Origin of the sequence: Parapedobacter sp. GCM10030251 (genome assembly GCF_042666505.1) — a bacterium.
Lineage (GTDB): Bacteria > Bacteroidota > Bacteroidia > Sphingobacteriales > Sphingobacteriaceae > Parapedobacter.
Genome location: NZ_JBHTDN010000005.1, coordinates 150,414 through 208,084, shown reverse-complemented (window position 1 = coordinate 208,084; position 57,671 = coordinate 150,414). Strand labels below are relative to the sequence as shown.

The following is a 57,671-nucleotide window of genomic DNA, read 5'->3' as shown; positions in this document are numbered from 1 at the left end:
GCGATCACCGATGAGCATTTGGATACGTTGATAAATTGGAATCCTTCAGGGACCGATAAAGAAATACCGTTTAAACCCGCCCGTGTACTGATGCAGGACTTCACGGGTGTCCCGGCTGTTGTGGACATGGCCTCCATCCGGGCAGAAGTCATCCGAAAAGGTGGAGATGGAAGTAAGATCAATCCCGCCGTGCCCGTTGATTTGGTCATCGACCACTCCGTACAGGTTGATTACTTCGGTACGAACTATGCGTATCTGAATAACGTTGGATTGGAGTACGAGCGCAATGCCGAACGCTATGAGTTACTCAAATGGGGCCAGCAAGCGCTGGATAATTTCACCGTCGTACCGCCGGGTATGGGCATCTGCCATCAGGTCAACCTGGAATACCTGGCAAAAGGCGTCATTGCCCGCGATGGCTGGGCCTTTCCCGACACATTGGTCGGAACCGACTCGCATACCCCCATGGTAAACGGAATTGGAGTTATCGCCTGGGGAGTAGGTGGGATAGAGGCGGAAGCAGCAATGCTTGGACAACCTATCTACTTCACGTGCCCACAGGTCATCGGACTAAAATTGACCGGCAAAATTCCCCCGGGTTGTACGGCAACGGATATGGTGCTTACCATTACCAAACTCCTGCGCGACTACGGTGTAGTCGGAAAATTTGTGGAGGTATTCGGCGATGCATTGGATTTTCTCAGTGTCACAGACCGGGCTACGATTTCCAACATGTCACCTGAGTTCGGTTGTACGGTTACGTATTTTCCCATAGACAATCAAACGCTTGAATACATGCGACGCACCAATCGTTCAGAAGAACAGATCGAATTGGTGGAAACCTATTGCAAGGACAATTTGCTGTGGCGCACCGGCCACGAGCAAATCGTATATTCTGATGTGCTCGAATTAAACCTGGATACCCTGGAACCCACGGTGTCCGGTCCGAAAAGACCCCAAGACAAGATATTGGTAAAGGATTTCGCTTCGCAATTTTCAAGTCTTCTTGAGAAAGAATACCGCCGCAACTATATCCCTGTTAAACAACGGCAGGAACAGGCGTGGCTATACGAAGGTGGGTCAGGCAGCGAATTTACCTACGAAAATCGCTCGACAGCTGATACGATACAGGTTGAAAATGAAAATATTCGCTCCGTACGGATCAAGATCAAAAACCAGGAATATGTGCTGAGTGATGGCAGTATTGTCATCGCGGCCATTACGAGCTGTACGAATACGTCCAATCCAGCCGTTATGGTGGGCGCCGGCCTCGTAGCAAGAAAAGCCGTAGCACGTGGCATACGTACCAAATCCTGGGTCAAAACGAGCCTCGCCCCTGGATCGAAAGTGGTAACCGAATACTTGCAACGGGCCAATCTTCTGGAGGATCTGGAAGCCTTGCGTTTCCATACCGTCGGTTACGGGTGTACTTCCTGTATCGGAAACAGCGGTCCGCTGCCGCCACACATTGCCGAGGCCGTCGATAAAGGGGATCTCGTTGTGGCATCTGTACTCTCCGGCAACCGAAATTTTGAAGCACGCGTACATCCGCAGGTGAAGATGAATTTCCTGATGTCGCCTATGTTGGTCGTTGCCTATGCCCTGGTAGGACGGGTAGACGTCGATCTGCTCAACGAGCCGCTAAGTTATGATCCCAATGGCAATCCGGTATATTTACGTGATATCTGGCCCACGCAGGAAGAAATAGCCGATACCATCAACCAATGCATGCGTACATCCGACTTCAAAGATGTGTACGACGTTATTTTTGATGGCGGCGACGACTGGAAAAAACTGACAGCCCCGCAGGGTAAAAATTTCGAGTGGAACGAACAATCCACCTACGTACAGGAAGCACCGTTCTTCAAAAATATCAGCAGCGAACCAGTTCCCGCCCAGGATATCACCCATGCCAACGTGCTTCTGTATCTGGGAGATTCGGTCACGACCGATCATATTTCGCCGGCTGGGTCGTTTAAGTCCGATTCCGCCGCAGGCAGCTACCTGATTTCAAAAGGGGTAGACCCCAGAGACTTCAATTCCTATGGTTCACGCCGTGGAAATCACGAGGTGATGATGCGCGGTACGTTCGCTAATGTACGTATCCGGAATCGGATAACCGAAAAAGAAGGCGGGTATACCACCTATTTTCCCTCGGGCGAAACGCTTTCGGTATATGACGCAGCCATGAAATATGCCGAAAGCCAGACTCCGTTGATCGTGTTGGCCGGCAAGGAATATGGAAGCGGATCCTCGCGCGACTGGGCAGCCAAAGGCGCAAATTTATTGGGAATAAAGGCGGTTATTGCCGAAAGTTTCGAACGGATCCACCGTAGCAACCTCGTCGGGATGGGCGTGGTACCCATGGAATTCCCCACCGGAGAAAATGCGGAATCCCTCGGATTGGACGGAACGGAAACCTTCGATATATCGGGTATATCGGGCGATCTTTATCCACATAAATTGTTAAACGTAAAAGCAACCAAAAAAAACGGAGAAATCATCGAATTTCAATCCAAAGCGCGGTTTGATTCGGCCATTGAAATTGAATACTACCGCCACGGCGGTATACTGCATTACGTGTTGCGGGGATTCCTGAAGAAATAGGCAAATCGGCGGGCTGATTAAATCCAAGCTATCCAAACGCGTTCCAACCCTGTGCTTTGATGGGATGCGAATGGCCCGATTTGGAAATTAACTCGCTGCCTGCAGACGCTTCGGTGATATGCCCGATTACGCTGATGTCCGGTTGGTTTTTTAGTTTCTCATAATCCGCTTGCCGGATTGTAAAAAGCAATTCATAATCTTCGCCGCCGCTCAGGGCACAAACCGTCGGATCCAAGCCGAAGTCCCTGGCCGTATCATACGTCATTGGATCAATCGGGATTTTCTCTTCGTACAATCTGCATCCTTTTTCCGACGCTTTGCAGATATGCAGGATCTCGGAAGCCAGTCCATCCGATACGTCAATCATGGCGGTTGGCCTAATTCCCAACGAAGCCAATAGTTGTACAATATCTTTCCGCGCTTCTGGCTTCAGCTGCCGTTCAACGATGTAATCCTTTCCTTCCAGATCCGGTTGTATATTCGGATTCTCCAAAAAGATCCGCTTTTCGCGCTCCAGCAACTGAAGTCCCACGTAAGCTCCACCCAAATCGCCGGATACGCAAATCAGATCCCCTTCCTGAGCGCCGCTGCGATAGGCGATCACTTCCTCACTAGCATAACCGACACTGGTTACGCTGATAACCAGTCCCTGCGCCGAAGCGGACGTGTCGCCTCCCACCAGATCCACGCCGTATTTTTTACATGCCAGCAATGCACCTGCATACAGCTCCTCTACCGCGTCCAATGGAAATTTGCTCGACAAACCGATGGAAAAGGTAATCTGGGAAGCCATTCCATTCATAGCATAGATATCACTCAGGTTTACCTGGACCGCTTTATACCCCAGATGCTTGAGCGGTACATACCGTAAATCAAAATGGATGCCCTCCAGAAGCAAATCTGTGGAGAGTAACGTCTTCTTCCCCGAAAAATCCAACACAGCGGCGTCGTCACCAATACCTTTATCGGTAGTTTCCTGGGTTAATTCAACCGATTTAGTGATGTGATCGATTAATCCAAATTCACCTAAACGCGTTAAATTCGTCTTCTCTTCGTTATCAAACATGTTGCTATGATTCAAGAATAGAGATGAAAGATTACCTAAAGCCCCAATCGTTCGGAAATCTCCAGCATCCGTTCGATGGGGCGCCTGGCCCGCTCAATCACATCAGCTGGTAAATTTACTTCAGGAAGTTCAAATCTCATGCAATTATACAACTTCTCCAAGGTGTTAAGTTTCATATAGGGGCAGTCGTTGCAAGCACAGGCATTATTGGGTGGTGCAGGAATAAAAACCTTTTGGGGATTCGCTTTCTGCATCTGATGGATAATGCCGCTCTCCGTTGCTACGATAAAAACTTCAGCAGCGCTTTCTTTGGTATATTTCAATAGACCCGAGGTAGAGCCGATGTAGTCCGCAACGTCCAATATTTCCTTTTCACATTCGGGATGAGCGATAAATTTAGCTTCCGGATAGGTCTTCCTGAGCTGCGAAATGCGTTCCTGGGAAAAAATTTCATGCACCATACATGCTCCGTTCCATAGAACCAGGTCACGACCGGTTTTCCGTCTAACATAATCACCGAGGTTCTTATCCGGTCCGAAGATGATTTTTTGCTCCTTTGGCAAGCTATCCACAATCTGTACGGCGTTGCTCGAGGTGCATACGATATCGCTGAGAGCCTTCAGTTCTGCGGTACAGTTTACATACGTGATGGCAATGTGATCCGGGTATTGCTCTTTAAATTTTGCAAACAGATGTGGCGGACAACTGTCGGATAATGAACACCCCGCTTTCAAATCAGGCAGAAGCACTTTTTTCTCCGGCGACAGAATCTTGGCTGTTTCCGCCATGAAATGTACACCTGCGAATACGATGACATCTGCTTCTGTTTTGGCTGCCTGTTGCGAAAGTCCGAGGCTATCACCGATGTAATCAGCTATATCCTGTATTTCCGGCTCCTGGTAGTAATGCGCTAACAGTACCGCATTTTTTTCTTTTTTAAGTTTGTTTATCTCGTCGACCAGATCCAGCGTCGGATCAATCGGTTTATCGATGTAACCCTTTGTGTTTAGTTCAGTCAGTAGTGCTTCCATGATTATACAAAGGTACTAAACAATTTGATTCCGTTTTTACGTTCCCCACACGCTCAATTAATAATAAATGGTTTTATATATAAATGATTTTATTGTTTGTTAGGGTGTTGGTTTTGTGAAAAATATCCGACCATTTTATTTTGATTTGTCGGTTTTCGTTTTCTTTTAACATATTATTAACATTAATTTAATCGGTATATATTGATTTACAGCGGATTTTATTTTCGCTAATTTGTTTTTCCATATTTCTTTGTATACGGTTTATTGGGTGTTATTTGTTAATATTGTGCAGTATATCTGGGGATTTTTTCCTGGTGACTGTGAAGAAATGGTAAGAATTATAGGTAATCGGCGACTTTTCATTTTTATTCAACGGTTACTCTACAGATTATCCACAGGTTTTCGGTCTGTTTGGATTTTATTGATTAATTCGGTTTATGCACGAAATAGATTTTTTGGTTATTGGGTCCGGCATCGCCGGATTGAGCTTTGCGTTAAAGGCAGCTAATCATGGAAAGGTGATGATTATTACCAAAGCTAACGAGGATGAGTCGAATACGAAGTATGCACAAGGCGGAGTGGCGGTAGTTGTGGATAAATCCGATTCGTTCGAGAAGCATATCGCTGATACACTGGTTGCTGGCGACGGGTTATGCGATGTTAACGTTGTGGAAAACGTTGTGAAAGAAGGCCCGCAGCGCATCCAGGAAATCATCGATTACGGAACCCACTTTGATAAGAGGAAGGATGGGGTGTATGATCTGGCACGGGAGGGTGGGCATTCAGAACACCGTGTATTGCATCACAAGGATGTAACCGGTTTCGAGATAGAGCGGGCGTTGCTCGAGAAGGTTCATGAGAATCCGAATATACAAGTGTTAACGCATTACTTTGCGATTGACCTGATCACGCAGCACCATTTGGGGGAGTTTGTGGATAAAAGTACGAAGGATATCACCTGTTATGGCGTGTATGTGCTGAATACCGTGGATAACCGCGTGGAGAAAGTGCTGAGTAAGGTTACCGTAATGGCTTCGGGCGGTGCGGGGCATGTATATTCAAGTACAACGAATCCGGTGATTGCTACCGGTGATGGGATTGCGATGGTATATCGGGCGAAAGGAAAGGTGCGCAATATGGAGTTTATCCAGTTTCACCCAACGGCGTTGTACAATCCCGGTGAGTATCCGTCATTTCTGGTATCGGAGGCGGTGAGGGGGTTCGGAGGCGTGTTGCGAAGGAAGAACGGCGACCCGTTCATGGAAGAATACGACAGTCGCGGATCGTTGGCGCCGAGAGACATTGTGGCGCGGGCGATTGACTCGGAGATGAAGAAGTCGGGAGATGATTTTGTCTTTCTCGATATTACCCACCGGAATAAGGAGGATATTTTAAAGCATTTTCCGAATATTTATGCGAAGTGTCTTTCCATTGGTATTGATATGTCGCGCGACTACATACCGGTAACGCCGGCGGCGCATTACCTTTGTGGCGGCATTATGGTGGATGAATACGGAAAGTCGTCTATCCGAAATTTATACGCGTGTGGCGAATGCTCATCGACGGGATTGCACGGTGCTAATCGGTTGGCTTCCAACTCATTATTGGAGGCTACAGTATTTGCACATCGGATATACGAGGATTCGATAGCCCAGGTAAAGTCTATTGTCATCCCAGGAGGTATTCCCGATTGGGACGATTCAGATACCGCCCTTTCCAATGAAGATATTTTGGTGACGCATAATTTGCGGGAGACCCAGAAGGTGATGAGCGATTATGTGGGCATCGTACGTTCGGATTTCCGCTTGGAGCGGGCAATGCGTCGTCTAGGGTTACTTTATGATGAAACCGAGAGTTTTTATAAGAATACCAAACTTTCGGTCAAATTGTGCGAGCTGAGGAATGTGATCCAGGTAGCTTATTTGGTAATAAAATCGGCGATGGCGCGGAAGGAGAGCCGTGGTTTGCATTATACAACTGATTATCCTGAGCGTTCAGAGGAACTGGTGAATACGGTCTTTTGAAAGGCGTTTGGCATTGAAAGTTAGGAGTTAAAAGTAAGGGTTGTAGTTAACATTAAAAAAGTGGCACTGATTCTTCCTGTAAATGATGTTTCTCCGATGATCGCTGAGAAATGTTTCGTGGCAGATAATGCTACCATTGTAGGCGACGTAAAAATAGGTGAACACTGTTCGGTGTGGTTCAATGCCGTGATCCGCGGTGATGTGAATGCGATTACGGTAGGTAAATATACCAATATCCAAGACGGAGCCATTGTCCATTGTACGTATCAAACGGCATCAACGGAGATAGGAAGTTTCGTTAACATCGGGCATCGTGCGATAGTTCATGGCTGCACGCTGCATGATCGCGTACTGGTCGGAATGGGGGCAATCGTTATGGATCATGCGGTAGTTGAGGAATACGTAATCATCGCTGCGGGGGCCGTAGTGCTCGAACATACCCGGTGTGAAAGTGGATATCTATACGCTGGAGTCCCGGCGCGGAAGGTTAAGCCGCTGACTCTTGAGCAATACAAACTATTGGATGGGTTGCCCGATCGATATGTGATGTATGCGAGTTGGTTTCCGCGAGAGGACACTTGATATTATTCAGGTACCGTAATCGGTTCTTCCTGTTCCCAGTTTGCCCGGATGATAAACGTTTTGCCCAGATACCAAACCCGTTCGGGTTGTCTTTTCAAATATACGTCACCTGGATCCCATTCGTCATTATTATTCTCATCGTATATGATGCGTATCGTATATTTTCCACCCGGAAATTGCCTGAACGGTATTTTTCCGGATTTCCGTATGGGTACGCTGCGGTAAATAAAGTCCATTTTTTCATTGATAAGCTGTACAAGGTACTGATGACTGGTATCGGGAAGAGTGATGTTGAGAACGATATCGCCGAAATTTTCTGTCTCGTTCATGGTAAATGATTTCGACACCGATTTATTCTTGTCGCCAAAGAAACCCAGAAATGCCCCTTCTTCGAGGCTGAGTTGGTAATTTCGTTTCGGTCGCCAGTTATAGCGCAGGACATATCGCGAAGGAGCGGTTGTATCTTTGGCTAATTGAAAGTTGGTTCGCGGTATCGAGTCTTCGGTGAGAATTATTTTATTGCGATCGATGGATTGGACGGGAGAAGCGGCTGTCAATTGGACGTGTTTCACCCGGGTAACTTTATTGCCCGACAGGTTATCCAGTATAAGGAAATCCCGGTCATATTTCTCGTTGCGCCCGCGTCTTAGGGTAACCGAATCGAGGACGGCTCCCTGATCGGAGATTTGGACTTTTAAGGAGTCGAATGTCAATTCAGCAAGCCACATGGATGCAGTATCTCTCGTAGTATTGTACGTGATTTGTTTGGTTTCATCCAACTGTGGGGGATGCAGGACAACGATATCCGGACGCTTCAATGGTTTATTGAATACAAATGAAATTTTTCCTGTTGGCTCAATTTTCCGATCAAGTAATCGAAAATCCGTAGGTATTCCTTTGGAAATCTCCAGATGTATTCCCGAAGTGTCTTTGTTCAGTACAATCGAATCCGTTAAAAAGCCGATGTATTCACCGGGTGCGTTATATACACGGTCATTGTTTTCCTCTTTGAGTGCATAGATTCGATACGTGTCTTCCCGGAGGTTTTTTAGCTGGAAGTTACCCGAGGTATCGGTAATGGTGAAGATGTTCGCCTTCCTTTTTCCGAAGATAGAATCTTGCCGGGTTGGAATAAGGATAACCGCTATTTCCTTTTCTGGCTTTTTGGTAAGCGCATCGATCACGTTACCTGAAATGGAAAGGGAGTCTATAACGTTTCCCGTTGAGAAGACATAGCTATAGTTAAGCAGCGGATTTCCTTCATTGAAGTCGCCGATGGCTTTACCGAAATTGATGGTATAGGTTGTATTGGCTTCGAGGGAATCAGGTAGGGCGACCTCTATGGTTTTCCGCTTAACACGTGGGTTAATCGGTTGTTCAACGTCAGGCGATACGCTGATTTCTTTCTGCGTGTTGCTGAGTTTTACATATTCGTCGAATTCGATGACTATTTTTTCGGCATTGAAATTCCGTGTGAGATTCGGTGGCGTCTCGCTTAGTATCTTGGGTGGAATAGAGTCTTTAGGCCCGCCCATGGGTTGCTGGATGCTGGCGCAACGCCATGTTAGGGAAAAGAGCATAAAAAAAAGTGCCAAAATCACCCATTTTGGATTTGAGGTTATTTTTAAGCGATTTAAGCGATTTTTTTTATTGAATGAGTCTTGCATCGGAGAATCTGAAATAATGTCTTATATCGAATCTATTAACGCTGGATATTTTTTAATATAAGTGATTAATTTTCAATAATTTAACTCATATGTATCATTAAAACCGAAATATCGGAAGGCGAAACGCCAGAAATACGAGAGGCTTGGCCTAATGTTCGGGGTTTTACTTTAATTAATTTTTCCCGGGCTTCTTTTGAAAGGGAAACGAGGTTAGTATAGTCAAAATTGGGATTAATTTCCTGATCTTCCATACGGCGCATTTTGTTTACGATCTCAATTTCCTTTTCGAAGTAACTGTCATACTTGACCTTGATTTCCGCTTGTTCGATGATTTCCTTATCGTATTTTGAGAGCAGGTTAGCGAATGCCTGATCTGCGGCGGCAAGGTCATGTATATTGATCTGCGGCCTCGAGAGAATATGAAACAGTCGGGTTTTTTGTGACACCGGGCTAGAGTTTAAGCGGGTCAAAATAGGATTAATGGCGTCTATACCGATCGATTGATTACGCATATAATCCACCAAGACATCTGCCGCATCTACTTTTTGTTTTACTTTGGCAAGTCGTTCGTCCGATACCAATCCTAGGGTATGCGCGATGGGCGTTAATCGGGCGTCGGCGTTATCCTGGCGAAGAAGGAGCCGATGTTCTGCCCTGGAAGTAAACATGCGATAGGGCTCTTCGGTACCTTTGGTTACCAGGTCATCGATTAATACCCCAATGTATGATTCCGACCTTTTTAAGATGAGTTCATGCTGATCGAAAATTCGCTGGTGCGCGTTGACACCGGCGACGAAACCTTGGCTGGCAGCCTCTTCGTAGCCCGTGGTCCCATTGATTTGGCCGGCAAAAAAGAGGTGTTTAATGCGGAACGTTTCTAACGTCAGGTCCAATTGCATGGGTGGGAAGTAATCGTACTCAATGGCATATCCTGGACGGAACATACGGGCTTTTTCGAACCCCGGGATTAACCTTAGGGCTTTTAATTGTACATCTTCCGGAAGCGAGGTAGAAAAGCCGTTTACGTAGATTTCAATGGTCTTCCATCCCTCTGGTTCTACAAATATCTGATGACGATCGCGCTCTGCAAACCGATTAATTTTATCCTCAATAGACGGGCAATAGCGTGGTCCGAGGCCTTTGATCCGTCCGGTGAACATGGGTGATTTTTCAAAACCTTCTTTTAGCGCATCGTGTACAGCCTCATTGGTATAGGTAATCCAGCAGCACCGTTGTTCAGTAGGAAGTTCTACGTCTGTAAATGAAAATTTTCCGCGTTCTTCATCGCCCCACTGCTCTTCCATTTTCGAGTAGTCCAGACTTCTGCCATCTACTCTTGGAGGTGTTCCCGTTTTCATCCGGCCCGATTCAAAGCCAAGACTAACCAATTGTTCGGTCAGACCGGTTGCAGCCTTCTCCCCCGTGCGACCACCGCCAAATCTTTTTTCCCCGATGTGAATAGTACCATTAAGGAAGGTACCATTAGTGAGAACGACGGCGTCGCAATCGATGGTGATGCCCAACGAGGTAACCACGCCGCATGCTTTACCATTTTTAACGACGATCTCTTTTACCGTGTCCTGCCAAATATCCAAATTGGGCATGGATTCCAATTGGAGTCGCCATTCCTCCGCAAACCGCATGCGGTCGTTCTGCGTACGCGGGCTCCACATAGCGGGACCCTTCGATTGATTCAGCATTCGGAATTGGATGGTGGTTTTATCGGCTATTATCCCGGAATATCCTCCCATAGCGTCGATCTCGCGAACGATTTGACCTTTAGCGACCCCTCCCATAGCAGGGTTGCAGCTCATTTGGGCAATTGTCGCCATATTCATGGTAATCAAAAGGACGGATGAACCTAAATTGGCTGCCGCTGCCGCTGCTTCGCATCCCGCATGCCCCCCTCCTACTACAATAATATTATACTTATCAAACATATTTGTTTTCTATTGTTCCACGTGGAACAAACTATTTCTCGTGTTTAAATACATTCATTGTTCCACGTGGAACATTACATGTACTCTCCTAATTCTATCCAACGTTCTATTTTCGCGTCAAGTTCTTCGTTTAATTGTCTGATGCTCTCAGCGATGGTTGCAAGTTGTCCATGATCGATGGTATTACCCAACGCCTGTGTTTGCTCTGAAATTTGTCCTTCTAATAGCGGTATTTCTTTGTCGAGTGCTTCGTATTCCAATCGCTCGCGATAACTAAGTTTCTTTTTGATTTCTTCCTGAATCGGTATACTCACCGAAGTCTTTTGCATCGCCTGTTGTTTGGTTTGTTCAGCGACCGCAGATTGCTCGTTGCGATAATCTGCATAATTTCCATTATAAATGGTGATTTTCCCGTTTCCGTTGAAAATGAATAATTGATCCGTCAAGCGGTCCAATAGGTATCGGTCGTGGGAAACCAGAAGCAGAACTCCGGGATAGTTTACTAAAAAAGATTCCAGAACATTCAGGGTATCGATATCCAGGTCATTCGCCGGTTCGTCTAAGATTAAGAAATTTGGGTTTTGCATAAGTACCCGCATTAACTGCAAACGCTTACGCTCTCCGCCACTTAATTTACTGACCAGGCCGAATTGCTTTTCAGGTGGAAAGAGAAACAACGTAAGCAACTGGGAAGCACTCAGCATATCTCCATTCGCCATGCGTATATGCTCGGCGACCGATTTTACCACGTCAATAACCCGTTCATTTCCTTCAAGCGTTAGACCTCCCTGTTTGTAGTATCCGAATACGGTAGTTTCTCCGACATCAATCCGCCCTGTGTCGGGCTGCTCCTGCGCCGTGATCAAATTAAGGAAAGTCGACTTCCCTGTGCCATTCCGGCCTGCTAGACCGATTCGGTCTCCTTTTTTGAAAACATAGGAAAAGCCGTCGATAAGCATTCGTGAATCATATCGCTTGGAAATGCTTTCAAGCTCCAGAATTTTATTTCCTTGCCGGCTTACATTGACACGTAATTGGAGTTCGTCCTGTTGTCGTTGGCCAGCGGTCTTCTTTTCCAGTTCGTAGAATGCATCGATTCGCGCTTTCGATTTGGTACCCCGCGCCTGAGGTTGCCGTCGCATCCACTCCAACTCTCTACGCAGCAGATTCCGGTTGCGTTCGAGAAGGGCTTCTTCCGCTTCTTCCCGTTCGGCTTTCTTTTCGAGATAATACGCGTAGTTTCCCGTGTATGCCGTTAGTTTTCCCTTATCCAGTTCCCGTATTTCCGAACACACGACATCGAGGAAGTAGCGGTCATGCGTAACCAGCAAAACGGTCTTCTGTCCGGTTGTCAGCAGCTTTTCCAACCACTCGATGGTTTCGATATCCAAGTGATTGGTCGGCTCGTCGAGGATATAAATATCCGGTTCGTCGATCAATAATTTCGCAAGCGCCAAACGCTTTCGTTGCCCCCCGGATAGCGAGTTGATTGCCTGCGAGAACTCAGTGATTTGTAGTCGCGTGAGGATACTTTTGATGTTGTGCTCGTATTCCCAAGCATCCAGTGCACTGATTTGATCACTTAGGGCAGCCAACTTCCGAGAATCCGCATGAGGATCGGCAACTAACTCCTCATACGCACGGATTAGCCGTTGCTGCTGATTATCCGCGCTGTAAATGAAATCGTTGATTGATTTAAAGGATTCGAATCTCGGATCTTGGGTAAGGAATCCGATACGGATACCCTTTTCTTTGACCACCAGACCCTCTGAAGGATCAAGTTGGCCGGCAAGAATGCCCAGTAAGGATGATTTACCTGTTCCGTTCACCCCTACCAGTGCCACGCGGTCTCCTTTCTGTAACCCAAAGTGTAGGTTTTTAAATAACCATCTATCGTGGTAACTGTGTCCTAGTCGTTCTGTTGATAATATACTCACGTTCTGTCTCTCATCTCGTCCCCATAATGGATATGGATACCCGTAATATCTCGTTGCGCAGCGCGGTACATTGCGCGGGCTACCGTGGCTGCGGGAATGCTTCTATATCGTTTCCAATGGCCTACAAGTAAGGGATTAATTACCGCAAGGAGCCCTTCAGAAAGCCTTTCCAACCATCTGGTCTCCTGTTGTCGGCCTGTAAGCAGTGAAGGTCTGAATATACGCAGTTTTTTAAATCCCACGGTCGATACATCGCGTTCAGTTTCCCCTTTCATCCGAAGGTAAAAATTCGATGAACCCGCATCAGCACCCACTGCCGAAACCAGGAGAAACGTTTGTCCCCCGCACGCTTTGGTGAGCCTTGCAGCCATCACCGGATAGTCGTGATCAATGCGGTAGTAGTCTTGTAAGTTGGGAGTTTTTTTCCGTGTAGTTCCCAAACAGCAAAAGATATCGTCCGCCGCCAAGTCTGCCTTCAGTTCATTAATAGACTGGTAATCAGACACTAACTGTCGTAGCTTCGGATGGCTGTTCGCTATTTCGCGCCGCACCACCGCTCTAACGTCACCATATACCGGACTGTTCAGCAACTCCTGGAGGAGATGCCCGCCGATGAGTCCCGTTGCGCCGAATACCAAAGCTGACTTTTGAGCCGTCATAAATCCTTGCAAAAATACGGAATTATCTGTGCATTATAGAGATCCCCTAAAATTGACCTACCGCTCCCTGATAAAAAACGGAAAGAAAACGTTTATATGACGGAGGTAATTGTGGATTTGGTCGTCTATTTGTCGTCTGATAGTCGTCTCTTGGTCGTCTTTTATACGACGAATTGACAAACATTACTACATTATCATACGTATTTTGCAGTTGTTATACCGAGGTATTACTGCTAGATTTTCCTCTTTTATTGCAATTCTTTGAAGATTTGATTATCTTGCATTCACCAAACTAACCGGGATAGACCATGGGAACCATAAAAGAAGGAATCAACGGCCCCTTTCGGGGAAAAGCCGGGAGCGTGATTGGCAGCAACTGGCGTAAGGTTAATTATATTAAGGGGTTACCACAATTTAAAAACAAGCGGGCCGCTTCTGCGGACCAATTGCTTGAGCGCAGGAAATTTGCCCTCCTCAATCGTTTTTTCGATCCGATTTCTACCGTATTGGAAATCGGTTTCAAGCAGTTTACAAGTCGGGCTACCGGCAGGAACGTAGCCATCAGTTATAATTATGATCATGTGTTCCTAATTGACGGAGCACACGTGACGCTCGACTTTCCGGCTTTGCAGTTCAGCCACGGCTCACTATTCACGGCAGGAGACGAACAGGCACAGGTGAATGGCGATGTCCTTTACATTACCTGGGATCCGGAGACGTATGGCATGGGAAGATCGATGGATGATAAGGCACATATAGTACTTTACGAGGAGACCCGGGGAATTTTCTATTCCGTCGGCCGCCCGCTACGTCACGAGGGTGCTGCGCAGTTTATGAATAACGTATTGACACTGCGCCCACTTAAACTTCACCTCTGGCTTTTCTTTGTCGACCGAGCTGGGAAGCAGGTTTCCAGAACGGTATATATTCCCATAGAAAATCCGGAATTTTAACAGAAACAACATGGATATTGATTTTTTCTATGACAGGAGTAAGCCCAAAAAGAAGGAACAATCGTACGGGAGACTGGCGGTACAGCAACGGATGCGCCTGGCGATGGCTTTTCTCCATCCCCTACGGCCGATTATCGCAGAGAGTTGGCTGAACCAGGGCAAGGGCAACCGTAGCAAAGCTTTCGGCCAGGCACTGAAAGCGTTGATGCAGGAAGCCATGGATGGTCACTACCCCGACCAACGCATTGTGGCCGAACGCGTGCGAATCAGTTCCGGGCTGTTGCCTGCAATTCATGTGGAGGATGTTATGTGCGGTGACCGCGTGCTGGAAGTTTATTTTTCGGATGAATCGACGCCGATAGCCAGCAGCACCGATGAAGTGGTGTTGGTCGTTTATAGTCCCGAAGCGGGAGTTGCAGGCCGGAATACCGATGTGTTTTTCCGGAAAGATGGCCATATTCGGCTGAAGCTACCTGCACAATTACGGTCGCAGCGTTTCCACGCCTACCTGTTTCTGCACAATGCCCGAAAAAAGCAGTTTAGCAGGAGTATTTACCTCGGGCAGTTAGCGGGCTGATCCGACCGGGAGAGGTTAATTTAGTCGATGCGGGGCAATCAAATCAAATTTAGGGATTTTTACCTCAAACAGGCTGCCGTCAAATTCGCGCAGCATTTGATAAGTGCCGGTCATGGTGCCCATATCGCTTTTCAAGTTGCATCCCGAAACGTATTCGTGGTGTTCACCGGGTTCAATGATGGGTTGGACACCGACAACCCCTTCTCCCTCTACTTCCCTACGGGTACCGTTGGAGTCAAAGATATACCAGTGACGGCGTAAAAGCTGCACGCTGTAATCGCTAAGGTTCTCTATGGTAATTCGATACGCAAACATGTAGTGTTCGTTTTCCGGATTGGAGTACTCAGGCTGATAGACCGTTTCAACCGAAACTTTTACTCCGTCTGTGATTTGCGTGGCCATGCGTGTAAGCGGAATTTGTTGGCCAATTTAGCAAATGTTGGCCAATAAGTAAAGGACAATTTTTCGCTACCTTTGTGCATGCCCTACGGAACGCTTTATCTAATTCCTGTGCCATTGGCAGACGATGCCGCGGCAGCCTCCTACACGCCTTATTTGGTACAAGTGATAAATGCCATCGATGAATACATTGTTGAGAACGAAAAAACGGCCCGGAAGTTCTTAAAACTGGCGGGTATCCAACGGCATCAAAACGAGTTGATTTTACATAACTACGGCAAGCACGCTCGGAATAGTGGCGTTACGGCGGACTATTTTGCCGGATTGCTGGCAGGCAAAGATGTAGGTCTCATGAGTGAAGCAGGCTGCCCCGGCGTGGCGGATCCGGGTGCAGACATCGTAGCAGAAGCCCACCGCAGGGGAATCCGGGTTTTCCCACTCGTCGGACCGAATTCCATTTTGCTGGCGCTGATGGCGTCGGGATTTAGCGGACAAAGTTTTGTCTTTCATGGCTATTTGCCGATCGACAAGACGGAACGGGCAGGAAAGCTCAAAGCGATGGAACAACAGGCGCAACGGGACAAACAGACCCAGATTTTTATCGAGACGCCCTTTCGAAACCAGCAGTTGCTGGCCGAAATCATGCGTGTAAGCAAGCCGCAAACGCGGTTATGTGTAGCCTGTAATCTTACGGCTGCTGATCAACAGATTATCAGTCAGCCGATCCATCAATGGAGAAAGGAAAACCATGACTTTCAGAAAAAGCCGGCCATTTTCTTACTGTTCTGATCGTGGAGCTCATCCGACATACCGATGTGCTCATTGTAGGAGCGGGTCCCTCGGGTCTGATGATGGCCGCCCAGTTGCTCCGGTTCGGCATACAACCGACGATCATAGACGCCAAGCCCGGGCCAGACCGTAAATCCAAAGCCATAGCGATGCATGCCCGGTCGCTGGAATTGTTCCGGCAAATGGGATTGGCCGATGCGTTGCTTGCTTTGGGCAATCCCAGCTATGGCGTGCAGCTGCAACGGGGTACGAAACCATTGGGCAGGCTGGATTTCGCACAGATGGATCAACCAAGCACGGCCTTTCCTTTTATCCATTTGGTTGGCCAGGACAAAACCGAAAAACTTCTGATCGACCGGCTAACTGAAAACGCTTGTGCCGTGAGGTGGGATACCCAGCTGATCTCGCTTAGGCAGGATGATAAAGAGGCATTTGCGACCTTAAAACAGGGCGAGGAGGTTCAACATTGGCGATGCAACTGGGTGATTGGCGCCGATGGGGCGAACAGCGCCGTAAGAACGCTGACCAGCATTTCTTTTGAAGGGAAAAGCTACCCTGGCCAATTTTTTCTGGCCGATGTGCAGGTCAGGGGTGCAGACAATCGGCGGGTTCACTTTTTCTTTTCAAAAAAGGGTTTTCTCGGCGTTTTTCCATATGGGTCGGATGGTCGGTACCGCCTTATGGGCCCGTTGCCGGCAAAGAGTTGGTTTCAAGCCGAAAATCCTATCCAGTATGCGGATATCAAACCGCTGGTTGACAAGGCAATGGGTTTCGAATTACCGCTGGAGCGGTGCCTTTGGATTAGCCGTTTCTATCTCCATAAACGGATCGCAGCACCGTTTACCCGGCAACGCTGTTTTTTGATTGGCGATGCGGCGCATATCCACTCGCCCATCGGCGGACAGGGTATGAACGGTGGGATGCAGGATGCGGCTAACCTCGCGTGGAAGTTAGCCGGCGTCGTGTCCGGACGGATGGACACTCGGTTACTCCACACCTATGAAGAAGAGCGGATGCCGGTGGCCAAGGCAACGTTACAGGATACCGACCGGGCATTTGGGTGGATAAGGTCCATACCGTTTTTTGCAACATCCCTCAGCGATTCCCTGTTTGTTTGGACGATTCGATACGTTGGCCGCAAACCTGGTTTGCTGAAACGAATGTTTGATCGGTTGGCGCAGTTAAGCATACATTACCGAAAAGCCACACTGGCGGTGCACTATGCGACCGGTCGGCATATACAAGCGGGAGACCGTCTCCCCTTTTTGCCCGTATTCGATGAGAAAACAAAAAAGCAGACCGATCTTCATCGCTGGTGTGAAAAGCCGGGTTTTATCCTCTTGATATTAGGGACGGTGAGCCACCACCAGCTTCATATCATCGGGCAGTGGACACGGCAGAAATACCCCAGGGAAATGCACGTATATTACCTTCCCTTTTCGCCGCAAAACCAGTCGGTGTTTGACACCTTCGAAGTGGCCTCGGAAGGGACGAAAACCGTATTGATCCGACCGGATATGTACATCGGCTATATAAACGATGTCCTGAATGTAAACCTGATTGATAGCTATATGGAGGGCGCTGTAGGATGGAAAAATTTTGGTCGTTTGCCGGAAAACTCCTAACTATGTGTTAACTAACAGGAATTAACTATGCGTAGCCTCATGTATCTGTTGCTAATCGGCGGCATGTTGTTGTCAACCGGAGCGTTTGCCCAACAGGTTACCTTTATGCTGGTTCATGGCGCCTGGGGAGGCGGATGGTCCTTCAAACAAACCGACTCGTTGCTCCGGTTACAAGGGCACAACATATACCGTCCTACCCTATCGGGATTGGGTGAGCGCGTACACCTCGCATCAGCGGAGGTTGACTTAGACACGCACATTGCGGATGTGGTAAACACCATTTTGTTCGAAAATCTACACGATGTCGTCTTACTGGGACACAGCTATGGGGGAATGGTGGTAACCGGCGTGGCCGACAGCATTCCGGAACGGATCAAATGCTTGATCTACCTGGATGCCTTTGTGCCGGAGGATGGGGAAAGCGTGGCCACTGCGCATGGACAGGAAAAGACGGGCCGGGAAATGCCGTCAAAGAATGGCCTGATTTACCCGTTCTGGAACACGGATAATGAAAGATTCCCTCACGATGTGCCGCAGCCGGCCAAGACATTTTCGCAGCCGCTTGCTTTGAAAAATGAGCGCCGGCTGAAAATCCCAACTACGTATATCCTGACCTATGAAGGCAATGACCCCGAAAAGTATGCGTTTGCGTTTTTCGGCGATCGAGCGCGGGGATATGGCTGGAATTTTATTCCTATGCAAGCCGATCATAACCCACAAATGAGCATGCCTGCTGAACTGGCGGAATTACTTGGTAAAATTGGACTTAACTAAGCGGAATCATGGGAGAGTTGACCCTGACTTGGGAAATAAAGCCTTTCAACAAGCTTTCACTTGAAGAGCTTTATCGCATTTTGCAATTGCGACAGGAGGTTTTTATCCTGGAGCAGGCATGCGTATACAATGACCTGGATCATAAGGATCAAAAGTCAAACCACCTCATGGCATGGTCCGGCGATGCCTTGGCTGCTTATACCCGACTGATTCCGGAAGGTGTTTCCTACCCCGATGCGTTGAGTATTGGCCGCGTGGTGGTGGCGGTGGAATTCCGAGGCAAAGGGGTCGGCGAGGCGCTAATGATACGTAGCATTGAAGCTGTAAAAAGCCTATTCGGAAGCAGGCCTATTAAAATCAGCGCTCAACAGCACCTGAAAGCCTTCTATCGCCGATTGGGTTTCCAACAGACCAGCCAGCCGTACCTGGATGCCGGCATCATGCATATCGAGATGCGCATGGAACCGCAGCATTCATAATGCATGCAAAAGCTACCCTTGTTATTGACTTCCTGCCTTGCAGCCCTGTCGGGCTAGACGTTGCGAACGGCGCGTGAACGGCGACCTTTGTCTGAAATAATAGGTTTTATCACCGATTCCCCGTAATTTAGCTCCGTGAACGCGAGGTGGTGTGGGTTCCATGACGCTTTTAAAGCAAACAATTGCCAATGAATGTTGATTTAGAAAATCTGTCGCCGGAAATGATTCAAGCGGCTATCGCCGTATTCCTCATCCGTACACTTATTTGGGCATTTTATGCGAATACCATCCGGAAGACACTTTTATTGGTTGCACCGGCGAACCGGTTGATGACACCCGGCCAAGCGTGGTTATTAGTGGTGCCCTTTTTCAATATCTACTGGAATTTTGCCGTGGCCTCGCGGCTAGCGGACTCCCTGACCAATGAATTTTATGACCGCAAAATTGCAGAAGAGGAAAATCCCGGACGTGCGTCAGGGACATGGTACGCTTGGTTATTTCTGCTCACCAATATCCCACTCCCACCCTTTATTCTTATTACCCTTTTTTTGCTAAGCATTACCTATTTTATTATTTACTGGGTGAAGGTCAGTAATTTCAGGAATTTGCTGGTAGAACACGAAAAATTCAGGAAAGGATCATAAAACCAACGACTTATGTTACTGCGCGAATTGACAGATTACCTCGAATCATTAGCTCCGTTGGATTATCAGGAGTCGTATGACAATTCGGGATTGCTGGTGGGCCGACCGGATCAGGAAGTTAACCAAGCGCTGATATCGCTGGACTGCACAGAAGAAGTTGTGGATGAAGCAATTGCTTTGGGCTGCAATGTCATCATTTCTCACCATCCGATCGTATTTAAAGGGCTTAAGCGATTCAACGGAAGCACGTATGTGGAGCGTGTGGTGATGAAAGCAATCAAGCACGACGTCGCGCTGTATGCCATTCACACGAATCTTGACCATATAACGGGCGGCGTGAACAGTAAGCTTGCCGAACGGTTGGCACTCCGTAATACGGCGATCCTCAGCCCTAAAGGCGATCTGCTTCGGAAACTTGCGGTTTTTGTTCCATTAAGCCATGTGGAACCGGTGCGAACAGCCCTGTTTGCCGCGGGTGCGGGGCAGGTGGGCAAATACGACCAATGCAGTTTCAACGTTGCGGGATATGGAACATTCCGAGGCGGAGAAGGCACCGACCCCTTTGTGGGCAATCCCGGAGAAATGCACCGGGAGGAAGAATTGCGCATTGAGGTGGTTTTTCCGGCCAATCGGGAGCGTGCGATATTGCTGGCGCTTTTTGAGGCGCATCCGTACGAAGAGGTAGCGTATGACCTTTACCGGTTACAGAATTCCTACCAAGAGGTTGGCAGCGGTTTGATCGGCTACCTGGAGCACCCGCTTTCTGAACAGGAGTTTCTCGGTCTGCTGAAGCAACAACTGAATGCCCCGGTGATTCGGCACACCGCACTCCGGGGTAAACCGGTAGTCCGCGTGGCGGTTTGCGGGGGTGCGGGGAGCTTCCTCTTGAACCAGGCCATCCGTTCCGGAGCCGATGTGTTTGTGACGTCGGATTATAAATACCACGAGTTTTTTGATGCCGAGGGAAAAATCGTGATTGCGGATGTGGGACATTTTGAAAGCGAACAATTTACGCAGCAATTATTGTTGGAAATTATTCGAAAAAAATTTCCTACCTTTGCAGTCCGTTTGACGGGAATAGACACGAACCCGATAAAATACTACAGTTAAATGGAACAGACCATAGAACAAAAACTGAAAGCACTTTGGCAGCTGCAAACCATACACACCAAGATTGATAAAATTCGCCAGGTAAGGGGTGAATTGCCTATGGAAGTGGGTGATTTGGAAGACGAGATCGCTGGATTGGAAACCCGTATCGAAAAAATCAGAGGTGAATTGGATGAATTGGAAGATTCCATCGTCAATCGCCGCAACATGATTAAGGACGCACAGGCAGCCATCAAGAAATATGAGGGGCAACTCAATGAGGTAAAAAATAACCGTGAGTACGATGCGATTACCAAGGAAATTGAAATCCAGGGATTGGATATCCAGGTAAGTGAAAAGAAAATCCGGGAGTTTGAGTTCGAAATCAAAAACAAGACGGAAGTCTACGAAAATACACAAACGACCCTTGAGACAGCCAAGAAAGACCTTGAAGTAAAGAAGGGAGAGTTGGATACCATTACGTCGGAAACGCAGAAAGATGAAGATGAATTGGTGAATCAGACGGAGACCGCCGAAAAAGAAATCGAAGACCGGTTGTTGCGGGTATACCGTCGGTTACGGACATCTTATAAAAATGGGTTGGCGGTGGTTTCAATCGACCGTGACAGCTGCTCGGGCTGCCATAACAAGATCCCACCCCAAATGCAGCTCGAAATCCGTCAACGTAAGAAAATTATCGTATGCGAACATTGTGGCCGCATACTCGTTGACGAAGCATTGGTACACGAGGAAGCTCCGATGGAAGGTTAAATATCGAAGCTTACCTCCTAACAAAACATCAGCGCCCGGTAAATCCTTACCGGGTTTTTTGTCGAATATTTTTAGCATTTTTCAGCAATAAACCATTATCTTTAGCGGCTGGGAGCAGCCGCTAACTTGCTTTTTAAGGCAATTTTAGCTAAGTTTGCGTACCACATGATTTATTGATAAGGAATACATGAGTAAACAAATGACGCCCGATCTGGGTGGATTCCAGGAGGGTGGTGAAATACAGGTATTCGGCGCACGCGTACATAACCTCAGAGATATAGATGTAAGTTTTCCACGGAATGAACTGGTTGTCATTACAGGATTAAGTGGCAGCGGGAAGTCTTCACTTGCGTTTGATACGATCTACGCCGAAGGGCAGCGCCGGTACATGGAGACGTTCAGTGCATACAGCCGGCAATTTCTTGGCGGCATGGAACGGCCGGATGTCGACAAGATTTCGGGATTGAGTCCCGTGATTTCCATCGAACAGAAAACCACTAGCAAGAACCCCCGCTCTACGGTGGGCACGATCACCGAAGTGTATGACTTTATGCGTCTGCTCTTTGCCCGGGCAGGGGAAGCATTTTCGTACGTAACAGGGAAAAAAATGGAGCGGATGTCGGAAGATCAAGTGGTCGACCGCATCATCCAACAGTTTGAGGGACAGGCTGTCAACGTACTCGCACCTGTAGTGAAAGGGCGTAAAGGTCATTACCGCGAATTGTTTGAACAGATCCGTAAGCAAGGATATGTGAAAGTGCGGGTCGACGGGGAACTGCTGGACCTGGTTCCGAAAATGCAGGTGGACCGCTACAAAATACACGACATTGAAATGGTCATCGACCGGCTAGTTGTCTCGGAGAAAGATCGGAAGCGTCTCTACGCATCGGTGATGCAGGCGATGAAAGCGGCCAAAGGCATCATCAAGGTCAGTGACAAAGCCAACAACGAATATTTTTACAGCCGTTATCTGATGGATGCGGAATCAGGTATTTCTTACGACGAACCGCAACCGAATACGTTTTCATTCAATTCGCCCTATGGTGCGTGCGAACAGTGCGACGGCTTGGGCTACGTGTATGAAATTGACCGTCATGCAGTCATCCCTGACCCGAAACTTAGCATCCAGAAGGGCGGGCTCGCGCCACTTGGTGAATACCGCGATACGTGGAACTTTCAGGTGCTGAAGGCCGTAGCCAAGAAATTTGATTTCTCGTTGACTTCTCCCATTGAAAAGCTTACCGATGAACAGCTGAATATCCTCCTGAATGGCACAGAGGAAGAAGTGGTGGTGCCGGTGACCTACAGCAGCTGGAATACCAAAGATTATAAAATTTCCTTTGAGGGGCTTTTCAAAATGCTGGAGGACCAGAATGAACGCCTTGGAGTAAACGGACAGAATCTCGACGAATACCGTGCGCAGAAAGTCTGTCCGGCCTGTCACGGTGCCAGGCTCAAAAAGGAATCGCTGCACTTCAAAATAGCGGGCAAGAATATCCACGAATTGGCGGAGATGGACGTTGCCTCACTCGCGGAGTGGTTCAGGGATGTGGAGCAGGAATTGGATGAGCGGCAAACAATCATTGCTACCGAAATCCTAAAAGAAATTCGTGCCCGGCTGGGCTTTTTGCTGGACGTAGGGCTCAATTACCTGACCTTGGACCGCACTGCGAAGACACTTTCCGGAGGCGAAGCACAACGGATACGGTTAGCTACGCAGATCGGATCGCAATTGGTCAATGTGCTGTACATTTTGGATGAACCCAGTATCGGCCTGCACCAACGTGATAATGAGCGGCTCATCCATGCACTTAAAAACCTCCGGGATATCGGGAACTCGGTTCTGGTGGTAGAACACGACAAAGACATGATCCTTCATGCCGACTACGTAATCGATATGGGGCCGGCTGCCGGGGCACATGGTGGGTTGGTTGTAGCGCAGGGTAAGCCGGAAGATATCAAGAAAGCCGATACACTGACTGCTGCCTACTTAAGTGGCCGGAAAGAGATCCGGGTACCGGCTAAACGCAGGGAGGGAAATGGCCACGTTCTCCGTCTTTCGGGGGCGACGGGCAACAACCTGCGGAAAGTGAGTGTCGATTTGCCCTTAGGAAAGTTGGTATTGGTGACAGGTGTTTCGGGAAGCGGCAAATCAAGCCTGATTACGGAGACATTGTATCCGATACTGAACCGCCATTTCTTCCGGGCAAAGAAAGCACCCCTTCCCTATAAAAAGATTGAGGGACTGGAGCATATCGATAAAGTAATCGAAATCGACCAAAGTCCCATTGGACGGACTCCGCGGTCCAACCCCTCTACCTATACCGGTGTCTTCTCGGATATCCGCGCACTGTTTGTGCAGCTGCCGGAGTCCAAAATCCGGGGGTACAAGCCCGGACGCTTTTCCTTTAACGTCAAAGGAGGGCGCTGTGAGACCTGCCAGGGCGCAGGTATGAAAGTCATCGAGATGAATTTCCTGCCCGACGTGCAGGTTCCCTGCGAAACATGTAACGGCAAGCGATACAACCGGGAGACACTTGAAGTTCGCTACCGGGGCAAATCCATCAGCGACGTGCTGGATATGCGCATTGACGAAGCCGTCAGCTTTTTCGAAAACATTCCTTCCATTTACCGCAAAATCAAAACGCTGCAGGATGTTGGTTTGGGCTATCTTACACTAGGACAATCGTCGGTAACCCTTTCCGGGGGCGAAGCACAACGCGTAAAGTTGGCTACGGAGCTTTCCAAAAAAGACACAGGCAAAACATTTTATATCCTGGATGAACCCACTACGGGACTTCATTTCGAGGATGTACACGTATTATTGGGGGTACTCAACCGACTGGTGGACCGCGGAAATACGGTGTTAATCATTGAGCACAACTTGGATGTCATCAAAATGGCGGATTGGGTGGTGGACCTTGGCCCGGAGGGCGGTGCCGGAGGAGGCGAAATCCTTTTTAGTGGCACTCCGGAAGACCTGATTAACTGCGAGCGGAGTGAAACCGCACGTTTTCTTGCCCTGGAAATGCGTAGAGTAACGTCGTTTTCGTAACTTCGCAGCGTATGTCAGACGTTATCCAACTGTTGCCGGATGCCGTGGCTAACCAAATTGCCGCGGGAGAAGTGGTGCAACGCCCGGCATCGGCGGTGAAGGAATTGATCGAGAATGCGATTGATGCGGGGGCCGACAAAATACGGGTACTTGTTAAAGATGGGGGAAAATCGCTCATACAGGTGATCGATAATGGATGTGGTATGAGCGTGACCGATGCAAGACTTTGTTTTGAGCGCCACGCCACGTCAAAAATCAGAAAGGCGGAGGATTTGTTCGCTATTCGTTCGATGGGATTCCGGGGCGAGGCCTTGGCCTCCATCGCAGCGATTGCGCATGTGGAGCTGAAGACAAGGCGTGTAGAAGATGAGTTGGGCTCCCGGCTGGAAATAGCTGGGTCGGATGTGATTAAGCAAGAACCAGAAGGCCTTCCCGCAGGAACGAGCATTGCGATTAAGAACCTGTTTTATAACATACCGGCAAGACGTAATTTTCTGAAAAGTAATCCGGTAGAGATGCGCCATATCGTGGATGAGTTCCAACGGCTGGCATTAGCGCATCCGCGCATTTTCTTTACGTTACATAGCGACGACAACGAATTGTTCCACCTTCCGGGGGAAAGCCTTAAACAACGTATCGTTCATATTTTTGGCAACAGCTACAACCAACGGCTTGTACCCGTGGAAGAGGAGACCACCATCATCAACCTCAAGGGTTTTATCGGCAAGCCCGAATACGCAAAGAAAACCCGTGGCGAACAATTCTTTTTTGTGAATAGCCGCTTTATCAAGGATCCGTACCTGAATCATGCCGTGGTGAAAGCGTATGAGGATATCCTCCCGCCCGATAGTTTTCCGCTCTATGTTCTGTTTATCGAAATTGATCCGGCAAAGATTGATATCAATGTCCATCCCACCAAAACGGAAATCAAATACGAAGACGAACGAGCGATTTATGCGATTATCCAATCGGCGGTAAAGCGGTCCTTGGGGCGGTATAACATTACACCTACCTTAGATTTCAACCAGGAAACCGGTTTTAGCCAGATGATCAGCCCGAAACCTTTGGAAGAGATCACGCCGCCTACGGTTACCTTCAATCCGGAATTCAACCCTTTTGACAACGGAAGATCCGGCGGCGGCAGACAGCCTTCACCAATTCCGCAGAACTGGGATACGCTGTATCAGATTACCCAAAAGAAAGAAATGCCGAGCCAGCTTGGGCTTCACGGAGAGGAGGAAGATCTACAGGCGGAACCGCCACAGACCGGGAAAAAGCAACCATTTCAGTTGCACAACCGGTACATTGTGTCACAGATTCATTCGGGTTTTGTTCTGATCGACCAACAGGCAGCACACGAACGTATTTTATTTGAACAATTTTGCCAGCAGCTGGAAAACCGGCAAGGTGCCAGCCAGCAAAGCTTATTCCCCCAGACGGTTACGTTGAATGCCGCTGACTTCCAGTTGATCAGCGATTTATTACCTGATATACGGGCTCTGGGTTTCCAGATCCGGGAATTTGGCAGAGATACGTTTGTCGTGGAAGGCATTCCTGCGGATTTGACGTCTGGAATGAGCGAACGGCAGGTGTTGGAACAGCTGCTGGAAGATTATAAAAACAATCAGGCGGCACTGAAATTGCCGAAGCGGGAGAAACTGGCCCGTAGCCTGGCCCGGCATGCGGCCATTAAGCCGGGCACTGCCCTGTCGACGGACGACATGGCTGAATTGATTGATCGGTTGTTTGCCTGCGAAATGCCCAATGTGTCGTTGAGCGGTAAACCCGTAATCCTTACATTTACGTTGCAAGAACTATCCGAACGGTTCGAGCGTTACTAATTGAAGAGAAGCTATTATGTTTAACAATACCGCATCACCGTTTTCCGGCATACCGCCCGTTGTCAAGAACTTACTGATCGTCAATATTATCTGCTTTATTGGCAGCGCGCTTATTTTTCCCGGGGCAAACCGGCTGTTTGGCGTATACTACCCCGACTCTCCGGGTTTCCAAATCTGGCAGGTGATTACCTATATGTTTATGCATGGCGGGCTCACGCATATCTTTTTCAATATGTTTGCGCTGTTTATGTTCGGGCCGATCCTGGAGCAGGTTATGGGATCTAAACGCTTTCTGAACTATTACCTCATCACCGGTCTCGGAGCACTGGCGTTGCAATTTGGGGTGCAGGCAATGGAGGTGTATGCCATCGCAGATTCGGTTTCGGCAAAGCAGTTGATCACCAACGTTGATGTCGTTCAACAAAGCATCAGTGTAAATTCAAGTTTAACGGAAGCACAGGGACAAACGCTCCGTTCGATATATACCACGCCGATGGTGGGCGCCTCAGGAGCAATCTACGGTCTGTTGATTGCATTTGGTTACCTGTTTCCCAATACACCGTTGATGTTGATCTTTCTGCCGGTACCCATTAAAGCAAAATACTTCATTCCGGTCATGATCTTAATCGAATTATTTTTGGGCATTTCCCGCACCGGTAGTTCTATCGCGCATTTTGCCCATATCGGTGGCGCATTGGTGGGTTTTCTGTTGATTAAACTTTGGGGGATACGGAGGCCAAATTACTGGTAACGATTTATCAGAAAAATGATTCATAAAAAAAATTCATATATTAGCGAATCTTATCAGGAACTATGGCGATGAAAAGGTCATGGATTGGCGATTTATGGCATAAGGCTTTCCGTTCGGGAAACCCGTTGTATGTATTGATTGCCATTAACATCGTGGTGTTTTTGGGGCTTGGTGTCCTATCGCTGGTCAGGGTTTTAGGGATTACGGATGCGCCCCTGGCGGACTATGTGCTGTCGTGGTTGCAACTCCCGGCATCCGTATCTGGATGGTTGCGCCGTCCCTGGACGATCGCGACCTATATGTTTACGCAGCAAGGGCTGTTTCATGTTCTTTTCAATATGCTCTGGCTGTTCTGGCTAGGCGTTATTTTCCTTGATTTTCTGAAGAAGAGGCAGTTCACGTTTGTTTACCTCGCTGGGGGGCTTGCGGGCGGTGTATTGTATTTACTGGCGTTTAACTTAATTCCCGTATTTAGGGCGGAGGCCTTCCGCACGGTCTTAATCGGGTCTTCCGCCGGTGTGAGTGCGGTCGTATTTGCAACGGCAACGCTGTTGCCCGATTATACCATCCGAATGCTTTTTTTTGGCAACGTCAAGCTTAAATATTTAGCGCTGGTATTTATTGCGTTGGATATTTTGGCCATTGGTGGCTTGAACGCTGGAGGAAGCATAGCCCATATCGGTGGGGCATTACTCGGCTTTGTCTATATAAAGCGGCTGCAAAGTGGACAGGACTGGAGCCGTATGTTGGGAAGGGAACGTAAAAAGCGCAAGCTCCGGGTCGTACGTAACGACGCGCCTGCGGCTAAGGAAGAACCGTTGGTGCCCAACCAGGAGGTGATTGATCGCATTTTGGATAAAATCTCCCAATCCGGTTATGAGAGCTTAACCAAAGCCGAAAAGGAAGCCTTGTTTAAAGCCAGTAAGCAAGGCCAAAATGAGTACTAATGGCAGCAATATTACCGCGGTTAAAACGGCTGGGCTTCTTCAGCAGATCAGTTTTATGGGTTAATTTTTTTGCGGTTGCCGCGTTACTGTTAAGCTACCTAGCACCTGTTATTAATCCCAAGACGTTTTGGCCTATTGCGTTTTTCGGCATCGCATACTTACCCCTCCTGATCGTTAATGGGCTGTTCATGGCCTATTGGTTAATCCGCAAGGCGAAGTTTGCCGTGATTTCCCTCCTAGCAATCCTCATGGGATGGGGTACTTTGGCCAACCATTTTGGGTTTAGCGCCTCGGTTCCTGAGCAGGAAGTCGCTTCGCGCGATACGGCTCTTATCCGAGTCCTTACCTATAACGTTCATTTTTTTAGGACCTTCGAACAAAAGAACACAGAGCCTACCATATGGGAGGAGTCTATGGAGTTGATGGATAGCATTTCTCCGGATGTCATTTGCCTCCAAGAATACTATACACGGCAGAAAGGGACGTATCGGATGAACAAAGCATTTGACCGGGAAATCGGGATGCCTTATTCTTATGTCTTACCTACCGCCGAAAACGATTACGAAGCGTATGGCATGGCGATTTTCTCGAAACATCCAATCGTTGCGTCGGGTCACCTCCCGGATCATGAATTCGGTGTAAACCGGGTGATTTACACGGATATCAATAAAGGTGGCCGGATTTTCAGGGTATATAACGTTCACCTGCGTTCGATTGGTTTCCAAAAAGAAGACTATGAGTTTATCAAGAGCCCGACCAAGACTCTTGAAAAAGATGCGGCTTCTACGAAGCGGATCGGCGCGCGTCTGAAGTGGGCGTTCAATGCCCGTAGTGCCCAGGCGGATGCCCTTCGTGCACATAGCCGGGAATGCGAAATCCCTTATCTCATAGCCGGAGATTTCAATGATACCCCCTTGTCCTATGCCGTGAATAAAGTGTCGTCCAGACTGCAAAATGCTTTTCGCGAGAAAGGTCGTGGATGGGGGGTGACCTATAACGGGGATTTTCCAAATTTCCAGATAGACTACATCCTTGCGAGCAAAGATTTTGAGGTGGCACGTTATCAGATCATCAAAGCTAAATTATCAGATCATTACCCGGTTTGGGCCGATTTGAAGCTTTGATCCGAGCAACGTCGGTTCCGCAGATGCCAACAAAAAAAACGGAAGGCCTCTTCTTTCGATTTGAACCTTCCGTTTTTAACCTTATCACAGCCGTAGCTGCAAAATCAGGTATCAAGTCAAGTATCTTCGTCGGCATACGTTTATGCGTATGCACTGAAGGCATCGCAATACGTCATGCATTTGTTCTCCGAATTCATTCTCCGTAGAGAATCAAAAAGGGAACAACCCCTGTACGCGGTTTTGATTGGGCCGTCCTTTACAGGAGCAGGCTAATTTCCGTTCGGCATAATGCCTCTTCGGAACCAATCCATCGCTAAGCTATCCTAAATAGTTTCTGTTGAAACTATTCATTTTGGATACTCATTTGGGCGATTCAAAGAACTTTGTGCTTGATATTGTCTAAGGTAGCAACAAAAGGCTTACGTGTCAAGGAAAAGGTCTCATATTTTATTAACATGTTTTCCACGTTAAAGCCGTGACTTATGCACATTGCATTTATCTTTATGGCGATCAGAACACGTGTTTTTGATAACATTTGTCCGGTTTTGCACATTTTTACCTGAAAATGTTATCCACAATCTGCCAAGATTTTCGCTTTCGATATACTTCCTTTTTCTTCTTAATATTCTGGTTTCCAATAACGGAAGTGACAAAAAAACAGTAATTTTATCCCTCAATTGAAGAGAGGAAACAGGGACATTCATGGCAGCATCCCGAAAAATTTTTGTGCTGGACACATCGGTTATCTTATATGATCACAATGCACTGAATAACTTTCAGGAGCACGATGTGGCTATTCCCGTACAGGTATTGGAGGAGCTCGATAACTTAAAGGGGGGCAATGAAACCCGGAATTTTGAAGCCCGTAGTTTTATCCGGTTGATAGATGACCTTTCTCGAAAGAAGCTTATTAATCACTGGGTGCGCCTGAATGGCCAAACCAAAGGCAAATTCCGGGTGATCCTATCCGGCGCGCCTGAGCGGCTGAATGCGGAAAAAATTTTTGGCAACGCGAAATACGACCACCAGATCATCAATGCGGCGTTGGTGCTGATGGAGGAAAATCCGGATAAAAAAGTCGTGCTGGTATCCAAAGACATTTGCCTCCGACTGAAGGCAAAAGCACTCAATCTCCCGGCCGAAGATTATGAAACGGGAAAAATCAAAAACGTAGAAGCGCTTTATACAGGCAAAACCACACGGAAAGATTTTCCGGCAGAGGTCATCGACGCACTGAAGAACAAGATGCCCGTACCGGTAGGAAATATGCCGTTGGATCATATCGGAGCGAATCAGTTCTACGCGATCCGGCAAAACCGGAAGACGTTGTATGCCTTTTATCACCGAAGTGCCCAGACCCTGGAATCGGTATCTACGGCCCCTGTTTTCCGGATCAAGCCGCGAAACCCCGAACAGGCATTTGCCCTACATGCGCTGCTTAATCCGGCAATCCGGTTGGTAAGCATCCAGGGCAATGCTGGAACCGGAAAGACGCTATTGGCGCTGGCGAGTGCGTTGGCACAGCGAAAGAATTACCGTCAAATCTACATCACCAGGCCGGTCATCCCGTTAAGTAATCGGGAAATCGGCTTCCTCCCGGGGGACGCGAAGTCAAAGACGGATCCGTTTCTGGCACCTATTTGGGACAACATCCGTTTCATCAAGGAGCAGTATGCAGACGACGAAAAAATGCTCCTTAAAATCGATGAATTGATCGCAACGGAAAAAATTGCGATCGCCCCCCTCGCGTTCATCCGGGGCCGCACGCTGACCAAAATCTTTTTCATTGTGGACGAGGCTCAGAATCTCACGCCGCATGAAATCAAGACGATCATTTCACGGGCAGGCGAACACACCAAAATCGTGTTTACGGGCGATATTTACCAGATCGATACCCCCTATCTCGACGCGGAAAGTAACGGATTATCCTACCTTATCGAGAACGTAAAGAACCATCCCCTGTATGCTCATGTTACCCTGCAAAAGGGCGAACGGAGTGAACTGGCGAATCTGGCGAACGATCTACTGTAGTTGACGGATCAACAGCTCCTATAGCCTTACAATGCCACAATCCGCCATTCTTTCGGATAATAGTTGTTGATGCGGTTGGGAAGCAACTTCATCCATCCCAATGAGGCCCCCTCGTAGGTGGCGATTGCCCAGCCGGTAAGCCCTTCCATATTGGCGGGAAGCGGGAGGTTGCCTTTTCGGAGGTACTCCAAAGCCTGTGTGCGATCCAGCGATACAGAAGGAATGTCGGGATGGCGGGCTAAACTCAAGGCCAGGTCGTGTGCCGGAAGAAGCTCTCCCTTCGCCACGCGGCCGACGTGCGTACCGGCATTTCGCAAATATAGCATCTTTTGCAGGATGAGGAGATCGGTTTCGCGCCCTTTGGGAAAAATGTGTATATCCTCACCTACCGCAAAGGTGAAGAACTTTTCGGGGTGGGCCACCCAGTTTTCCAGTTTGGGAATGGCAATTGCACGTTCCGTTTTTGGCTTAGGCCGATCAAAAGAAGACGATTTCGCCATCTTACGAAACGCGGCCATAAAAAAGCCCTCCCCTCGCAGCCGATGCGGGTAAAAGCGAAAACAAGCACAACGGTGTTGTTCTGATCGCGTTTGTTCGATGCCCCAAGTTTCATCTATTGGAATGGCTATTGATTCCATTCCCTGTGTTTCGCACAGCCAATCGGCAATTTCCTCATTTTCTTCGATGGAATAGGAACAGGTGGAATACAGCAGAATGCCTCCCTCCTTGAGTGCGGGCAGGCTATCGGCCAGAATCCGGCGCTGCCGCTCGCTGCAGAGCTGTACCATACCCTCAGACCATTCGTTGATGGCGGTGTGGTCTTTACGGAACATCCCCGATCCTGAACAGGGCGCGTCTACCAGCAAGAGATCAACGTAACCGGGAATCCGGGCAAATGCCGAAGGATCGTTGTTGGTGACGACGGTGTTGGGGTGCCCCCATCGCACGAGGTTGTCGGCTAAAATCATAACGCGGCTCTTGATGAGCTCATTCGCGATAAGTAGGCTGTCGGGATGCAGATACGTAGTTAACAATGTGCTCTTTCCGCCAGGTGCTGCACAGAGATCCAATGCGACCAACGGTTGCTTATCCAGCGCCAACTCGGTGAGGGCATGCGCCAGAAACATGGACGACGCTTCCTGCACGTAGTAACAGCCGGCATGAAACCGTGGGTCCAAAGTGAATATCGGACGCTCCGGAAGGTAAAGGCCGGTATCACACCAAGGCACAGGGTCAACAGAGGGGGCAACGGGTGTCTGGGGCTTAGCGGGGTTAATCCGGATGGAGGTAACTCCCCCCTCCTGTTCGTGCACGGTTTCGAAGGCCTCGGTGTCAAATCCTTCGAGGTTTCCAAGTTTTCGTACCAATGCGGGAGGGATGATGTTGCTCATAATGTACAAAAGTACAGATTTATTCGGCCCCGGCTTGCGTATGTGTTGGAAAAGAAATACTTTCGGCGCAACAAAATTAAAATTGTATTCCCAGATGGAACCCCCTGTACCTATATCCGGGGAACCTGTTTACCAGGTACCTGCGCGGTTTCGGTTTTCGGAAAATCTGCACATTGTCTTTTGGTTGATTAAGGACATCAGCTGGGCGATGCTTTGGAAGCCATTGGGCGTAGTGATGATCGTACCCACAATTGTGTTAGCCGTCAAAATCACGGTACAGACCCGGTATATCAAAAGCGAGTTGTTTCACAATTTGGCCGTTTTATGTTGGATCTCTGCCAATTGCACATGGATGATATTCGAGTTTTTCTGGCCTGAATATGATTTCCTGCGCTACTACACGGCCATACCCTTTAGTCTGGGCATCGGTTTCATCGCTTACTATTACCTGGTGCTATTGCCCGGCTCGGGAAGGCGGACGGCAAGCCACTCAAGGCCGTCGTAACAAAAACTTAATACGAATTGCACACAAACAATAGGTTGTGCCGTTATTTTTGTTTGTGAAACAATCCTTGCTTCGTTGTAAAAATAGCCTTAAGTTTGCTGTTACCAAGGATGATCCTGCATTCATTTAGAAAGTTTTTTATCCGCTATGTTTACCCGTGTCGCTCCTGAATTGATTGCCCGGCTGCGGGATGGTGAGGAGTCTGCTTTTAGAGCGATTTATGAGCAGTTTCACGGCCGGATTTACCGATTGGTTTTCTCTTTGGTAAAAGAGCCGGCAAAAACCGAGGAAGTGGTACAGGAGGCGTTCGTGGCGCTTTGGCTACATCGGGGCAACCTCAACATTGAACAACCACTTTACCCGTTGATCTACCTGACAGCAAAGCGTCTTGCCATCGACCATTTTCGGAAGAAGTTGCTGGAGATGAACGCAAAGGAGCAGGTGATCAACCAAACGGCTCCGTATTCCAACGAAACCGAAGAAACTATTTTTTTGGCCGACCTTAACCGGATTACCGACGAAAGCATCAAATCTTTACCGGCCCAACAACAGACGGTATTTATTCTCAGTCGGCGGGAAGGACTTTCGTACGACGAAATTGCCCAGCAGCTACGGATTTCTCCCAATACCGTACGCAATCACATGGTCTCCGCCCTCAAGGCACTGCGACTGCATTTCAGCAGGCACGGAGTGATGATATGGTGGTTATCGGTTTTACTCTTCTTTTGAAGGGGCGATAAAAAATTACACCCGGACTAGTCCTCCTTTCGCGCACGGCCGTTCCTTATATAAATACGGCGAAGTATGTTTATGGATAAAAGCAGGCTGTACGCACTGCTGAGAAGATACATGGAGGACAAGATCACGGCACAAGAGCTGCGTGAGTTAAGTCGGTATATACAGCATACCGATGATCCGCAACTGCTTGAACAGCTGGTAGACGATCTGTGGAAGGAGCAGGATGCCGACATTCCGCAAGCGTTCCCCGGTTCGGAATTGTACCGGGCCATCCTCCGCCATCCGGTGCTGCAAGCCGATCCACCTATCACGGGAAGGCGCTCAGGCATGACCTGGCGGCGGATCGCCGGAGCCGCTGCCGCAATTCTTGTATGTGCGACGTTGTTTTGGTATGGCAGATTGGCCACCGAACCACAAACAGATGACTCCCATAAAGCCGTTGCCACATCCGCCATCGTACCCGGAGGAAATAAGGCAACGCTAACCTTGGCAGACGGCCATATCGTAAACTTGAGTGAGGCCCAAAACGGGATTATTCTAGGAGAAAAGCTGACGTATGCAGATGGAAGTAGTGTTTTAGATGCGGGTTTCACCGATCAGCGGTCCGGAATGGGCGATAGGGGTTCGGCCGGACGGCAAGGCCATCCGGGAGATCGTGGATCGGCGGGCTCTGCGTTCATGTCGTTGGTCACTCCGAACGGCGGCACCTATCAGATAACACTGTCTGACGGGACAAAGGTCTGGCTCAATTCCGCGAGCATCCTGCGGTATCCCCCGACGTTTAGCAGTCGGCAACGGGAAGTCGAACTGGAAGGAGAGGCCTTTTTTGAAGTGGCCCCCAAAGAGGTGCCATTTTTGGTGAGAACCCGCGGCCAGGTTGTTGAAGTACTGGGAACCCAATTCAACATCACAGGTTATCCTGACGAGGCCGAAATCAGAACCACCCTGGTTGAAGGAACGATCCGGGTAATCAACTCGACGACGCGTGCAGCAAGTCAACTCATTCCCGGAAAACAGAGCATCGTTAAGGGTTCGCACACCCAGATCAACGACGTCGAGACCGAGCCATATATCGCGTGGAAAAACGGATATTTTGCCTTTCCGGATGAACACATCAGCCGTGTAATGAACACAATCGCGCGGTGGTACGATATTGATGTCGAATATCAGGGAGACATGACCCATAAATATTTCGGTGGCACGCTCTCGCGGTTTGAAGACTTCGAAACCTTGCTACAGACCATCGAACTTACAGGATCAGTCCGTTTTAAAATCGAAGGAAGGAGGGTAATTGTCATGACATAGCTTCACGGACATACATTCCAGAGCTATAAAAAGTGCAATCAGGAGCGTTGCGACCGCCCCTGAATGCGAATGGCTTTGGCCATCGGGATTTAACAAAAAGTTGGAACCATTTATATAAACCCTATTCAAATGTACGAAATATTTACCGCACATTACCCTTGTCTCCGTAAATGTGTGAAGCCCCAATATCTATTGGCCATGAAACTGTGCTGTATCTTATCATTGATCTGTTGTTTGCAGACAAGTGCATTCACCTATGCGCAGCGTGTTACCCTACAGAAAAAGCGCGCGACACTGATGGAAGTTTTTAAGGACATTAAACGCCAGACGGGTTATCATATTTTCTATGACACATGGACCATCCGCAACGCCAAACCGGTGTCATTAAACCTGCGGGACGTCACCATAGAGCAGGCACTTGCCGAAAGCCTAAAGGGACAGGGCTTGGGGTACAAGCTGGTTGCCAAAAATATCGTCATCACGCAAAGTGAGCTGAATGCGACAGCGGAAAACCGAATAGAGTTGCAGGATGTCATTACGGGCCGCGTTACCGACGAAAAAGGCCAGCCCCTAGAGGGCGTGACCGTCGCTGTAAAAAACAGCACGTTGGTAGTGACTACCGATGCCGGCGGGAACTACCGTATTCAACTGCCCAACCGCAGGCAGGTGCTGGCCTTTTCCATCATTGGCTATGCAACGCAGGAAATACCGGTGGGTACAGGTAGTACCCTCAACGTAACACTGTCGGAACAGGTGAGCGGGTTGGATGAGGTGGTGGTGGTCGGCTATGGAACGCAGCGGGTCGGAACCATTACCGGCTCGGTCGCCACGGTGAAAGGAGAAACGCTGACCAAGGCACCGGCTATTAACCTGTCTAATGCGATGGTAGGACGGCTCCCCGGATTGGTGGCCGTCACACGGTCGGGTGAACCCGGAAGCGACAATTCAACATTCCGCATCCGGGGAGCCAATACGTTGGGCGACAACTCTCCGTTGATCGTGGTCGACGGTATCGCCAACCGATCGCTGGAGCGTTTGAATGCCGCAGATATTGAGAGCGTCACCGTACTAAAGGATGCTTCGGCGGCTATTTACGGTGCACAGGCCGCCAACGGCGTTATCCTGGTGACCACCAAACGGGGTAGCAGCGGCAAGCCGCAGTTGACCCTAACCTATAACGAAGGGTTCAGTAGGCCAACGGTCATCCCGGATGTTGTGGATGCAGCCACTTACGCACAGATGCTCAATGAAATCAGCCAATATGCCGGCCAGGAGGCTGTATACAGCGAGGAGGAACTTCAGAAGTACCGGGACGGCAGCGATCCGTGGGGATATCCGAATACCGATTGGTATAAGGAGACCTTCCAGTCGGCCTCAGCGCAGCGGACGGCTCAGGTGAGCATTTCCGGCGGACAGGAGTCATTGCAGTACTTCATCTCCGGAGGATACAACTACCAGGATGGTATCTATAAGAACAGCGCCACCTATTACAAGCAGTTTAATTTCCGGACGAATCTGGATGGACGGCTGTCCGAATATGTCAAGTATGGCATCAGCTTGGCGGGACGTGAAGAAAACCGGAATTACCCTACCCGTTCGGCGTCGGATATCTTTCAGATGCTCCGTCGCGGAAAACCCAACATGCCAGCGTATTGGCCAAATGGGATGAATGGCCCGGATATCGAATACGGTAATAACCCGGTGGTGGTAACAACCAACCAAACCGGCTATGACCGCAATAAGTCAAGTGTCTTGGAAACCAAGGCTAATATTGACATTACGGTACCCTGGGTGGAAGGACTTTCCTTATCAGCCAACGTAGCTTTTGACCGCCGTATCCACAACAACAAACTCTGGCAATTGCCATGGTATTTGTATACCTGGGATGGCGTAACCCGCGACGACAACGGCGAGCCGGTTTTGGTGGAGGGCCAGAAGGGCTTTACCAATCCGCAGCTCACACAGGATATGCAGAATGCGGATTTGCTCACGATGAACACACTATTAAACTACGAGCGTACATTTGGGGCAAAGCATCATGTGAAAGGACTCTTCGGTGTGGAACGGATTACGGGTGAAACCATGATGTTTGAAGCCTTTCGTAGGTATTTTGTGTCGACTGCGTTGGATCAGCTTTTCGCAGGGGGCGACGCGGAAAAAAATAATACCGGTACGGCCAGTGAGGAGGCCCGGCTAAATTACTTTGGGCGGTTAAATTATGATTTTGCCAATAAGTACCTGTTTGAATTTGTGTGGCGCTATGATGGATCGTACATCTTCCCTGCGGGTAAACGTTTTGGGTTTTTCCCGGGTGTCTCGCTAGGGTGGCGTGTTTCCGATGAGAACTTTTGGGAAGGTATTAGGCCCGTTGTAAGCGACTTTAAATTAAGAGGGTCTTGGGGGCAGACCGGGAATGACCGGATCGGGACGTATCAGTACTTGGCAAGTTACGGTTTCCCCTCGGCGGCAACCGACATCTATGTGTTCAATGGAAACGTGGAAAGTAAAATATTAAGTGAATTACGCATTCCTAACCCGAATGTAACGTGGGAAGTAGCCAACCAGTCCAACATCGGTTTCGATGCTGGGTTTTTCAATGGAAAGATGACGCTTTCCGCCGAATATTTCTACAACCTGCGCACGGACATTCTGTGGGAACGGAATGCGTCCGTCCCCGTCTCTACCGGATTGACGCTGCCGAAGGAAAACATCGGTGAAGTGGAAAATCAGGGAGCCGAATTCCAATTGGGCTATAATAACCGGGGGGGTGCTTTCCAGTATTCAATAGCAGCCAACGTTAATTTCAATAAGAATCGAATCCGTTTCTGGGATGAAACACCGGGCGTGCCGGATTACCAGCGTTCGACGGGCTACCCCATGAATACCAGACTCTATTACAAAGCGATCGGCATATTCCGCGATCAGGCGGCGGTAGATGCGTATCCGCATTGGCCGGGCGCCCGACCGGGCGACATCATCTACGAAGATGTAAACGGGGACGGCGAGATCAATGGGCTCGATCAGGTACGGATTTATAAAACGGACCTGCCTACCCATACCGGTGGGCTTAACATTGATCTTTCTTATAAAGGATTTTATTCGTCGCTTTTCTTCCAATGGGCCACCGGAGCCATCCGCAATAATTACTATCAGATGCAGGGTGAGGTGGGCAATTTCCTCGTGCAGGATGTCGAGGGCCGGTGGACGCCGGAAGCGCCTGATGCGTCCAAACCGCGGATTTGGAACCGGTATAACGAATATTGGCGTGAAACGTCAGGCAACAATACCTACTGGCTGCAGAACTCCGACTATGTACGGCTCAAGAATTTTGAGCTGGGTTACAGCATACCGACGGAAATCTGCCGGAAGTTTTGGGCGAGCGGTGCACAGATTTATTTTACGGGACTCAATCTCCTTACTTTTACCAAGGTAAAAGATTTCGATCCGGAATCCACTTCGGCCACCGCCTACCCACTCAACAAAGTGTATAACCTGGGTGTATCATTAACCTTTTAGTGTAGCGAACCATGAACTTAAGACAATATACAATGGCGATATTGGCAGGTGTTATGCTATTGAGCGTGACGTCCTGTAACCAGGATTTTTTGGAGACATTGCCACAGACCGAATTTTCAGAAACCGCGGTATGGGGAGACCCCGCATTGGTCGAAACTTTTATTAACCAGATCTATTTCCGGCTCGATGAACCGCTTACGGACGGCCGGATGAAAGCTAATATCGTGGATGAAGCGCATTACCGGGGCAATGCCCCCTCTCTGAACTTCAAAAACGGTGTCATTACACCCGACAACATACCCGCGTGGAATTTTTCGCGGATGCGCCAATGGATCGACCTTTACAAAACCATCCGGTTTTGTAACATTTTCTTCAGCAAGGTGGAAGAAGTTCCATTTAAAGACGGGTTGGTAGATGGAAAAACTGAAAAAGACCGGATGAAGGGCGAAGTACACTTCCTACGGGCCTACCTGTATCATTTCCTGACTAGCACCTACGGTGGTGTTCCGATCATTACCGAAGCATACGGGTTGGACGACGAATTCAAGGCCGCCAGGAACAGCTATGCGGAATGTGTAGATTTTATCGTAAACGAGTGTAACCTAGCAGCAGAGTTGCTTCCGGATGTACAAACCGGAGACAATTTTGGCCGGGCCACCAAGGGCGCGGCGCTTGCACTCAAAGCACGGGTGCTACTTTATGCGGCAAGCGATCTGTATAATACCGACGTTTTTCCCTCCTATTCGAATCCGGAATTGATCGGTTACACAGATGGCAGCCGGGCCGAACGATGGCGAGCCGCAAAAGATGCGGCGAAAGCGGTCATTGATCTCAATCAGTACTCGCTTTTCCGCGCGGAGCCCGGGCCCGCCGATTCCGTAGCACAGAATTACGTGGATCTGTTTATGTCGAAAAGCAATGAGGAGGATATTTTCATCAAGTTCTTCACGGTGCCCATGGGCCAGCGGATGGGATTGTATACTTCGCCGAACGGCTACCATGGATGGGGTGTGAATGCACCGATTGGCAACTTGGTGGACGATTTTGAGATGGCCGACGGAACCAAGTTCGATTGGACGAACCCGGAGTATGCCGCCGAACCATACAAAAACCGCGAGCCTCGTTTTTACGCGACAATCCTTTATAACGAAGCCCCATGGCGCGAGCGACCCAATGACGTGAAAGGTATGGACCCGCTGAATAAGATACAGACCGGCCGGTGGCAACGCTGGAACGCTGCAACCAACAGCATGGTGGAAGAATTCGGTGTGGATACCCGCAAAAGCCCCATTGAAGACTGGAACGGGTCATATACCGGCTATTATCTTCGCAAGTATATAGACCCGAACAACGATGCCCAGTATGTTAGCCAAACCGTTACCTGGCGGTTTATGCGCTATGCGGAAGTATTGCTCAATTATGCAGAAGCCTGCATTGAATTGGGCGAAGATGCGGAGGCGAGAACGTATATCAACCAGATAAGGAGACGCGCAGGCCTGCCCGGACTGACGGAGTCTGGCGACGCGCTCAGGGCGCGGTACCGCAATGAACGGCGGATTGAACTCGCCTTTGAGGATCATCGTTTTTATGACGTGCGGCGATGGGTAATCGGTCCGGAGGCCCTTGATGTCACAACAGTGGCCGACATCGTGTATAAGTTAAATCCGGATCGTACCACCGCCACGGTTCCCACCATTACGCACAAAGTATTTGAAACCCATACTTGGCAGGATAAAGCGTATTTCTTACCCATCCTCCGGGATGAGATGAACAAGAACGATTTACTCATACAGAACCCCGGGTATTAGGCGATAAACGCCGGGTAATTTTTCCCGTAGGTGTGTAATTTGATTAACTTGCGCACCTACGGATTACTAAAATTTTGAAGTAATGAATAAGCCTATTTTTTCCCTTTTATGCGGCTTCCTGAGCGTCGCTATGTGCGTTGCACAATCCCAATTTTCCATTACCCATGGCCCGTACCTGCAGGCGTTGCATGAAACGGGTGTCACGATCGTTTGGACAACCGACAAGGATGCCATTGGTTGGGTGGAATTAGCTCCGGATGACAGCACGCATTTTTACCAGAAAGAGCGGCCGAAGTATTTTGCCTCCAGTCATGGATTTAAGGACGTCTCCAAATTGCATAAGGTAACCTTGCGCGGCCTCCAGCCCGGTGTTACGTACCGTTACCGGGTATATGCCCAGGAAGTGACCAGTCATGTGGGTACCAATGTCAAATATGGCGATGTCGCGGCTACCCAGGTATACCGGCGCGCACCGTTGACGTTTACGACGAGCCGTCCGGATCAGACCAAGTTGTCGTTTGCGGTTATCAACGACATCCATGGCCGAAATGACGTCATGAAGAATCTGCTGGGCCAACTGGATTGGCCGGAGATAGATTTGGTATTTTTCAACGGAGATATGGCCAATGATTTGCGGAGCGAGGCGCAGCTGTTTGCCCATTATATGGATACGGCCACGGCATTGTTTGCCTCGGAAATACCCATGTATTATGCCCGGGGAAATCACGAGACGAGGGGAAATTTTGCGAGTGCGTTCCCCGATTATTTTCCCACCACTTCCGGGCATCTCTACTACCTGTTCAGAAGAGGGCCCGTGTGTTTTGTTGTGCTCGACTGCGGCGAAGATAAGCCGGATAGCGATATTGAATATAGCGGCATAGTAAACATGGACGCCTACCGGACGCAGCAAGCAGAATGGCTGAAAGAAGCATTGGAGCGCCCGGAATACCAGGAAGCTCCGTATAAGGTGGTCATCTGCCATATGCCACCCTTCGGCGGCTGGCATGGTGAAGAGGAAATTGCCGAAAAATTTGTTCCGCTGCTGAATGCCGCGGGTGCTCAGGTTATGTTAAGCGGCCACCTACACCGGCACATAAAAAGGGAGGCCCAGCCGGGTGCACACCGGTTTCCCATTCTGGTTAATTCAAATAACAACATGCTGAGAGCCTCGGCCGATGGACAACGGCTTCGTGTCGACGTGGTTGATCAATCGGGGAAAACGGTCGATTCGATTACCCTGAATCCCAGCCGCTGATTTCGAGTACCAAGAGAACAAGCGCTTAATTTACAGGGTGTAGATTTTTTTACGTTTATTTGCGATCATGAAAGACCGGTCTTTTTGCTACGCTACAGCGCTACTTTTCAGTACATGCTTGCTTGGGAGTTTCCACGCCTGCCAGCTGGTGGAACGCAACCGCGCGTCCGTAACGGAATTGCCTCCTGTGACGGATACGACGCAGGTAGGGGAAATCGTGCAAACTGCAGATAATGCACGGGAGCAGGGACTGACGACTGTCGATTCGCTGGAATACCATACGCTGATCCGTAACTTGGCTGTTGGCGATACTTCAGGTCGATGGCCGGTCATTGACCAGCCGGTTCCGCTTGCAGGCGCGATTTTGCCCTATAAGCGGATTATCGCTTTCTATGGCAATCTCTATTCGGCAAGAATGGGAATACTTGGCGCGCTTCCTCCGGATGAGTTATTGGCAAAGCTAGACGAAGAGGTCGCCGCCTGGAATGCGGCAGACACTGTCATTGAAGCGATTCCGGCTCTCCACTACATCGCGGTAACCGCCCAAAGCAGCGCCGGTAGGGACGGCAAATACCGTTCCCGGATGCCCTTCAGTCAAATCGATTCGGTATTAAGCATAGCAAAAAAGAGGAATGCATTGGTATTTTTGGATATCCAGGTGGGATTCAGCGATTTGCAAGCGGAGTTGCCCCGATTGGATACCTTCTTGTGTATGCCCAATGTGCATCTGGGCATTGATCCCGAGTTTTCGATGAAAGATGACCTGCCGCCGGGTAAACGCATCGGACATTTTACGGCAAAAGACATCAATTTTGCTATGGAGCACCTTGCCACACTCGTTCGTACCAAAGGGCTGGCACCCAAAGTGCTCGTCGTTCACCGGTTCACACAGGGAATGATCAAAGATTATCAGCAGATCAGGCTGGATCCTGCCGTACAGGTGGTCATCGACATGGACGGATGGGGAGCGCCAGCATTAAAGAGAAACACCTACCAATCCTACGTTTTCCGGGAGCCGGTGCAGTTCACCGGATTTAAGTTCTTTTACAAAAATGACCTGATACCATCCCCGCACCGGATGATGACGGCAACGGAAGTGAATGCCCTGATACCGAAGCCCATTTATATCCAATATCAGTGATCTCGGGATAAATACCTACCTCCAAAATTGGATTTAGCGGACGTTAACGCTAACTTTGGCCTATATGAACATCTTGCTCGTCGAAGATGATAGCCGCATCAGTGACTTTGTAATCAAGGGGCTCGAGGAAGCTGGCCATTCTGTGGCGCTGGCACCTACCGCCGAGCAGGCGAGGGACTGGATAAGTGATCATGAATGGGATGTTATTCTCATGGACATCATGCTGCCGGGCATAGACGGGGTGCAGCTGACGAAGCTGATCCGCTACCGACACAATGCGACTCCCATTCTGGTGCTCAGTGCGCTGGACGGCCCGGATGATAAAGTTATGGCCTTGGATAGCGGAGCGGATGATTATCTGGTAAAGCCCTTTCATTTCAAGGAGTTGCTCTCACGTATCAACGCCCTCGTGCGTCGTGCAAAGTTGTCCCGTCAGGGTGGCGGTCAATCGCATCACAGTGGTCCACTGATCGTAAATACAGATGAGCACCTGGTGGTTCTGCATGGGGAAGAGATCGAGTTGTCGCCCAAGGAATACAAATTGTTGCTGTACCTGCTTGAACACCAGGGTCGCGTCGTGCCGCGGACGCAGTTGCTCAATGCCGTTTGGGGCATTAACTTTGACAACAGCACCAACGTAGTGGATGTGTACATTTCGTATCTCCGAAGCAAAATTGAGAAAAAGGGAACCAAGTTCATCCATACCGTGAAGGGCACGGGTTACTTATGGAAAGAACCCCAGTGAATTTCCGATCATGACGATCCGTAACCGGCTTACGCTTATTTCATCGCTCACGTTTGGTGTGGTATTTGCCCTGGCGGCATTGGTTGTCTATTATACCTTTGTGGTCGCTTCCGAACGCATCATTTTCAGCGATCTGCAAAAGACCGGGTTGTTATCAGCGATGTTTTACCTGGAGGAAGACGAGCTTTCTATCCGTGAGCACAATCGGATCCGAACAGATTTTGAAGAAGAGATGCAGCAGACAGACGTCAAGGTATACGATCGTTCGGGCCGTCTGCGCTATGGCAATGGGCAGTTCCGCGAATCAGTAACCCCTGCGATGCTGACACGTATCCGGGAAGAGGGGCGGGTGCGATTCAAGACCGCGGGATATTATTATTACGGCCTGCACTATCCCGACAACCAAGGGGATTTTGTGGTGGTGGTGGCGGCCGACCATTCCTTTTTTACCGAACAGCGCAATCAATTGCTGCTCATGATGGGCATTGCGCTCGGCATTGGCCTATTACTTATTTTTTTGCTGAGTCATGTGCTATCACGGCTTGCTTATCGGCCAATTTCATCCGTGATCCACCAAGTGAATCAACTTCAAGCCCATAATCTGGAGCGCGCGCTGACCCTGCCACGCACCAAAGACGAGCTGCGGGAACTGATCAGTACCTTCAATGGGTTGCTGCTGCGGCTTTCCGAGAACTTTGTTATCCAAAAAAACTTCATTAATTACGTATCGCACGAGTTCAAGACGCCGCTTGCGTCCATCACGGGCAACCTTGAAGTGTTTGCGCAACGGGACCGTTCGCCTGCTGAGTACCGGAAAGTAAGCGAGACGGTATTGGCCGAGGTATCACAACTGGAGCATATTCTCAATAACCTGATGATACTGGCTGGCCTTCGCACAAACCCGCAGGGCAACGCAACCTTCCGCGCAGATGAGTTGCTATGGGACGTGATGGACCGGGTTTTTGAACGGTGGCCCCAGGCGAAACCACTGATAGGTCTGGACGTCTCCGTGGCCGACGCAGGTCGTCTGGTTGTGAGTGGGTATCGCAATCAGCTGCACATGGCGGTTTACAACGTAATCGACAACGCCGTGAAATATGCGCAAGGAAAGCCGGTAGCTATCGCTCTTGCCGAATCGGAAGGAGTGCTGCAACTCACGGTCAAGGATCAGGGCTCCGGTATACCTCCGGCAGAATTGCAGTTTGTACACCAGCCCTTTTACCGGGGGAGCAATGTAGGCGATACGAAGGGAAGTGGTATCGGTCTTTCCTTGGCCGTGCTTATCTGCAAACAAAATGGTGTTGGCTTTTCGCTAACCTCCAATGAACAAGGCACCCTTGCCACGTTCAACTTTAGCCAACTTTAATCCCGTTCTAAGCCCGTTCTAATGTTGGGCCGTTACTTTTGCGGCGATACAAACTACGAACTATGGTTTACGGAAAATCAGTTTTGCTGGGCATTATGGGTATCGGCGGACAGGAAATGCTGTTGATCGTGCTGGCCTGCCTATTGTTATTCGGAGGAAAGAAGATACCGGAATTGATGCGTGGCCTCGGCCGCGGCGTACGTGAGTTTAAGCGCGGGCAGGAAGAAGAGCCGCAACCGGATAAAGACTCAACTGCAACGGAGCGCCCGGTATGAAGAAACGATCGGGATATCTGGTAATCATTGCACTCTGCTGCATAACAGTAGGCATCCGTGCACAGCCCATCGCCGACACGTTGGTGGTTACGCCTCCGGAGGCGGAAGTGGTTTTCCTGCAACGTAACCTCCGGCTGCTTGCCGCTAAGCTGGACATTGAGGTAGCTAAGGCAGAGGTGATTCAGTCCAAATTGTGGCCCAATCCCACAGTATCCATCGGCGAGGTTAACCTGTGGTCCAATCAGGGTGCAGAAGCGTTGGGCCGACTTTTCGGGAACTGGGGCAATCATGCACAGGTAGCGGTGGATGTCGAGCAGCTTATCCAGACGGCAGGCAAACGCAAGAAGCTCGTGGCAATTGAAGAAACCGGTATCGCCCTGGCTGAGCGTTCGTTTGAAGATCTGCTTCGGAGTCTGCAGGTTGAGTTCCGCACGCAACTTGCTGAGCTAAACCGCACCCAGCAGGGAATGGCGGCTTATCGTCAGGCATTGGAGCGACTGCAGCAGTTGTTAACGGGGTATCAGCGTCAGGTAGCGCAAGGAAACATCAGCCGGAGCGAATACATGCGATTGCGTGCTTCCGAACTTGAACTCATGAAAACCATCGACGATTATCGCAGGCAAAACGGCGAGGCCCAGCAAGCACTGAAAGTACTCATGGGGCTACCCTCCGCGGATGACCGCGTGCTGATCGCAACCGGTTTCCGGGAGATCCCCTTCGACACCCTTGAAGCACTGAATGCAGCCACCATACAGGAGTGGACGTATGCCTATAACACCGAGCTGGCGGCCTTGCGGTTGGGCGTTACCCGAGCCGATCAGCAGTTGCGTTTTGAACGGGCGCAGCGAGTACCTGACGTAAAACTTAGCGCGGGGTATGACCGCGGAGGCAACATCATGCGAGATTTCGTGGGGTTGGGTATTGCCGTCGACCTTCCCTTGTTCCACCGCAATCAAGGCGCAATCAAAGCGGCCCAGTTGGCCCTTGAGCAAAGTCGGTTGTTGGCAACCAACGCTGAAAACCAAGTGGTGGGCGAAGCCGTCCGGGCATGGAAAGACTTGCAGGCCACTGTAGCTCGCCGAAACCTCGTGGGGCCACAGTATGAAGCGGATATGGAAGCGCTTCTCGAAGGCTACCACCGTAATTTCGCGCAACGGCACATCAGTCTGCTGGAATATCTCGACTTTCTAGACGCATACCTACAAACAAAAGACAACCTGCTGGATATCGAAAAAACGCTGCGTGAGCAATACGAGACCCTTCGGTATCATGTGGGGAGCCAACTTCCTTAATTAAAAAATAAACCCATGATAAGACGATATAGTTGCCTAACATTGATGCTTGCGGCGGCTTGTGTACCGCGCGAGCAATACGTTGAAGAGAAGCCACAGGAGTTCTGCCTGAGCGAAAACCTGCGCAGCCAACTGGTGTTGGACACGCTGAGCGAACGGTACGTCACCCAGCACATTACGCTGACGGGCGAAGTATCGTACAACCCGGATAAGGTGGTGCGATTTGTAAGCTGGGTGGAAGGCTTGGTTATGCAGACCCATTTTTCCCTTGGCGACTTTGTGAAGCAGGGACAGGTACTCGCTACCCTCAAAAGTCCCGAACTGCATACGCTGCTAGCCGAGAAAAAGAGCCTTGAATCGCAGCGGAAACTCGCTGAGCGGAAGCTGGAGTCTGCAAAGGGATTGTATACCGATCAAATTGCATCCGACCGGGATCTCGTGGAAGCGACTTATGAATTGGAGAAGCTGGAAGCCGACCTGGCAAACCTCGACGCCAATCTGGCGCTTTTCCACCCCAATCCAGCACAAGGGGTTTTTGAAATCCGCTCGCCCGCTTCCGGATACATCGTCGAGAAAAACATTAATACCGGCATGCCAATCAACGACGGAGACAACCTATTTACTGTTTCAGGCCTGGACGATGTATGGGTGATGGCCAACGTATACGCGACCGATATGCAATTCGTGCAGCAGGGCATGGATGTGGAGATCCGGACGCTTGCCTATCCCGGCGAAATTTTCCATGGGCGTATTTCGGCTTTGCCGCAGGTGTTTGACAGTGATGAGCGGGTACTTAAGGCCCGTATTGTCATTCCCAATGAGGGCTTGAAGTTGAAACCGGGTATGTCGGCAGATATAGCCGTGGCCCGCCGAACCGGAGAAACGGCGATTGCGCTACCTACTGACGCGGTCATTTTTGACGATAATCAGTATTTCGCGGTAGTATACGGCGGAGCTTGCGACCTCCAATTGCGCCGCATTTCCCTGGTGGCCCGCGACAATCGCTGGTGTTTCGTAGGCGAGGGATTGAAAGCCGGCGAGTGCGTGATTACCGAGAATCATTTGCTTATTTACGAGAAAATAAAAGGATAACGGATGAAGAAGTTGGTACAGGGGCTGGTTTCCTTTTCACTTAAGAATACATTCATCGTCTTTTTCTTCACGGCATTGTTACTGGGTGTGGGCATCTATTGCCTGGTGCACACACCCATTGAAGCCTATCCGGATGTCACCAACACCCGGGCGCGTATCATTACGCAATGGCCGGGCCGCAGCGCGGAAGAGGTGGAGAAGTTCGTTACGCTGCCGATTTCAAAAGAAGTCAACACCATTCCCCGCAAGGCGGAAGTACGGTCCATCTCGCTATTCGGATTGTCGGTCGTCACGATTATTTTCGAAGATGGTGTGGACGATTTTTACGCGCAGCAATATGCTTCCAATCGATTGCAGGGCGTCAATCTCCCGGACGGAGCGACCGCGGACATTGAGCCCCCTTCTGGCGCCACAGGCGAAATTTTTCGGTATGTGGTAAAGAGCGATCTGCCCATCAAGGAGGTGACCGCCATTCAGGATTGGGTCATTGAGCGGGAACTGGTAGCCGTACCGGGCGTGGCCGACGTAGTGAGTTTCGGTGGCGAGGAAAAAATATACGAGATTAAAATCAATCCAACGGAGCTGGTTAATTACGACCTATCGCCATTGGATGTGTACGAGGCGGTGAGCCGGAGCAATATCAATGTGGGCGGTGATGTTATCCAACGGGGAGACCAGGCCTACGTGGTACGGGGCATTGGGTTGTTGGATAAAATCGAAGATATCGAAAATATCCTGATCACGGTTAAAGGAGGCACCCCCATATTGGTGAAGCACGTAGCCCAGGTGAATGTATCGGCCAAGCCACGTCTGGGCAAGGTCGGGTTGCAGGATGACGACGATCTTGTGGAAGGTATTGTCATCATGCTACGCGGGGAAAATCCGGGGGATGTGATCGCGCGGCTGAAAGACAAGATCACTGAGCTCAATGACCGCATCCTGCCCGTAAATGTCAAAATCGAGCCGTTTATCGACCGTACAGAGCTGGTGGATTCGACCGTACATACCGTAAGTAAAAACCTGATGGAAGGCATCGTGCTCGTGTCGGTTATTGTGTTCATTTTTCTGTTTGATTGGCGCACGACGGTCATCGTGGCATCGGTCATTCCGCTGGCCTTTCTTTTTGCGATCACGATGCTGCGTATCCAAGGGCTACCGGCCAACCTGATTTCCATGGGAGCGCTCGACTTCGGATTGTTGCTGGAGGGGACGCTGGTGATTGTCGAAAGTGTGTTTGTAGGCATGCGTAAACGAGCGGAGCTAGTGGGGATGGAACGATTTAACCGGTCCATCAAGCTGGGGCTCATCAAGAAAAGCGTAGCCAGCGTGGCCACCTATGTGTTTTTTGCGCAGCTCATTCTGATCGTTGCCTTGCTGCCTATCTTCTCCTTTCAGAAAGTGGAAGGCAAGATGTTTTCCCCGTTGGCGTTTACCTTGGGGTATGCACTGCTGGGCTCACTCATCCTGAGCCTTACGTATGTGCCCGCGATGTGCAAGGTTCTGCTCCGGCGGAATATCCGCGAAAAAGAGAACATCATTTCCAATGGATTTCATCGGGCAGCTTCGTTTCTGTTTGAATGGAGCCAGCGCCGCAGACGTCTGGTATTGATCGGATTTGCGTTATTGCTGGTGGCTGTGGGATACGTTTTTGGTTTTATGGCTCCGAATTTATTCCGAGCTTGAATGAGGGGGCGATTTATGTACGTGCGACCTTACCCAACAGCGTCAACTTGGACGAGTCCGTACGGCTTGCCAATGAAATGCGACAGAAATTAAGAACTTTTGACGAAGTGAAATTTGTGATGAGCCAGACCGGCCGGCCGAATGACGGGACCGACCCCACGGGCTTTTTCAACATCGAGTTCCATATCCAGCTATTCCCCGAAGCGGAGTGGAAGCGGGCGGTCAGCAAAGAACAATTACTCAGCGAAATGCGGGCGGAATTGGAAACGTATCCCGGAATAAACTTTGGATTCAGCCAACCCATCCAAGACAATGTCGAAGAATACGTAGCTGGGGTTAAAAGTTCGCTGGTTGTCAAGATTTTTGGCGATGACCTGAATCAGCTGGAGGACTACGCCGGTCAGGTGGAGAAGGTGTTGGCAACGGTTCCGGGTATCACCGATCTGAAGGTTTATAAAAACATCGGGCTGCCCGAGTTGCGTATCCAACTGCATGACAGCAAGATGGCTCGATACGCGGTAAATACTGCCGATGTACAGGCCGTGGTGGCCATGGCCATCGGTGGACAGGCCGCCACGCAGTTTTATGAAAATGAGCGCCTGTTCGATGTACGTCTACGTTTTCAGGCAGAATACCGTGACGACGAAGAAAAGATTGGTAACATCCTGATTCCTACCATGGATGGTAAGTCTGTGCCGCTTCGCGAAATCGCTACGATCGGTTTTCATACGGGACCAACTTTCATTTACCGAGAAGGAAGCAGCCGCTATATCGGCGTGGGTTTCGGTATCGAGGGGCGGGATTTAGGTAGCACCATTGCCGATGCTCAGCGCAAGGTAGCAGCAGCGGTGAATATTCCCAAAGCGAACAAAATCGAATGGGCGGGCGAATTTGAAAGCAAGGAACGTGCGTCACGCCAATTGGCCTTGGTGGTACCCCTGGTGCTTGTATTGATTCTCTTCCTCTTGTATTTTAACTTCGGGAACTATAAAGACACCCTGATAGCCGTTGGAACCATTCCCTTTGCATTCATCGGAGGTTTTGGCTCGCTGTGGGCAACGGGCACGGTGTTTGGCATCTCCGCGGGAATCGGTTTTATCATCCTGTTTGGCGTCAACACCATCAATGCAATTATTCTGATCGCGGTGATGAAGGAGAACGTGTTCCGCAGAAAATTGCCTCTGGCGGCGGCGATTCGTCAGGGTGTGCACAGCCGTATCCGCCCCGTCGTAATGATTGCTCTGATGGGATCCATGGGCTTGCTGCCTGCGGCGCTTTCTACCGGCATGGGGTCTGAAATCCAAAAACCATTAGCCATTATGATCGTGGGTGGACTGCAGGTTTGCATGGTGCTTTCGTTTACTGTATTGCCCCAATTGTTTTTCTGGATGTACCGAAAGGAGAAAGCGGGGTAGCCAACCGGTTTAATTTGCTATTTTTGCCGGAAAAATTGATATTATGACAAGAGTGGTCATTACCGGCATGGGAGCCGTTACGCCATTAGGCAACGATGTAAAAACGTTTTGGCAAAACGTTGTGAACGGTGTAAGCGGAGCAGGGTCCATCACACGGTTTGATGCAAGCCAATTCCGCACGCAGATTGCTTGCGAAGTAAAAGGCTTTTCGCCAGAGCACTACCTGAACCGGAATGAAATAAAACGGAGCGACCTCTTTACGCAATATGCATTGTATTCGGCATCGGAGGCCCTGGAAGATGCCGGGTTGGATGTTTCTACCCTGGATCCGTTTGACATCGGCGTGATTTGGGGGGTAGGCCAGGGCGGCATGGAGACGTTCGAACAGGAGGTGACCCAATATGTTAACGACGGATATACACCTCGTTTCAGCCCGTTTTTCGTTCCCCGGCTGATCGTCAATTTAGCGTCCGGAATGATTTCTATGAAGTTTGGATTGCAAGGCATCAACTATACGGCCGTCTCGGCGTGTGCCACCTCGAACACAGCTTTAATGGACGCATTCAATTACATCAAGTTGGGCAAAGCGAAAGTATTTGTCACCGGCGGTTCCGAAGCGCCGATTACGCCGGCGTCTATCGGCGGTTTCTCCGCGATGAAGGCTATGTCGGCGCGGAATGCGGATCCCCAGCATGCAAGCCGGCCATATGACCGTGATCGGGATGGCTTTGTGATGGGCGAAGGTGCGGGGGCCTTAATTTTGGAGGAATATGAACATGCAAAACAACGCGGCGCACATATTTATGCCGAATTGGTGGGTGCAGCTATGACAGCCGATGCTTATCATATGACGGCACCGCATCCAGAAGGAATCGGGGCGTCCAAAGCCATGGAATTGGCCCTGAAAGAAGCAGGAGTATCCCCTGCCGATGTGGATTACCTGAATCCGCATGCGACCTCCACTCCTATCGGCGATATCAGCGAACTGAAAGCGGTGAAAGCAGCGTTGGGTAATACCGAGAACCTGCGCATCAGTGCGACTAAATCGATGACTGGGCATTTATTGGGTGCTGCGGGTGCTATCGAAGCGATTATTGCAATAAAGGCGATTAACGAACAGGTAATTCCCCCTACCATCAACATGGTTTCGCTTGACGAGAACGTCCCGCCGGGCATCCAGATCGTGACAAACGAGGCGTTGCCCCATAAAGTCGATGTAGCGATGAGCAATGCCTTTGGCTTCGGTGGACATAATGCCACCGTAGTTTTCCGGAAAATATAGGCGATCGTTAAAAATAACACTTAACGCGGTCCAGCGGTCTGCCCAAGGTGACCCCCAGTGTCACCTCGTGCGATCCGTTCTGCAAGCCATTCAAGCGGCTCAGCATGTAGTCATAAGAATAGCCGATACGAAGACGTTCAGAGACGAAGACTTGCATGACGATCGAGACGGAATTCATACCCGTGAGGCGGGTTCCCGTAAACCGTTGGTAGTCCCGGCGGAACGCGGACGCCCCTGTGCGGATGCCGCCGCCCAACCACAATCGGTCGCTGAAAATGGCCATTGCATTTATATCCAGACTCGGGGGGCCTGAAAAATCGTCCTTATATAGGACGCTGGGCCGTAATTTTACGGATTCGCTGAGGTCGACCAACATACCCCCAATAATATACAGGTGCCGTCGACGTCTGATCCGATCCACGGTAGTTTGATCCCACCGGAAAAGGTTATCACTGCTGCTACCGGAAAGGAGATCCATGATTGAGACCCCGGCGTACCACTTCGCGTTATGGTAATAAATGCCAAATCGGATATCCGGAACGAAGTTGCTGATTTTCCCGGTGGGAAGCGCTTGATCGCCGTCGTCCAGCACGACGATCTTGGTGCCGTCCAGGCTGTACTGCGTCACCCCTGCACCTACTCCGAAACTAATCCGTTGGGTATCCTCCCGGTCGAGGCGAAGGCGGTATGCATAGTTAAGGTAAGCAGAAGTGGCGGTTTGCGGGCCCAGTTGATCGGCCATGATCTGTACGCCACCACCGTGGAGTCTTCGGCCATACAGATCAAGGAGGCCATCCAAGGATAGCAGCCCTGTTTGGGGTGCGCCTTCCAGATCCACCCACTGACTTCGGAGTCCAAGCTGGGCAAATAATTCCTCCTTATATCCGGCATAGGCTGGATTTACGCTCATGGAATTGAATACATATTGCGTAAATTGAACGTTTTGCTGAGCGCGTACACCGCTCACAATGTGTAGGCAGATCAATAGTACCAAGCTTTCGAATATTCTTCTCATGATGATTCGATAATTATTGGCGCTTTACCAGCACCCACCCTTTATGGATGGTCTCCAAGCCGTCCTTTTTCAACACCAGTCGATAATAATACGTGCCATCGCTTACGCCTGCACCATCCCAATTTTGCTGATAGCTGCGGCTGCGATACACTTCATTGCCCCAGCGATTGAAAATCGTCAGGTCGGCATTCTCATAATTTTCAAGCCCCTGGATGACAAACAAGTCATTTTTGCCGTCGCTATTAGGCGTAACGGCATTGGGGATGAGCAGTTCAGCCAACAGAACATTCATCCGTACCGTGGCGAAATCTTTCGATCCGTTTTCGTCTGTGATTTCATACACAAAGGTATCATCGCCAACAAATCCGGTGCGTGACTGGTATGTAATGCTACCGTCGTTGTTGACGAATACGGTGCCGTTTTTAGGATGCACCACTACACGGACTCGCCCCACAAGAATCGAGCTATTGCCCGGCAAATCGTTTTCAAGTACTACGACGGTAAGCTTCCGGCCAGATGGCCCCTGGCCTTCATCGTCGGTCGCCAGCGGCCCCCGACTGCCGGAAATCAATTTGGTCAGCCAGCTATCGTCTGCGGAAGCCGAGACGGCCGCTACCCAGTCTCGCGCATGCACGCCTTGAGCAATTCGTTGCGTATTGCCACCCACCCAATTGCCACTGCCGGCATATTGGACGAGCTGTGCTCGCTCGTCTACATAAGCGCTGCCGTTGGTGATGCTATTGTGCTGCAGGGTATAGGCGGCATAAACGGGTTCGTCGGCATAGATATGCCACATGCGATCCATACCCGCTTCAGCCTGACGCTCGGTGATGAGCGTATCTGACGCATCGTAATCTTGAACACCCACATATAGTGTAGTAACGCTGGCTGGCGACAAGGTGGCCGGCGTATAGTCGCCCTCGGCTATACCCACCGGAAAGGTGAAGGGAAGCGTAGCTGAGTAAGCCTTCGCTATATGGCCTGCTATGCTATTGCCGGTGACTACCATTCGGTGCCGACTGTAGCCGAGTAAGCTACCTGCTGTGCCGATATATAAATCATGGCCGTTGAGTATGAGGTCTCCGCTGTCGACAGCAAACGCAAACGCCCCGTTGACATGCAGGGCTGCTGCCTGCGGCTTATCGGCTGGAAGGGCAATGTCGTACCCTGGATTGACGATATCCGCCAATACGAGGTTGTTGGGGTTGCGCAATTCAATGGCTACACCAATAGGCCGACCATTGTTGCCATCAATTTGCGTAGGGCCAGGGGGTGCATCTTCATAGAACGGATTGGTGCCCGGGTCATGGATGATGATCTTGCCCGTCCCCGTAAACCTGGCAGTTGGCGCAATCCAGATGTTGCGGCTCCAGATCTCGAGTGTGCCATTGATTTCCCAATACGTATTTGGACCGAAGTAGCTGGTTTCGGCGAAGCGGAGTTCCACTGTTTCGGGAGCGATAACGACGGTTGAGTTATCGGCAGTGGTGCTCCCGGCACCCGTTTGGGCGTTAGAGATTGGCAAAGCTGCCGACCATACCAGAAAAAACCACATCACCTGAGATAGGGTTTTCTTAAAAGACAGGGTTGTTGGCGCTATTACCATTTTACGCGTTGATAAATCATCGGGTTGGACAGGGTGGCGCAGTTGCGTACCGTTGCTTCACTTATGTTATTCCCGGTATTGCCGCTATCTTCATCTGCCTGGGTTACTTCCGCAATTACCTTATAGGCCGACAGTGTGGGTACGCTGGTGGGCTGTGGGGTCAAGCGGAATTGGATGGCATCAGGATGGGTAAAGCCCCGTCTTAAGGTTGGCTCCGAGGGGTTGTTCAGTAAAAACTCGTGGGTTGAGGCATTGCTATTTACGACTTCCCAGCCTGAATAATCAACGGGTGTCAATGTAAAACCCAGCGGATGGCTGATGCTAACGGAAATAAAATTCTCTTCCTGCCCCACATTGACATCATCTGTTCCCAGATTGGAAACCTGTACCGTAAATAAATTGCCATCGACGTAATTGATGCATTTACTATCCGGGATTACGTCACCTAAAATAAGGTCTATTCCATCCGCATATACAGGTGTCCGTACAGAAGAGATGTTATTTAGCGGGTCTTCGTCGATGTTGTCGGTTCCTACAGGCGGCTCTAACACGACGGTATTGACGACATGATTGCCGGGCGGCGTTTGGTGCAGTGTTCCTGTCACCCGGATCCGTCCAGTTTTTTTAGCAGCAATTTTGACGGTTCCGCTGAGCACATTGGGTACGGTTTCCTGAATGGGAGACGTCTCTGTCAATACGTCGGTGTCCAGCACGGTGATGCCTGTGATGTCAAACGTAGTTTCCGAAAGCGTATTGCCGTAGGCATCTTTAATGGTATCTCTTAACGCAATGTTGTCGATAGCCGCGTCGGTATCATTGACCACTTCAATGGTGTATGAAATTTCATTTTCGTTTGATCCGGCCCCACCCGCATTGGTAGGAATCAGGAAATCTTTATCCGCCAATTTAACCGTGCGCAAATTTCCCAATGTGGTCACCAGGATATTACGGATTTCATGATAGTTAAACCCGCTGCCGGTCGAAGCGGCGAAGCCTACCTTCATCGTGGGTGGAGGCGGATCGGTGGTTTCATAGGTGATCAACTCGGTAAAGGTGCCACCCGGAGTTTTGGTCCACCAAACCGTAATGTCATAAAACCCTGTATTCGGGTTGTACATGATCGTAATTTGTACCCGGCGATAAAAAATATCGCTTGAGGGACGTTGGCTTGTGAGGGTGTTGTAATCTAATTCGTTGGCAGCCGCATTATTACTCAGTTGTATACCGGCAAGATACTCATTGGTTGGGGTAGACCCATCAGTAGTCGGCCCGCGGAGAACGATGGAATTTGCCCTTCTTCCTGAACCGCCAATACGACCTTCGGTAGGATTTGAAAAGTTACCATAGGCATCAAGCCCGACGCCCACATAGCCGCCTGCCAATCCCTCCGGAACACCCCCTGCCGTGTTTGGCGCATAGCCCAAGGACCCTCCATACCCGCCCAAACGAAAATCTGCTGTGGCATCAAAAAGAAATACACTCAATCCATCGGCCCCGTTGTAGGTGCCATCGCTGTGACTTCGCCACATTTTGTATTCAAAATCAATCAATACGCCCATGCCCGAAGGGAAAGAACGGTCGATGTATGCAAAGCCGCGCTGATTGTTTTGATCTCGCGTCAGCCTGAGCCACCCGCTACCTACCGGGTCATCGATGCCGGAAGTAAAATAAGCTTTGCCTTGTGTAGCTCCGGGTCCACCCACCACGATATCGGGATAGTTATTTCCCCTGAGGTCGTCAATGATGGTAAACTGGGCTTTGCTGGTTTGGAAGTACGTGGTACTTGCCACGACCAGCAAGGCCACGCGGAGAATGGCATTAAAATCACCCAATCGACGGTGTATGACCAGCTTTTTCAATCCCTTCATTTCCACTTACTCCTTAATTACGAACACGATATTCATGAAAGATGTGGGGGTGCCGGGGCCAATAACACGATAGCTAAGCACTCCGTTTTCATCGATGCTCAGGTCGGCAAATACATCATCGTCGTAATAGGTGATGTAGTAATAGAGGTCTTCGGCTTGCGGCAGATACGGTATGGTCTCGGGGGCACCGGTACTTCCTACCAAACCGGGAGTGCCTGTTCCGGTAAATTGGTTGACATACTCTTGGTAGAGATTTTTGGTACGCATGGGCCCTGTAGGATCGGGGTTTGAGGTATCAAATACTACGGACGGCATATAAAAGAAGCGGACAAATTTGTTGGTTGAGACTGTTTTTAGTACGCCGTTTGCGTCGGCCATCAAGAGGTTATCTTGGTCAAGGTTTCCCGGTTGTAGGCCGGTGATGGCCAACGTATTTGTCGCGTCAGTTTCGATGGTTGTTTCTTCAGTAAGTGGACCGCCTAGTTTTACGTGTCCTTCTGTAGCGGGGTCTACCGTTTCAATATGTAATCCGTTTGAAGCGTCTGCCGAGTTGATATTTCCGGCCAGTTCGTCGATTGCTGCCTGGACCTCGGTTGCCGTCAGGCCGCTGTTTGCGTTGCTGTATGCGATGGCATCGGCGTTGGTGTCGATCTCTTCCAGAAGTCCCTTAGCGTCGGTGAAGGTGTATACCCCGCCGGCCTCGGTGATGGTGAGGGTGTTCGCGTCGATGGTGACATCGCCGCCGTCGTTGTTGGTGAAGGTGTAGGTGCCGTCACCGTTGGGGGTCACGTCCGACTTGGCCACCTTGGCTGTTGTGCCGTCGGGCTTGACCAGCGTGACGTGCCCGTCCCCGTTGTCCACCAGGTCGATGTTGCCCTGTCCACCGGCCAGTTCGTCGATTGCTGCCTGGACCTCGGTTGCCGTCAGGCCGCTGTTTGCGTTGCTGTATGCGATGGCATCGGCGTTGGTGTCGATCTCTTCCAGAAGTCCCTTAGCGTCGGTGAAGGTGTA

Annotated in this window: 45 protein-coding genes (1 of these 45 only partly in view); 33 read left to right on the top strand and 12 right to left on the bottom strand. The window is 49.7% G+C overall.

Going from position 1 to position 57,671, the window contains the following annotated elements:
- Window positions 1–2,607, top strand: the 3' portion of a protein-coding gene (gene acnA / locus ACFQRK_RS15810; RefSeq protein WP_379008439.1) for an aconitate hydratase AcnA. The gene continues 117 nt to the left of window position 1, outside the view; 2,607 of the gene's 2,724 nt are visible here — the last part of the coding sequence; its start codon lies beyond the left edge, outside the window; the stop codon is at window positions 2,605–2,607.
- A 28-nt stretch (window positions 2,608–2,635) separates the two neighbouring features.
- Here the strand turns inward: acnA and thiL are convergent, their stop codons facing one another.
- On the bottom strand, window positions 2,636–3,673 hold the full coding sequence (thiL, locus tag ACFQRK_RS15805; protein ID WP_379008438.1) for a thiamine-phosphate kinase: 1,038 nt from the start codon (window positions 3,671–3,673) through the stop codon (window positions 2,636–2,638).
- A 35-nt stretch (window positions 3,674–3,708) separates the two neighbouring features.
- Entirely contained in the window at window positions 3,709–4,704 is a 996-nt protein-coding gene (gene nadA / locus ACFQRK_RS15800; protein ID WP_379008436.1) for a quinolinate synthase NadA, read from the bottom strand.
- A gap of 437 nt (window positions 4,705–5,141) precedes the next feature.
- Here nadA and nadB point away from each other — a divergent pair, with 437 nt between their 5' ends.
- Window positions 5,142–6,728 (top strand): L-aspartate oxidase, encoded by a 1,587-nt coding sequence (gene nadB, locus ACFQRK_RS15795; protein WP_379008433.1) that lies wholly within the window; start codon window positions 5,142–5,144, stop codon window positions 6,726–6,728.
- Window positions 6,729–6,788: 60 nt separating this feature from the next.
- On the top strand, window positions 6,789–7,310 hold the full coding sequence (locus ACFQRK_RS15790) for a gamma carbonic anhydrase family protein (protein ID WP_379008431.1): 522 nt from the start codon (window positions 6,789–6,791) through the stop codon (window positions 7,308–7,310).
- A gap of 2 nt (window positions 7,311–7,312) precedes the next feature.
- On the opposite strand, the gene ACFQRK_RS15785 is transcribed toward ACFQRK_RS15790, so the two are convergent.
- The 4 genes from ACFQRK_RS15785 to ACFQRK_RS15770 form a co-directional block, all read right to left on the bottom strand.
- On the bottom strand, window positions 7,313–8,911 hold the full coding sequence (locus ACFQRK_RS15785) for an Ig-like domain-containing domain (protein WP_379008428.1): 1,599 nt from the start codon (window positions 8,909–8,911) through the stop codon (window positions 7,313–7,315).
- 146 nt (window positions 8,912–9,057) lie between these two features.
- Complete coding sequence (gene mnmG, locus ACFQRK_RS15780; protein ID WP_379008425.1) at window positions 9,058–10,917, bottom strand: tRNA uridine-5-carboxymethylaminomethyl(34) synthesis enzyme MnmG; 1,860 nt, start codon at window positions 10,915–10,917, stop codon at window positions 9,058–9,060.
- Window positions 10,918–10,991: 74 nt separating this feature from the next.
- Entirely contained in the window at window positions 10,992–12,854 is a 1,863-nt protein-coding gene (locus ACFQRK_RS15775) for an ATP-binding cassette domain-containing protein (protein WP_379008422.1), read from the bottom strand.
- On the bottom strand, window positions 12,851–13,513 hold the full coding sequence (locus ACFQRK_RS15770) for an oxidoreductase (protein ID WP_379008419.1): 663 nt from the start codon (window positions 13,511–13,513) through the stop codon (window positions 12,851–12,853). Before ACFQRK_RS15770 ends, ACFQRK_RS15775 begins: the two co-directional genes overlap by 4 nt.
- 308 nt (window positions 13,514–13,821) lie before the next feature.
- On the opposite strand from ACFQRK_RS15770, the gene ACFQRK_RS15765 reads away from it, so the two are divergent.
- Together ACFQRK_RS15765 and ACFQRK_RS15760 are read left to right on the top strand one after the other, a co-directional pair.
- Window positions 13,822–14,466 carry a DUF6266 family protein gene (locus tag ACFQRK_RS15765; protein ID WP_379008417.1) on the top strand — a complete coding sequence of 215 codons (645 nt, stop codon included), beginning with the start codon at window positions 13,822–13,824 and terminating at the stop codon, window positions 14,464–14,466.
- A gap of 10 nt (window positions 14,467–14,476) precedes the next feature.
- Window positions 14,477–15,043, top strand: coding sequence for a DUF6266 family protein (locus ACFQRK_RS15760; protein ID WP_379008415.1), 567 nt, complete (start codon window positions 14,477–14,479; stop codon window positions 15,041–15,043).
- 15 nt (window positions 15,044–15,058) lie between these two features.
- On the opposite strand, the gene apaG is transcribed toward ACFQRK_RS15760, so the two are convergent.
- On the bottom strand, window positions 15,059–15,445 hold the full coding sequence (apaG, locus tag ACFQRK_RS15755; protein WP_379008413.1) for a Co2+/Mg2+ efflux protein ApaG: 387 nt from the start codon (window positions 15,443–15,445) through the stop codon (window positions 15,059–15,061).
- Window positions 15,446–15,523: 78 nt separating this feature from the next.
- Between apaG and ACFQRK_RS15750 the strand changes: the two genes are divergently transcribed.
- The 13 genes from ACFQRK_RS15750 to ACFQRK_RS15690 all read left to right on the top strand — a co-directional run bounded on the left by ACFQRK_RS15750 (window position 15,524) and on the right by ACFQRK_RS15690 (window position 31,362).
- Entirely contained in the window at window positions 15,524–16,231 is a 708-nt protein-coding gene (locus ACFQRK_RS15750; RefSeq protein WP_379008412.1) for an SAM-dependent methyltransferase, read from the top strand.
- 2 nt (window positions 16,232–16,233) lie between these two features.
- Complete coding sequence (locus tag ACFQRK_RS15745; RefSeq protein WP_379008411.1) at window positions 16,234–17,856, top strand: FAD-dependent monooxygenase; 1,623 nt, start codon at window positions 16,234–16,236, stop codon at window positions 17,854–17,856.
- Window positions 17,857–17,883: 27 nt separating this feature from the next.
- The gene (locus ACFQRK_RS15740; RefSeq protein WP_379008410.1) at window positions 17,884–18,630 is read left to right on the top strand and encodes an alpha/beta fold hydrolase; all 747 of its coding nucleotides are present in this window, start codon (window positions 17,884–17,886) and stop codon (window positions 18,628–18,630) included.
- An 8-nt stretch (window positions 18,631–18,638) separates the two neighbouring features.
- Entirely contained in the window at window positions 18,639–19,109 is a 471-nt protein-coding gene (locus tag ACFQRK_RS15735; RefSeq protein WP_379008409.1) for a GNAT family N-acetyltransferase, read from the top strand.
- A 188-nt stretch (window positions 19,110–19,297) separates the two neighbouring features.
- Window positions 19,298–19,753 (top strand): hypothetical protein, encoded by a 456-nt coding sequence (locus ACFQRK_RS15730; RefSeq protein WP_379008407.1) that lies wholly within the window; start codon window positions 19,298–19,300, stop codon window positions 19,751–19,753.
- A gap of 12 nt (window positions 19,754–19,765) precedes the next feature.
- Window positions 19,766–20,863 (top strand): Nif3-like dinuclear metal center hexameric protein, encoded by a 1,098-nt coding sequence (locus ACFQRK_RS15725; RefSeq protein ID WP_379008405.1) that lies wholly within the window; start codon window positions 19,766–19,768, stop codon window positions 20,861–20,863.
- Window positions 20,864–21,613 (top strand): zinc ribbon domain-containing protein, encoded by a 750-nt coding sequence (locus ACFQRK_RS15720; protein WP_379008403.1) that lies wholly within the window; start codon window positions 20,864–20,866, stop codon window positions 21,611–21,613.
- 187 nt (window positions 21,614–21,800) lie between these two features.
- On the top strand, window positions 21,801–24,668 hold the full coding sequence (gene uvrA / locus ACFQRK_RS15715) for an excinuclease ABC subunit UvrA (RefSeq protein WP_379008401.1): 2,868 nt from the start codon (window positions 21,801–21,803) through the stop codon (window positions 24,666–24,668).
- A gap of 11 nt (window positions 24,669–24,679) precedes the next feature.
- Window positions 24,680–26,509, top strand: coding sequence for a DNA mismatch repair endonuclease MutL (gene mutL, locus ACFQRK_RS15710; RefSeq protein ID WP_379008400.1), 1,830 nt, complete (start codon window positions 24,680–24,682; stop codon window positions 26,507–26,509).
- 16 nt (window positions 26,510–26,525) lie between these two features.
- Entirely contained in the window at window positions 26,526–27,260 is a 735-nt protein-coding gene (locus ACFQRK_RS15705; protein ID WP_379008398.1) for a rhomboid family intramembrane serine protease, read from the top strand.
- 68 nt (window positions 27,261–27,328) lie between these two features.
- Window positions 27,329–28,207, top strand: a complete 879-nt coding sequence (locus tag ACFQRK_RS15700; RefSeq protein WP_379008396.1) for a rhomboid family intramembrane serine protease — start codon at window positions 27,329–27,331, stop codon at window positions 28,205–28,207.
- The gene (locus ACFQRK_RS15695; protein WP_379008393.1) at window positions 28,207–29,331 is read left to right on the top strand and encodes an endonuclease/exonuclease/phosphatase family protein; all 1,125 of its coding nucleotides are present in this window, start codon (window positions 28,207–28,209) and stop codon (window positions 29,329–29,331) included. Before ACFQRK_RS15700 ends, ACFQRK_RS15695 begins: the two co-directional genes overlap by 1 nt.
- Before the next feature lie 702 nt (window positions 29,332–30,033).
- Entirely contained in the window at window positions 30,034–31,362 is a 1,329-nt protein-coding gene (locus ACFQRK_RS15690; RefSeq protein ID WP_379008390.1) for a PhoH family protein, read from the top strand.
- A 26-nt stretch (window positions 31,363–31,388) separates the two neighbouring features.
- Here ACFQRK_RS15690 and ACFQRK_RS15685 read toward each other — a convergent pair whose 3' ends face one another.
- Complete coding sequence (locus ACFQRK_RS15685; RefSeq protein ID WP_379008387.1) at window positions 31,389–32,753, bottom strand: RNA methyltransferase; 1,365 nt, start codon at window positions 32,751–32,753, stop codon at window positions 31,389–31,391.
- Between the two features lie 94 nt (window positions 32,754–32,847).
- On the opposite strand from ACFQRK_RS15685, the gene ACFQRK_RS15680 reads away from it, so the two are divergent.
- The 15 genes from ACFQRK_RS15680 to fabF all read left to right on the top strand — a co-directional run bounded on the left by ACFQRK_RS15680 (window position 32,848) and on the right by fabF (window position 52,171).
- Window positions 32,848–33,258 (top strand): hypothetical protein, encoded by a 411-nt coding sequence (locus tag ACFQRK_RS15680; protein ID WP_379008384.1) that lies wholly within the window; start codon window positions 32,848–32,850, stop codon window positions 33,256–33,258.
- A 147-nt stretch (window positions 33,259–33,405) separates the two neighbouring features.
- Complete coding sequence (locus ACFQRK_RS15675) at window positions 33,406–33,987, top strand: RNA polymerase sigma factor (RefSeq protein WP_379008382.1); 582 nt, start codon at window positions 33,406–33,408, stop codon at window positions 33,985–33,987.
- An 81-nt stretch (window positions 33,988–34,068) separates the two neighbouring features.
- Window positions 34,069–35,301: a FecR family protein gene (locus ACFQRK_RS15670; RefSeq protein WP_379008379.1), complete on the top strand. Its 1,233-nt coding sequence runs from the start codon at window positions 34,069–34,071 to the stop codon at window positions 35,299–35,301.
- Between the two features lie 129 nt (window positions 35,302–35,430).
- On the top strand, window positions 35,431–38,817 hold the full coding sequence (locus tag ACFQRK_RS15665) for a TonB-dependent receptor (protein WP_379008376.1): 3,387 nt from the start codon (window positions 35,431–35,433) through the stop codon (window positions 38,815–38,817).
- 11 nt (window positions 38,818–38,828) lie between these two features.
- The gene (locus ACFQRK_RS15660; RefSeq protein WP_379008373.1) at window positions 38,829–40,625 is read left to right on the top strand and encodes a RagB/SusD family nutrient uptake outer membrane protein; all 1,797 of its coding nucleotides are present in this window, start codon (window positions 38,829–38,831) and stop codon (window positions 40,623–40,625) included.
- Window positions 40,626–40,707: 82 nt separating this feature from the next.
- Window positions 40,708–41,880: a metallophosphoesterase gene (locus ACFQRK_RS15655; RefSeq protein ID WP_379008371.1), complete on the top strand. Its 1,173-nt coding sequence runs from the start codon at window positions 40,708–40,710 to the stop codon at window positions 41,878–41,880.
- 67 nt (window positions 41,881–41,947) lie between these two features.
- Window positions 41,948–43,021, top strand: a complete 1,074-nt coding sequence (locus ACFQRK_RS15650) for a hypothetical protein (RefSeq protein ID WP_379008368.1) — start codon at window positions 41,948–41,950, stop codon at window positions 43,019–43,021.
- A gap of 64 nt (window positions 43,022–43,085) precedes the next feature.
- Entirely contained in the window at window positions 43,086–43,766 is a 681-nt protein-coding gene (locus ACFQRK_RS15645; RefSeq protein WP_379008365.1) for a response regulator transcription factor, read from the top strand.
- 10 nt (window positions 43,767–43,776) lie between these two features.
- Window positions 43,777–45,132, top strand: coding sequence for an ATP-binding protein (locus tag ACFQRK_RS15640; protein WP_379008362.1), 1,356 nt, complete (start codon window positions 43,777–43,779; stop codon window positions 45,130–45,132).
- Window positions 45,133–45,194: 62 nt separating this feature from the next.
- On the top strand, window positions 45,195–45,407 hold the full coding sequence (tatA, locus tag ACFQRK_RS15635; RefSeq protein ID WP_379008361.1) for a twin-arginine translocase TatA/TatE family subunit: 213 nt from the start codon (window positions 45,195–45,197) through the stop codon (window positions 45,405–45,407).
- A complete protein-coding gene (locus tag ACFQRK_RS15630) occupies window positions 45,404–46,699 on the top strand; it encodes a TolC family protein (protein WP_379008358.1) in 1,296 nt (431 codons plus the stop codon). Before tatA ends, ACFQRK_RS15630 begins: the two co-directional genes overlap by 4 nt.
- A 15-nt stretch (window positions 46,700–46,714) precedes the next feature.
- On the top strand, window positions 46,715–47,791 hold the full coding sequence (locus tag ACFQRK_RS15625; protein WP_379008355.1) for an efflux RND transporter periplasmic adaptor subunit: 1,077 nt from the start codon (window positions 46,715–46,717) through the stop codon (window positions 47,789–47,791).
- A gap of 3 nt (window positions 47,792–47,794) precedes the next feature.
- Window positions 47,795–49,474 (top strand): efflux RND transporter permease subunit, encoded by a 1,680-nt coding sequence (locus ACFQRK_RS15620; RefSeq protein ID WP_379008353.1) that lies wholly within the window; start codon window positions 47,795–47,797, stop codon window positions 49,472–49,474.
- Complete coding sequence (locus tag ACFQRK_RS15615) at window positions 49,471–50,889, top strand: efflux RND transporter permease subunit (protein WP_379008351.1); 1,419 nt, start codon at window positions 49,471–49,473, stop codon at window positions 50,887–50,889. Before ACFQRK_RS15620 ends, ACFQRK_RS15615 begins: the two co-directional genes overlap by 4 nt.
- A 43-nt stretch (window positions 50,890–50,932) precedes the next feature.
- Window positions 50,933–52,171, top strand: a complete 1,239-nt coding sequence (gene fabF, locus ACFQRK_RS15610) for a beta-ketoacyl-ACP synthase II (RefSeq protein ID WP_379008348.1) — start codon at window positions 50,933–50,935, stop codon at window positions 52,169–52,171.
- Between the two features lie 7 nt (window positions 52,172–52,178).
- Here the strand turns inward: fabF and ACFQRK_RS15605 are convergent, their stop codons facing one another.
- From ACFQRK_RS15605 to ACFQRK_RS15590, 4 genes are all read right to left on the bottom strand, one after another.
- Window positions 52,179–53,186, bottom strand: a complete 1,008-nt coding sequence (locus tag ACFQRK_RS15605) for a type IX secretion system membrane protein PorP/SprF (RefSeq protein WP_379008347.1) — start codon at window positions 53,184–53,186, stop codon at window positions 52,179–52,181.
- Between the two features lie 13 nt (window positions 53,187–53,199).
- Window positions 53,200–54,792 carry a gliding motility-associated C-terminal domain-containing protein gene (locus ACFQRK_RS15600; protein WP_379008344.1) on the bottom strand — a complete coding sequence of 531 codons (1,593 nt, stop codon included), beginning with the start codon at window positions 54,790–54,792 and terminating at the stop codon, window positions 53,200–53,202.
- Complete coding sequence (locus ACFQRK_RS15595) at window positions 54,786–56,660, bottom strand: hypothetical protein (RefSeq protein WP_379008341.1); 1,875 nt, start codon at window positions 56,658–56,660, stop codon at window positions 54,786–54,788. Before ACFQRK_RS15595 ends, ACFQRK_RS15600 begins: the two co-directional genes overlap by 7 nt.
- A 6-nt stretch (window positions 56,661–56,666) precedes the next feature.
- Window positions 56,667–57,671: hypothetical protein (locus ACFQRK_RS15590; RefSeq protein ID WP_379008340.1), on the bottom strand; the 1,005-nt coding region annotated here is incomplete at its 5' end.

What these genes read in the sequence shown, in the direction of transcription:
- ACFQRK_RS15695 (WP_379008393.1), top strand. Translation starts at nt 28,207, where the DNA reads ATGGCAGCAATATTACCGCGGTTAAAACGGCTGGGCTTCTTCAGCAGA.
- ACFQRK_RS15670 (WP_379008379.1), top strand. Translation starts at nt 34,069, where the DNA reads ATGGATAAAAGCAGGCTGTACGCACTGCTGAGAAGATACATGGAGGAC.
- ACFQRK_RS15690 (WP_379008390.1), top strand. Translation starts at nt 30,034, where the DNA reads ATGGCAGCATCCCGAAAAATTTTTGTGCTGGACACATCGGTTATCTTA.
- mutL (WP_379008400.1), top strand. Translation starts at nt 24,680, where the DNA reads ATGTCAGACGTTATCCAACTGTTGCCGGATGCCGTGGCTAACCAAATT.
- ACFQRK_RS15765 (WP_379008417.1), top strand. Translation starts at nt 13,822, where the DNA reads ATGGGAACCATAAAAGAAGGAATCAACGGCCCCTTTCGGGGAAAAGCC.
- ACFQRK_RS15595 (WP_379008341.1), bottom strand. Translation starts at nt 56,660, where the DNA reads ATGAAGGGATTGAAAAAGCTGGTCATACACCGTCGATTGGGTGATTTT.
- ACFQRK_RS15730 (WP_379008407.1), top strand. Translation starts at nt 19,298, where the DNA reads ATGAATGTTGATTTAGAAAATCTGTCGCCGGAAATGATTCAAGCGGCT.
- ACFQRK_RS15650 (WP_379008368.1), top strand. Translation starts at nt 41,948, where the DNA reads ATGAAAGACCGGTCTTTTTGCTACGCTACAGCGCTACTTTTCAGTACA.
- ACFQRK_RS15680 (WP_379008384.1), top strand. Translation starts at nt 32,848, where the DNA reads ATGGAACCCCCTGTACCTATATCCGGGGAACCTGTTTACCAGGTACCT.
- ACFQRK_RS15735 (WP_379008409.1), top strand. Translation starts at nt 18,639, where the DNA reads ATGGGAGAGTTGACCCTGACTTGGGAAATAAAGCCTTTCAACAAGCTT.
- ACFQRK_RS15770 (WP_379008419.1), bottom strand. Translation starts at nt 13,513, where the DNA reads ATGACGGCTCAAAAGTCAGCTTTGGTATTCGGCGCAACGGGACTCATC.
- ACFQRK_RS15660 (WP_379008373.1), top strand. Translation starts at nt 38,829, where the DNA reads ATGAACTTAAGACAATATACAATGGCGATATTGGCAGGTGTTATGCTA.
- nadA (WP_379008436.1), bottom strand. Translation starts at nt 4,704, where the DNA reads ATGGAAGCACTACTGACTGAACTAAACACAAAGGGTTACATCGATAAA.
- ACFQRK_RS15760 (WP_379008415.1), top strand. Translation starts at nt 14,477, where the DNA reads ATGGATATTGATTTTTTCTATGACAGGAGTAAGCCCAAAAAGAAGGAA.
- ACFQRK_RS15675 (WP_379008382.1), top strand. Translation starts at nt 33,406, where the DNA reads ATGTTTACCCGTGTCGCTCCTGAATTGATTGCCCGGCTGCGGGATGGT.
- ACFQRK_RS15655 (WP_379008371.1), top strand. Translation starts at nt 40,708, where the DNA reads ATGAATAAGCCTATTTTTTCCCTTTTATGCGGCTTCCTGAGCGTCGCT.
- fabF (WP_379008348.1), top strand. Translation starts at nt 50,933, where the DNA reads ATGACAAGAGTGGTCATTACCGGCATGGGAGCCGTTACGCCATTAGGC.
- uvrA (WP_379008401.1), top strand. Translation starts at nt 21,801, where the DNA reads ATGAGTAAACAAATGACGCCCGATCTGGGTGGATTCCAGGAGGGTGGT.
- ACFQRK_RS15740 (WP_379008410.1), top strand. Translation starts at nt 17,884, where the DNA reads ATGCGTAGCCTCATGTATCTGTTGCTAATCGGCGGCATGTTGTTGTCA.
- ACFQRK_RS15605 (WP_379008347.1), bottom strand. Translation starts at nt 53,186, where the DNA reads ATGAGAAGAATATTCGAAAGCTTGGTACTATTGATCTGCCTACACATT.
- ACFQRK_RS15750 (WP_379008412.1), top strand. Translation starts at nt 15,524, where the DNA reads ATGCCCTACGGAACGCTTTATCTAATTCCTGTGCCATTGGCAGACGAT.
- nadB (WP_379008433.1), top strand. Translation starts at nt 5,142, where the DNA reads ATGCACGAAATAGATTTTTTGGTTATTGGGTCCGGCATCGCCGGATTG.
- ACFQRK_RS15630 (WP_379008358.1), top strand. Translation starts at nt 45,404, where the DNA reads ATGAAGAAACGATCGGGATATCTGGTAATCATTGCACTCTGCTGCATA.
- ACFQRK_RS15625 (WP_379008355.1), top strand. Translation starts at nt 46,715, where the DNA reads ATGATAAGACGATATAGTTGCCTAACATTGATGCTTGCGGCGGCTTGT.
- ACFQRK_RS15640 (WP_379008362.1), top strand. Translation starts at nt 43,777, where the DNA reads ATGACGATCCGTAACCGGCTTACGCTTATTTCATCGCTCACGTTTGGT.
- ACFQRK_RS15645 (WP_379008365.1), top strand. Translation starts at nt 43,086, where the DNA reads ATGAACATCTTGCTCGTCGAAGATGATAGCCGCATCAGTGACTTTGTA.
- tatA (WP_379008361.1), top strand. Translation starts at nt 45,195, where the DNA reads ATGGTTTACGGAAAATCAGTTTTGCTGGGCATTATGGGTATCGGCGGA.
- ACFQRK_RS15700 (WP_379008396.1), top strand. Translation starts at nt 27,329, where the DNA reads ATGAAAAGGTCATGGATTGGCGATTTATGGCATAAGGCTTTCCGTTCG.
- ACFQRK_RS15705 (WP_379008398.1), top strand. Translation starts at nt 26,526, where the DNA reads ATGTTTAACAATACCGCATCACCGTTTTCCGGCATACCGCCCGTTGTC.
- ACFQRK_RS15620 (WP_379008353.1), top strand. Translation starts at nt 47,795, where the DNA reads ATGAAGAAGTTGGTACAGGGGCTGGTTTCCTTTTCACTTAAGAATACA.
- ACFQRK_RS15685 (WP_379008387.1), bottom strand. Translation starts at nt 32,753, where the DNA reads ATGAGCAACATCATCCCTCCCGCATTGGTACGAAAACTTGGAAACCTC.
- ACFQRK_RS15665 (WP_379008376.1), top strand. Translation starts at nt 35,431, where the DNA reads ATGTACGAAATATTTACCGCACATTACCCTTGTCTCCGTAAATGTGTG.
- thiL (WP_379008438.1), bottom strand. Translation starts at nt 3,673, where the DNA reads ATGTTTGATAACGAAGAGAAGACGAATTTAACGCGTTTAGGTGAATTT.
- ACFQRK_RS15725 (WP_379008405.1), top strand. Translation starts at nt 19,766, where the DNA reads ATGTTACTGCGCGAATTGACAGATTACCTCGAATCATTAGCTCCGTTG.
- apaG (WP_379008413.1), bottom strand. Translation starts at nt 15,445, where the DNA reads ATGGCCACGCAAATCACAGACGGAGTAAAAGTTTCGGTTGAAACGGTC.
- ACFQRK_RS15600 (WP_379008344.1), bottom strand. Translation starts at nt 54,792, where the DNA reads ATGGTAATAGCGCCAACAACCCTGTCTTTTAAGAAAACCCTATCTCAG.
- mnmG (WP_379008425.1), bottom strand. Translation starts at nt 10,917, where the DNA reads ATGTTTGATAAGTATAATATTATTGTAGTAGGAGGGGGGCATGCGGGA.
- ACFQRK_RS15720 (WP_379008403.1), top strand. Translation starts at nt 20,864, where the DNA reads ATGGAACAGACCATAGAACAAAAACTGAAAGCACTTTGGCAGCTGCAA.